This is a genomic window from Streptomyces sp. NPDC048389 (assembly GCF_040706335.1).
Lineage (GTDB): Bacteria > Actinomycetota > Actinomycetes > Streptomycetales > Streptomycetaceae > Streptomyces.
The window spans coordinates 113,581-170,164 of record NZ_JBEZKP010000005.1 but is presented as its reverse complement, the minus strand read 5'-3'; the positions used below and the strand labels follow the sequence as shown (position 1 = coordinate 170,164).

Annotated in this window: 54 protein-coding genes, 3 tRNA genes and 1 pseudogene (2 of these 58 running past the window's edge); 17 read left to right on the top strand and 41 right to left on the bottom strand. The window is 68.7% G+C overall.

From position 1 onward, the window contains the following. From rpsH to AB0903_RS06135, 19 genes are all read right to left on the bottom strand, one after another. On the bottom strand, positions 1-86 hold the start of the coding sequence (gene rpsH / locus AB0903_RS06225; RefSeq protein ID WP_005313538.1) for a 30S ribosomal protein S8. Its footprint begins 313 nt before the window's first position; 86 of the gene's 399 nt are visible here — the first part of the coding sequence; it begins with the start codon at positions 84-86; the stop codon falls past the left edge of the window. 208 nt (positions 87-294) lie between these two features. Then, entirely contained in the window at positions 295-480 is a 186-nt protein-coding gene (locus AB0903_RS06220; protein WP_003956452.1) for a type Z 30S ribosomal protein S14, read from the bottom strand. 5 nt (positions 481-485) lie between these two features. Next, positions 486-1,043: a 50S ribosomal protein L5 gene (rplE, locus tag AB0903_RS06215; RefSeq protein WP_366699483.1), complete on the bottom strand. Its 558-nt coding sequence runs from the start codon at positions 1,041-1,043 to the stop codon at positions 486-488. Beyond that, positions 1,043-1,366, bottom strand: coding sequence for a 50S ribosomal protein L24 (rplX, locus tag AB0903_RS06210; RefSeq protein WP_366699481.1), 324 nt, complete (start codon positions 1,364-1,366; stop codon positions 1,043-1,045). The genes rplE and rplX overlap by 1 nt, the downstream gene beginning before the upstream one ends. A gap of 2 nt (positions 1,367-1,368) precedes the next feature. Next, a complete protein-coding gene (gene rplN / locus AB0903_RS06205; protein ID WP_023539336.1) occupies positions 1,369-1,737 on the bottom strand; it encodes a 50S ribosomal protein L14 in 369 nt (122 codons plus the stop codon). A gap of 108 nt (positions 1,738-1,845) precedes the next feature. Further along, the gene (gene rpsQ / locus AB0903_RS06200) at positions 1,846-2,130 is read right to left on the bottom strand and encodes a 30S ribosomal protein S17 (RefSeq protein ID WP_005313575.1); all 285 of its coding nucleotides are present in this window, start codon (positions 2,128-2,130) and stop codon (positions 1,846-1,848) included. Further along, entirely contained in the window at positions 2,130-2,354 is a 225-nt protein-coding gene (gene rpmC, locus AB0903_RS06195) for a 50S ribosomal protein L29 (RefSeq protein ID WP_142214203.1), read from the bottom strand. The genes rpsQ and rpmC overlap by 1 nt, the downstream gene beginning before the upstream one ends. Then, positions 2,354-2,773, bottom strand: a complete 420-nt coding sequence (gene rplP / locus AB0903_RS06190; protein WP_005313579.1) for a 50S ribosomal protein L16 — start codon at positions 2,771-2,773, stop codon at positions 2,354-2,356. The genes rpmC and rplP overlap by 1 nt, the downstream gene beginning before the upstream one ends. A 5-nt stretch (positions 2,774-2,778) precedes the next feature. Continuing rightward, positions 2,779-3,621 carry a 30S ribosomal protein S3 gene (rpsC, locus tag AB0903_RS06185; protein ID WP_366699478.1) on the bottom strand — a complete coding sequence of 281 codons (843 nt, stop codon included), beginning with the start codon at positions 3,619-3,621 and terminating at the stop codon, positions 2,779-2,781. After that, positions 3,621-3,968 carry a 50S ribosomal protein L22 gene (gene rplV / locus AB0903_RS06180; RefSeq protein ID WP_004571827.1) on the bottom strand — a complete coding sequence of 116 codons (348 nt, stop codon included), beginning with the start codon at positions 3,966-3,968 and terminating at the stop codon, positions 3,621-3,623. The genes rpsC and rplV overlap by 1 nt, the downstream gene beginning before the upstream one ends. 42 nt (positions 3,969-4,010) lie before the next feature. Beyond that, positions 4,011-4,292, bottom strand: coding sequence for a 30S ribosomal protein S19 (gene rpsS / locus AB0903_RS06175; protein WP_264246576.1), 282 nt, complete (start codon positions 4,290-4,292; stop codon positions 4,011-4,013). Between the two features lie 12 nt (positions 4,293-4,304). After that, on the bottom strand, positions 4,305-5,141 hold the full coding sequence (gene rplB, locus AB0903_RS06170; protein ID WP_366699476.1) for a 50S ribosomal protein L2: 837 nt from the start codon (positions 5,139-5,141) through the stop codon (positions 4,305-4,307). A gap of 39 nt (positions 5,142-5,180) precedes the next feature. Next, on the bottom strand, positions 5,181-5,504 hold the full coding sequence (rplW, locus tag AB0903_RS06165; RefSeq protein WP_366699474.1) for a 50S ribosomal protein L23: 324 nt from the start codon (positions 5,502-5,504) through the stop codon (positions 5,181-5,183). After that, positions 5,504-6,157, bottom strand: coding sequence for a 50S ribosomal protein L4 (gene rplD / locus AB0903_RS06160; RefSeq protein WP_366699472.1), 654 nt, complete (start codon positions 6,155-6,157; stop codon positions 5,504-5,506). Before rplD ends, rplW begins: the two co-directional genes overlap by 1 nt. 5 nt (positions 6,158-6,162) lie before the next feature. After that, complete coding sequence (rplC, locus tag AB0903_RS06155; RefSeq protein WP_356898595.1) at positions 6,163-6,807, bottom strand: 50S ribosomal protein L3; 645 nt, start codon at positions 6,805-6,807, stop codon at positions 6,163-6,165. A gap of 14 nt (positions 6,808-6,821) precedes the next feature. After that, positions 6,822-7,130: a 30S ribosomal protein S10 gene (gene rpsJ, locus AB0903_RS06150; protein ID WP_003948644.1), complete on the bottom strand. Its 309-nt coding sequence runs from the start codon at positions 7,128-7,130 to the stop codon at positions 6,822-6,824. Between the two features lie 441 nt (positions 7,131-7,571). Continuing rightward, positions 7,572-8,756, bottom strand: a complete 1,185-nt coding sequence (locus AB0903_RS06145; RefSeq protein ID WP_366699470.1) for a hypothetical protein — start codon at positions 8,754-8,756, stop codon at positions 7,572-7,574. Positions 8,757-8,996: 240 nt separating this feature from the next. Then, a complete protein-coding gene (locus tag AB0903_RS06140; protein WP_366699468.1) occupies positions 8,997-9,206 on the bottom strand; it encodes a DUF397 domain-containing protein in 210 nt (69 codons plus the stop codon). Further along, the gene (locus tag AB0903_RS06135; protein ID WP_366699466.1) at positions 9,203-10,072 is read right to left on the bottom strand and encodes a helix-turn-helix transcriptional regulator; all 870 of its coding nucleotides are present in this window, start codon (positions 10,070-10,072) and stop codon (positions 9,203-9,205) included. The genes AB0903_RS06140 and AB0903_RS06135 overlap by 4 nt, the downstream gene beginning before the upstream one ends. A gap of 157 nt (positions 10,073-10,229) precedes the next feature. On the opposite strand from AB0903_RS06135, the gene AB0903_RS06130 reads away from it, so the two are divergent. The 7 genes from AB0903_RS06130 (at position 10,230) to AB0903_RS06100 (ending at position 20,022) form a co-directional block, all read left to right on the top strand. After that, positions 10,230-10,688, top strand: coding sequence for an ATP-binding protein (locus tag AB0903_RS06130; protein WP_366699464.1), 459 nt, complete (start codon positions 10,230-10,232; stop codon positions 10,686-10,688). Between the two features lie 102 nt (positions 10,689-10,790). Then, positions 10,791-11,762, top strand: a complete 972-nt coding sequence (locus AB0903_RS06125; protein ID WP_366699462.1) for a hypothetical protein — start codon at positions 10,791-10,793, stop codon at positions 11,760-11,762. A gap of 142 nt (positions 11,763-11,904) precedes the next feature. Then, positions 11,905-13,539 (top strand): RNA ligase family protein, encoded by a 1,635-nt coding sequence (locus AB0903_RS06120; RefSeq protein WP_366699460.1) that lies wholly within the window; start codon positions 11,905-11,907, stop codon positions 13,537-13,539. Between the two features lie 2 nt (positions 13,540-13,541). Further along, positions 13,542-16,292: a poly(A) polymerase gene (locus tag AB0903_RS06115; RefSeq protein WP_366699458.1), complete on the top strand. Its 2,751-nt coding sequence runs from the start codon at positions 13,542-13,544 to the stop codon at positions 16,290-16,292. Between the two features lie 148 nt (positions 16,293-16,440). Beyond that, positions 16,441-17,157, top strand: coding sequence for a trypsin-like serine protease (locus AB0903_RS06110; RefSeq protein WP_366699456.1), 717 nt, complete (start codon positions 16,441-16,443; stop codon positions 17,155-17,157). 294 nt (positions 17,158-17,451) lie between these two features. Beyond that, entirely contained in the window at positions 17,452-17,574 is a 123-nt protein-coding gene (locus tag AB0903_RS06105) for a hypothetical protein (RefSeq protein WP_366699454.1), read from the top strand. 270 nt (positions 17,575-17,844) lie between these two features. Continuing rightward, positions 17,845-20,022 (top strand): PIG-L family deacetylase, encoded by a 2,178-nt coding sequence (locus AB0903_RS06100; protein ID WP_366699452.1) that lies wholly within the window; start codon positions 17,845-17,847, stop codon positions 20,020-20,022. A gap of 165 nt (positions 20,023-20,187) precedes the next feature. Here the strand turns inward: AB0903_RS06100 and AB0903_RS06095 are convergent, their stop codons facing one another. The 5 genes from AB0903_RS06095 to rpsL all read right to left on the bottom strand — a co-directional run bounded on the left by AB0903_RS06095 (position 20,188) and on the right by rpsL (position 27,384). After that, on the bottom strand, positions 20,188-22,812 hold the full coding sequence (locus AB0903_RS06095; protein WP_366699450.1) for a peptidoglycan recognition protein: 2,625 nt from the start codon (positions 22,810-22,812) through the stop codon (positions 20,188-20,190). Between the two features lie 214 nt (positions 22,813-23,026). After that, positions 23,027-24,220: an elongation factor Tu gene (gene tuf, locus AB0903_RS06090; protein ID WP_366699448.1), complete on the bottom strand. Its 1,194-nt coding sequence runs from the start codon at positions 24,218-24,220 to the stop codon at positions 23,027-23,029. 154 nt (positions 24,221-24,374) lie between these two features. Further along, positions 24,375-26,501: an elongation factor G gene (gene fusA / locus AB0903_RS06085; RefSeq protein WP_366699446.1), complete on the bottom strand. Its 2,127-nt coding sequence runs from the start codon at positions 26,499-26,501 to the stop codon at positions 24,375-24,377. A gap of 38 nt (positions 26,502-26,539) precedes the next feature. Then, complete coding sequence (rpsG, locus tag AB0903_RS06080) at positions 26,540-27,010, bottom strand: 30S ribosomal protein S7 (RefSeq protein ID WP_147987673.1); 471 nt, start codon at positions 27,008-27,010, stop codon at positions 26,540-26,542. A 2-nt stretch (positions 27,011-27,012) separates the two neighbouring features. Further along, positions 27,013-27,384, bottom strand: coding sequence for a 30S ribosomal protein S12 (gene rpsL / locus AB0903_RS06075; protein WP_003948652.1), 372 nt, complete (start codon positions 27,382-27,384; stop codon positions 27,013-27,015). Positions 27,385-27,972: 588 nt separating this feature from the next. Here rpsL and AB0903_RS06070 point away from each other — a divergent pair. Next, a complete protein-coding gene (locus tag AB0903_RS06070) occupies positions 27,973-28,263 on the top strand; it encodes a hypothetical protein (protein ID WP_366699444.1) in 291 nt (96 codons plus the stop codon). Next, on the top strand, positions 28,260-29,336 hold the full coding sequence (locus AB0903_RS06065) for a hypothetical protein (protein WP_366699442.1): 1,077 nt from the start codon (positions 28,260-28,262) through the stop codon (positions 29,334-29,336). Before AB0903_RS06070 ends, AB0903_RS06065 begins: the two co-directional genes overlap by 4 nt. 124 nt (positions 29,337-29,460) lie before the next feature. On the opposite strand, the gene AB0903_RS06060 is transcribed toward AB0903_RS06065, so the two are convergent. The 9 genes from AB0903_RS06060 to AB0903_RS06020 form a co-directional block, all read right to left on the bottom strand. Continuing rightward, positions 29,461-33,375, bottom strand: coding sequence for a DNA-directed RNA polymerase subunit beta' (locus tag AB0903_RS06060; protein ID WP_366699440.1), 3,915 nt, complete (start codon positions 33,373-33,375; stop codon positions 29,461-29,463). A gap of 134 nt (positions 33,376-33,509) precedes the next feature. After that, complete coding sequence (rpoB, locus tag AB0903_RS06055) at positions 33,510-36,992, bottom strand: DNA-directed RNA polymerase subunit beta (RefSeq protein ID WP_366699438.1); 3,483 nt, start codon at positions 36,990-36,992, stop codon at positions 33,510-33,512. A 573-nt stretch (positions 36,993-37,565) separates the two neighbouring features. Beyond that, positions 37,566-37,949, bottom strand: a complete 384-nt coding sequence (gene rplL / locus AB0903_RS06050) for a 50S ribosomal protein L7/L12 (protein WP_005313624.1) — start codon at positions 37,947-37,949, stop codon at positions 37,566-37,568. Between the two features lie 109 nt (positions 37,950-38,058). Then, positions 38,059-38,589, bottom strand: a complete 531-nt coding sequence (gene rplJ, locus AB0903_RS06045) for a 50S ribosomal protein L10 (RefSeq protein ID WP_366699436.1) — start codon at positions 38,587-38,589, stop codon at positions 38,059-38,061. An 820-nt stretch (positions 38,590-39,409) separates the two neighbouring features. Then, entirely contained in the window at positions 39,410-40,138 is a 729-nt protein-coding gene (rplA, locus tag AB0903_RS06040) for a 50S ribosomal protein L1 (RefSeq protein ID WP_366699434.1), read from the bottom strand. 103 nt (positions 40,139-40,241) lie between these two features. Next, positions 40,242-40,676: a 50S ribosomal protein L11 gene (gene rplK, locus AB0903_RS06035; protein WP_005313632.1), complete on the bottom strand. Its 435-nt coding sequence runs from the start codon at positions 40,674-40,676 to the stop codon at positions 40,242-40,244. Positions 40,677-40,843: 167 nt separating this feature from the next. Further along, on the bottom strand, positions 40,844-41,719 hold the full coding sequence (gene nusG / locus AB0903_RS06030; RefSeq protein WP_366699432.1) for a transcription termination/antitermination protein NusG: 876 nt from the start codon (positions 41,717-41,719) through the stop codon (positions 40,844-40,846). Between the two features lie 73 nt (positions 41,720-41,792). Further along, positions 41,793-42,080 (bottom strand): preprotein translocase subunit SecE, encoded by a 288-nt coding sequence (secE, locus tag AB0903_RS06025; protein ID WP_366699430.1) that lies wholly within the window; start codon positions 42,078-42,080, stop codon positions 41,793-41,795. A gap of 108 nt (positions 42,081-42,188) precedes the next feature. Beyond that, a tRNA-Trp gene (locus tag AB0903_RS06020) sits at positions 42,189-42,261 on the bottom strand. Positions 42,262-42,487: 226 nt separating this feature from the next. Here AB0903_RS06020 and AB0903_RS06015 point away from each other — a divergent pair. Next, positions 42,488-43,714, top strand: a complete 1,227-nt coding sequence (locus AB0903_RS06015) for a pyridoxal phosphate-dependent aminotransferase (RefSeq protein WP_366699428.1) — start codon at positions 42,488-42,490, stop codon at positions 43,712-43,714. Positions 43,715-43,906: 192 nt separating this feature from the next. Then, a complete protein-coding gene (locus AB0903_RS06010) occupies positions 43,907-44,968 on the top strand; it encodes an adenosine deaminase (protein WP_366699426.1) in 1,062 nt (353 codons plus the stop codon). 424 nt (positions 44,969-45,392) lie between these two features. On the opposite strand, the gene AB0903_RS06005 is transcribed toward AB0903_RS06010, so the two are convergent. The 6 genes from AB0903_RS06005 to AB0903_RS05980 form a co-directional block, all read right to left on the bottom strand. Then, the gene (locus AB0903_RS06005; protein ID WP_366699424.1) at positions 45,393-46,448 is read right to left on the bottom strand and encodes a UDP-N-acetylmuramate dehydrogenase; all 1,056 of its coding nucleotides are present in this window, start codon (positions 46,446-46,448) and stop codon (positions 45,393-45,395) included. Positions 46,449-46,674: 226 nt separating this feature from the next. Next, positions 46,675-47,103: a MaoC family dehydratase gene (locus AB0903_RS06000; RefSeq protein ID WP_366699422.1), complete on the bottom strand. Its 429-nt coding sequence runs from the start codon at positions 47,101-47,103 to the stop codon at positions 46,675-46,677. Then, entirely contained in the window at positions 47,103-47,555 is a 453-nt protein-coding gene (locus AB0903_RS05995) for a MaoC family dehydratase N-terminal domain-containing protein (RefSeq protein ID WP_366699420.1), read from the bottom strand. The genes AB0903_RS06000 and AB0903_RS05995 overlap by 1 nt, the downstream gene beginning before the upstream one ends. Positions 47,556-47,677: 122 nt before the next feature. Further along, the gene (rpmG, locus tag AB0903_RS05990; RefSeq protein ID WP_003956487.1) at positions 47,678-47,842 is read right to left on the bottom strand and encodes a 50S ribosomal protein L33; all 165 of its coding nucleotides are present in this window, start codon (positions 47,840-47,842) and stop codon (positions 47,678-47,680) included. Between the two features lie 118 nt (positions 47,843-47,960). Further along, positions 47,961-48,033, bottom strand: a tRNA-Met gene (locus AB0903_RS05985). A gap of 46 nt (positions 48,034-48,079) precedes the next feature. Next, a tRNA-Thr gene (locus tag AB0903_RS05980) sits at positions 48,080-48,152 on the bottom strand. A gap of 381 nt (positions 48,153-48,533) precedes the next feature. On the opposite strand from AB0903_RS05980, the gene AB0903_RS05975 reads away from it, so the two are divergent. From AB0903_RS05975 to AB0903_RS05965, 3 genes are all read left to right on the top strand, one after another. Next, positions 48,534-49,766, top strand: coding sequence for an amidohydrolase family protein (locus AB0903_RS05975; protein ID WP_366699419.1), 1,233 nt, complete (start codon positions 48,534-48,536; stop codon positions 49,764-49,766). A gap of 77 nt (positions 49,767-49,843) precedes the next feature. After that, a complete protein-coding gene (locus AB0903_RS05970) occupies positions 49,844-50,500 on the top strand; it encodes an SDR family oxidoreductase (RefSeq protein ID WP_366699417.1) in 657 nt (218 codons plus the stop codon). A gap of 491 nt (positions 50,501-50,991) precedes the next feature. Beyond that, positions 50,992-51,114, top strand: a complete 123-nt coding sequence (locus tag AB0903_RS05965; RefSeq protein WP_366699415.1) for a hypothetical protein — start codon at positions 50,992-50,994, stop codon at positions 51,112-51,114. Positions 51,115-51,633: 519 nt separating this feature from the next. Here the strand turns inward: AB0903_RS05965 and AB0903_RS05960 are convergent. Next, positions 51,634-51,840, bottom strand: a pseudogene (locus AB0903_RS05960) (hypothetical protein); the annotation flags it as partial. Positions 51,841-52,395: 555 nt separating this feature from the next. On the opposite strand from AB0903_RS05960, the gene AB0903_RS05955 reads away from it, so the two are divergent. Next, entirely contained in the window at positions 52,396-53,496 is a 1,101-nt protein-coding gene (locus AB0903_RS05955) for a three-Cys-motif partner protein TcmP (protein WP_366699413.1), read from the top strand. A gap of 2 nt (positions 53,497-53,498) precedes the next feature. Here the strand turns inward: AB0903_RS05955 and AB0903_RS05950 are convergent, their stop codons facing one another. Continuing rightward, positions 53,499-54,254, bottom strand: a complete 756-nt coding sequence (locus AB0903_RS05950; protein ID WP_366699412.1) for a phage Gp37/Gp68 family protein — start codon at positions 54,252-54,254, stop codon at positions 53,499-53,501. A 633-nt stretch (positions 54,255-54,887) separates the two neighbouring features. On the opposite strand from AB0903_RS05950, the gene AB0903_RS05945 reads away from it, so the two are divergent. Together AB0903_RS05945 and AB0903_RS05940 are read left to right on the top strand one after the other, a co-directional pair. Then, a complete protein-coding gene (locus AB0903_RS05945; protein ID WP_366699410.1) occupies positions 54,888-56,045 on the top strand; it encodes a helix-turn-helix transcriptional regulator in 1,158 nt (385 codons plus the stop codon). Between the two features lie 29 nt (positions 56,046-56,074). Continuing rightward, a protein-coding gene (locus tag AB0903_RS05940) for a flavoprotein (RefSeq protein WP_366699408.1) crosses the window boundary here: on the top strand, positions 56,075-56,584 show its 5' portion. It continues 21 nt past the right edge of the window; only the first 510 of its 531 coding nucleotides appear in the window; its start codon is at positions 56,075-56,077; its stop codon lies beyond the right edge, outside the window.

Here is a 56,584-nt window from a genome sequence, read left to right as displayed (position 1 = left end):
TGCGGCATCACCACGGAGTCGTGGTACGCCGAGTTCGCGTTACGCAGACGCGTCAGCATGTCTGCGATCGGATCAGTCATGGTCATGAATTGGCCTTCGGCCTCTCTCGCCGGGGTTTCCTGTATGCGCCATCCCTCTCCCCGCACAGAGGCGGGACGGGTGCGGCACGGGGACCTACGGCGTAGTAAGTCGTACGGGCGGCAGACGCCCAACCCTCCCAGCCTAAGCCATGGAGAGAAGGGCCCCTGCCAACCCTCTGCTTACCGAGAGACTCCGGTTTTCCCGATTAAGGGATTACCAGGAGCTCTTGGTCACGCCCGGCAGCTCGCCACGGTGAGCCATCTCACGAAGGCACACGCGGCAGAGGCCGAACTTGCGGTAGACGGAGTGCGGACGGCCGCAGCGCTGGCAGCGGGTGTACGCACGCACACCGAACTTGGGCTTACGAGCAGCCTTGGCAATGAGAGCCTTCTTCGCCATCTCGCTTACGCCTCCTTGAACGGGAAGCCGAGGTGACGAAGGAGCGCGCGGCCCTCAGCGTCGTTGGTCGCCGTGGTGACCACGGTGATGTCCATACCCCGGACGCGGTCGATCTTGTCCTGGTCGATCTCGTGGAACATGACCTGCTCCGTGAGACCGAAGGTGTAGTTGCCACGGCCGTCGAACTGCTTGGGGGACAGGCCGCGGAAGTCGCGGATGCGCGGCAGCGCGAGCGACAGGGTGCGGTCCAGGAACTCCCACATGCGGTCGCCACGGAGCGTGACGTGGGCACCGATCGGCTGGCCCTCACGCAGCTTGAACTGCGCGATGGACTTGCGGGCCTTGGTCACGGCCGGCTTCTGACCGGTGATCGTGGTGAGGTCGCGAATCGCGCCGTCGATCAGCTTGGAGTCGCGGGCGGCGTCGCCCACACCCATGTTGACCACGATCTTGACGAGGCCCGGGACCTGCATGACGTTCTCGTAGGAGAACTCCTCACGCAGCTTGCCCACGATCTCCTCGCGGTACTTCGTCTTCAGACGCGGAGTGGTGGTGGTAGCCATCAGATGTCCTCACCCGTCCGCTTGGCAACGCGGATCTTGTTGCCTTCGTCGTCGAAGCGGTAACCGACGCGGGTCACGACCTTCTTGCCGTCCTTCTCCACGACGAGCTGAACATTGCTCACGTGGATGGGGGCCTCAGTGGTGACGATGCCACCGGTCTGCGAACCACGAGCGGTCTGGCCGGCCTTGGTGTGCTTCTTGACCCGGTTGACACCCTCGACCAGGACGCGGTCCTCGCGGGGGAAGGACTGAATGACCTTGCCCTGCTTGCCCTTGTCCTTGCCGGTGATGACCTGTACCAGGTCGCCCTTCTTGATCTTCATGCTTACAGCACCTCCGGCGCGAGCGAGATGATCTTCATGAACTTCTTCTCGCGCAGCTCACGACCCACCGGGCCGAAGATACGGGTGCCGCGAGGGTCGCCGTCGTTCTTCAGAATGACGGCGGCGTTCTCGTCGAAGCGGATGTACGAGCCGTCCTGACGACGACGCTCCTTGACGGTGCGAACGATGACCGCCTTGATGACGTCACCCTTCTTCACGTTGCCACCGGGGATCGCGTCCTTGACGGTGGCGACAATGACGTCACCGATGCCCGCGTAGCGGCGACCGGAGCCACCGAGAACACGGATGCAAAGGATCTCCTTGGCACCAGTGTTGTCGGCGACGCGCAGTCGCGACTCCTGCTGGATCACGTCTATCTCCTGATTGTCTGCCGGTTCCCGGCGGGGGCTGCCCTCTTAGAAGGGCAGGCCCCCACCGAGCCTGGCGGAACGAACTCGAAGGGTTACCCCTTCAAGCAATTACTTGGCCTTCTCGAGGATCTCGACGATGCGCCAGCGCTTGGTCGCCGACAGCGGACGCGTCTCCATGATGAGGACGCGGTCGCCGACGCCGGCAGCGTTCTGCTCGTCGTGCGCCTTGAGCTTGTTGGTACGGCGGATGACCTTGCCGTACAGCGCGTGCTTCACACGGTCCTCGACGGCGACGACGACGGTCTTGTCCATCTTGTCGCTGACGACCAGACCCTCACGGGTCTTGCGGAAACCGCGGGCGGTCTTGTCTTCAGTCACGTTGCTCTCGCTCATCAGGCGCTCTCCACCGTCTCGATGCCCAGCTCGCGCTCACGCATCAGGGTGTAGATCCGGGCGATGTCCTTGCGGACGGCCTTCAGCCGGCCGTGGTTCTCGAGCTGACCGGTCGCCGCCTGGAAGCGGAGGTTGAACAGCTCTTCCTTGGCCTCGCGGAGCTTGGCAACAAGCTCCTCGTTGCCCAGCTCACGCAGCTCGGATGCCTTGGTACCGGTCGACATCACGCTTCACCTGCCTCGCGCTTGACGATCCGGCACTTCATCGGCAGCTTGTGGGCCGCGCGAGTCAGAGCCTCACGTGCAATCTTCTCGTTCGGGTAGGACAGCTCGAACATGACCCGGCCCGGGTGCACGTTCGCGACCCACCACTCGGGGGAACCCTTACCGGAACCCATGCGGGTCTCGGCGGGCTTCTTGGTCAGCGGGCGGTCCGGGTAGATGTTGATCCAGACCTTGCCGCCACGCTTGATGTGGCGGGTCATCGCGATACGAGCCGCCTCGATCTGGCGGTTGGTCACGTACGCCGGAGTCATGGCCTGGATGCCGTACTCGCCGAACGCAACCGTCGTACCACCCTTGGCCATACCGCGGCGCTTCGGGTGGTGCTGCTTGCGGTGCTTGACCCTACGGGGGATCAGCATTTCGGTCAGGCCTCCGTTCCGGTGCTCTCAGCAGCCGGAGCGGCAGCGGCGGAAGCGTCGGCCTTGGGGGCCTCGGCTGCCGGCGCAGACTGCTGCGGCTTGCGACCGCGACCGCCACGCTCGCCGCCACCGCGGCCACCACGGCCGGCCGGGCGGTCAGCGCCACCACGGGCCGGGCGGTTGCCGGCACGGGCAGCGGCGTTCTCGGCGCGGACCTCGGCGATGTTCTTGACGTCGCCCTTGTAGATCCAGACCTTCACACCGATACGGCCGAAGGTCGTCTTGGCTTCGAAGAAGCCGTAGTCGACGTTCGCGCGGAGCGTGTGCAGGGGCACACGGCCCTCGCGGTAGAACTCCGAGCGGGACATCTCGGCACCGCCGAGGCGACCGCCACACTGGATCTTGATGCCCTTGGCGCCGGCCTTCATCGAGCTCTGCATGCTCTTACGCATGGCACGACGGAAGGAGACGCGGGAGGACAGCTGCTCGGCGACGGCCTGGGCCACCAGCTGAGCGTCCACCTCGGGGTTCTTGACCTCGAGGATGTTCAGCTGGACCTGCTTGCCGGTCAGCTTCTCCAGCTCGCCACGGATGCGGTCGGCCTCGGCGCCACGGCGACCGATGACGATGCCCGGGCGGGCGGTGTGGATGTCGACGCGGACGCGGTCGCGGGTGCGCTCGATCTCAACCTTCGAGATACCGGCACGCTCCATGCCCTTCGTCATCATGCGACGAATGGCAACGTCTTCCTTGACGTAGTCCTTGTACAGCTTGTCGGCGTACCAGCGGGACTTGAAGTCCGTGGTGATACCGAGCCGGAACCCGTGCGGGTTTACCTTCTGGCCCATTACCGGGTTCCTTCCTTGCTGCTGACGACCACGGTGATGTGGCTGGTCCGCTTACGGATCCGGTAGGCACGGCCCTGAGCACGCGGACGGAACCGCTTCAGGGTCGGACCCTCGTCCACGTACGCCTCGCTGATGACCAGCGAAGAGGCGTCGGTGTGGTCGTAGTTGTGCGCGGCGTTGGCAATGGCGCTGTCCAGCACCTTGCCGACCGGCACGCTCGCGGCCTGCGGGGCGAAACGCAGGACCGCCTGAGCCTCCGTGGCATCCATGCCACGGATGAGGTCCACCACTCGGCGGGCCTTCATGGGCGTGACGCGGATGTACCGCGCCTGGGCCCTGGCTTCCATGGTTGTCCCTTCGGTGTAAGTCATGAGTCGTTCCACCCCGCGTTAGCGGCGCTTCGACTTCCGGTCGTCCTTGACGTGGCCGCGGAAGGTGCGAGTCGGCGAGAACTCGCCGAGCTTGTGGCCGACCATGGACTCGGTGACGAACACCGGGACATGGGTCTTGCCGTTGTGCACCGCGATCGTGTGGCCCAGCATGGCCGGGACGATCATCGAGCGACGGGACCAGGTCTTGATGACGTTCTTGGTGCCTGCTTCGTTCTGCGTGTCCACCTTCTTGATCAGGTGGTCGTCGACGAAGGGCCCCTTCTTGAGACTGCGCGGCATCTAAACCCGCTCCTAGCGCTTCTTGTTCGTCTTGCGGCGGCGGACGATGTACTTGCTGCTCGCCTTCTTGGGAGAGCGAGTACGACCCTCCTTCTGACCCCACGGGGAGACCGGGTGGCGACCACCGGAGGTCTTGCCCTCACCACCACCGTGCGGGTGGTCAACCGGGTTCATCGCGACACCGCGGACGGTCGGGCGGACGCCCTTCCAGCGCAGACGGCCGGCCTTGCCCCAGTTGATGTTCGACTGCTCGGCGTTGCCGACCTCGCCGACCGTGGCGCGGCAGCGGATGTCGACCAGGCGAATCTCGCCGGACGGCATACGCAGGTGGGCCATCCGGCCCTCCTTCGCCAGCAGCTGCACGGAGGCACCCGCGGAACGGGCGAACTTCGCGCCGCCGCCGGGCCGCAGCTCGATGGCGTGGATGGTCGTACCGACCGGGATGTTGCGCAGCGCCAGGTTGTTGCCGGGCTTGATGTCGGCGCCGGGGCCGTTCTCGACCCGGTCGCCCTGGCTCAGGCCACGCGGGGCGATGATGTAGCGCTTCTCGCCGTCCGCGTAGTGCAGGAGCGCGATGCGCGCGGTGCGGTTGGGGTCGTACTCGATGTGAGCGACCTTCGCCGGCACGCCGTCCTTGTCGTGACGACGGAAGTCGATCACGCGGTAGGCGCGCTTGTGGCCACCGCCCTGGTGTCGGACGGTCACACGACCGGTGTTGTTACGGCCGCCCTTGCTGTGCAGAGGGCGGACCAGCGACTTCTCCGGCGTGGACCGCGTGATCTCGACGAAGTCGGCGACGCTGGAGCCACGACGGCCCGGAGTCGTCGGCTTGTACTTGCGGATACCCATTTCTCAGTCCTCGTCCGATATCGGACGACTCGACCTCCGTCAGGAGGCCGGGCCGCCGAAGATGTCGATACGGTCGCCCTCGGCAAGGGTCACGATGGCGCGCTTGGTGTTGGCGCGCTTGCCGAAACCGGTGCGGGTGCGCTTGCGCTTGCCCTGACGGTTGATCGTGTTGACCCCGGTGACCTTGACCGAGAAGACCGCCTCGACGGCCTGCTTGATCTGGGTCTTGTTGGAGCCGGGCGCGACGATGAACGTGTACTTGTTCTCGTCGAGCAGGGCGTAGCTCTTCTCGGAGACCACGGGCTTGACGAGAACGTCGCGCGGGTCCGTGAAGGTCTTGCTGGTGATCGTGGCCTCGGACATCAGACCTCGCTCCCTTCAGTGTCGTTGGCGGCCTTGGGGCCGGACACGAAGGTCTCGAAGGCGGCCTGGGTGAAGACCACGTCGTCGGAGACGAGCACGTCGTACGTGTTCAGCTGGCCCGGCTCCAGGATGTGCACCTGGGGCAGGTTGCGGGCGGACAGCCACGCGGCTTCGTCGGCGCGGTCGACGACCAGGAGCAGGTTCTTGCGCTCACTGATCTTGCCGAACAGCGTCTTCGCCGCCTTGGTGGAGACCTCGCCCTCGACCACGCCGGAGACGACGTGGATGCGGGAGTGGCGGGCCCGGTCGGTGAGGGCACCGCGCAGGGCGGCGGCCTTCATCTTCTTCGGGGTCCGCTGCGAGTAGTCACGCGGCACGGGGCCGTGGACGACGCCACCGCCGGCGAACTGAGGCGCACGGGTCGAACCCTGACGGGCGCGGCCGGTGCCCTTCTGGCGGTAAGGCTTCTTGCCACCACCGCGGACCTCGCCACGCGTCTTGACCTTGTGCGTGCCCTGACGGGCAGCGGCCAGCTGCGCGACGACGACCTGGTGGATCAGCGGGATGCTGACCTTGGCGTCGAAGATCTCGGCCGGGAGCTCAACGGTCCCGGACTTGTCGCCTGCGGGCGACAGAATGTCAATGGTGCTCATAGTCCTCAGGCCCCCTTGGCCGCAGTGCGGACCAGGACCAGGCCGCCGTTCGGACCGGGTACTGCGCCCTTGATGAGGAGCAGGCCCTTCTCCGCGTCAACGGCGTGAACGGTCAGGTTCTGGGTGGTGACCCGCTCGTTGCCCATACGGCCCGCCATGCGGAGGCCCTTGAACACACGGCCCGGGGTGGCACAGCCACCGATGGAGCCGGGAGAGCGGTGCTTGCGCTGGGTGCCGTGACCGGCGCCGAGGCCCTTGAAGTTGTGACGCTTCATGACACCGGCGAAGCCCTTGCCCTTGCTCTTGCCCGTGACGTCGACCTTGACGCCGGACTCGAACACCTCGGCAGTGATCTCCTGGCCCAGCGTGTACTCGCTGGCGTCAGGGGTGCGGAGCTCCACCAGGTGGCGGCGGGGGGTCACGTCGGCCTTGGCGAAGTGGCCCTTGAGGGGCTTGTTCACCTTGCGAGGGTCGATCTCGCCGAAGGCGATCTGGACCGACTCGTAGCCGTCGATGTCGTTCGTGCGGACCTGGGTGACGACGCAGGGCCCGGCCTTGACTACGGTCACCGGGACGACGCGGTTGTTGTCGTCCCAGACCTGGGTCATGCCGAGCTTCTCGCCCAGGACGCCCTTGATCTGCTTAGCCATCTCTTCCGCGCCTCTCAGAGCTTGATCTCGATGTCGACGCCGGCCGGAAGGTCCAGGCGCATCAGCGAGTCAACGGTCTTGGGCGTCGGGTCGAGGATGTCGATCAGGCGCTTGTGCGTGCGCATCTCGAAGTGCTCGCGCGAGTCCTTGTACTTGTGCGGCGACTTGATGACGCAGTACACGTTCTTCTCAGTGGGCAGCGGCACCGGGCCCGCGACCGACGCACCAGTGCGGGTCACCGTCTCGACGATCTTCTTCGCCGAGGAGTCGATGACCTCGTGGTCGTAGGCCTTGAGCCGGATGCGGATCTTCTGTCCCGCCATGGCTACTCAGTAGTCCTTTGTCTAGTGAAACGCTCTGGAACCCGGAGGGTCCTGCTCTCTTCTCCGACCCACGCGGTCGGGCGTGTCGCACTCCCTCTACGCAGATCTCCCGAAGGATTTCCCAACCAAGGGGGTGCGGCCTACGGCCGCGTATCGAGGGAAGAGCTCCCGCCGAGTGCCTGGCCGGCACCCCGCTGACACTTCCCGGAAGATTCCCGTACGTCCGCCCCTGCCTCGTCTTATTCGAGAAGCGTGGGGCGACGAGTACTGTGGGACTCGCTTCCGGTCCTCCCGGCGGGAGGCGCGCAGCATCGGTACTCAACCGAGCAACCCGGACAGTCTGCCATACGGTTCCTCGCCCTGGCCAATCGAGCCGAGAAGAGTACCCCGCAAGGGTTGATCGTCAAACAGCGGCACGCGCGCTCCCCCTCCGGACGATCATCAGGTACGGGTCACCGTGCCGCACTCGTGGTCGTCGCCGACTGCCTCCCTGCTCCGGTCGTACGGGTCCACCGCGGGCCCCGAGGGGGTCGGCTCCCCGACGAGATCTGCCGGGAACTGCGGCCGGAAGAATCCCTTCCGCTCTTCGCACGCGTCGTTCCCCACGTCCGCCGCCCACTGGGTGACGACGAGCTTTCCGCGCGTCGTGATCACCCTGGCCGGGTCGTAGAGGGCGAAGGTCATGGCGCGCCGCACGATGGTCCGCGCCACCTCGGTCGCACCGGGCTCCGCCTTCACCATCGGGTAGACGAAGGAGTAGTCGGTACTGACCAGCACCCCCTTGTCGCCGTCGGCCTTGAACGTCATCCGGCCCCGGGTCTTCACCACGGTCCCGACCAGGCGGACGTGGCCGGGGTCGAAGCGGCTGAAGACCAGGGTGGGATCGTCCTGCCCGTCCGGCTCGGCCAGGGCCTTCTCCAGATGACCCCGCCCGTCCTTCTGGAGCGGGTCGAGCATCCTGAGAGCGGCCTTCGGTGGCTCGCCCCTGAGCGTGGCCGGGTCGATGTTGGCGGCGACGAGGAACTTCTTGACGCTCTCCAGCGCGTACGCGACCTGCTTCTTGCTCATGCCGCCCACGGCCTTGGCCTCCGGCAGCACGATCCCGGCCGCGCCGTCGGCCCAGCGCAGGGCGGGCGACCCGCGGAACGGCTCCTTGATCGTCGGGCTGTCCGGAAACACGTCCTCGGGCGGCGCGGTCGTCGGCCGGGCCGTTTCCGGAGCGAGCGGCACGGCGGCGACATCGCTCGCGCCGCCGTCCGGCAGATGATCGGTGACCAGCTCGGGCTTGACCGCCACCACGGCGAGCCCGGCCAGCGCGAGCACGGCGACCGCGGACGTCACACGCTTGCGCCGCGCCTTCGCCCCGTTCATCTCCTGCCAGGCCGGCCCGGTCCGCCAGCCCGGCGGCTGGGCAGGCGCCTTCGACTTCCGCCCCCAGCGCCGCCCGCTCTGGCTGGCGGCCTCCGCGTCCTGCGCGCGCAGCCGCTCGGTCACCATCCGGGCCCGGGCGGACGGCTCCTTCGGAGCGTCGGCCGCGGCCTCCGCGTCACGGAGGAACCGCGACCATTCCTCGTCGGAGACACCGGGTCCGTCGCCGGACCGGTTCTCCGGCTGGTTCTTGCTCACTGTGCCCGCCTCGCAGATGTGGTGCTGTCGTGCACATTCCACGAAGGTGATCACCCCGGGGGCAAGGGCCGGGTCCGTACCGTGATGATCGTGTGACGCCCCTGATGCCACAGGTGAGGCCCGGTGGCGGGCGCGACCTCGCCTCGCGGGCTCCGGCGGCGCGCCACGGGCGAGGGCACGCCGCACGAGGTGTCCGTCACGGCCCTTGGCACGAAGGCCCCCGCCGCAGGGCCCGGCCTGTCAGCGCTCCGACGCGTACGCCACGAACGCCGCCCAGGCGGCGGACGTGACGGCGAGGCCGGGCCCGGGGACGCACTTGGAGTCACGGACACGGACTGCGTCGGGGGCGGTCGCGACCTCGACGCAGTCGGCTTCGCTGCCGTTGCCGCTGTAGCTGCTCTTACGCCACTCCTGCGCGAAGCCGCCGTCCGCAGGCGTCATGCGGGTCATGTTTCTCCCAGCAATTGCTCGATGAAGGCCAGTGACTCCCGTGGGGCGAGAGCCTGGGACCGGATGATGCCATACCTCAGTTCGAGAACCTGAAGCTGTTTCGGGTCGGAAACCGGCCGGCCGTTGAAGGCTCCTTCCGAGCGGCCCACCGCCGTCCCGTCGCCGAACTTCAGGACTTCGATTCCGCCGTCCACTCCGGCGTGCTCCTCGCACTCGTTCAGCATCACCTGAAGGGTGACGCTGCGCAACTGGCCTACTTCCAGGAGTCGTTCGAGCTGCCGCCGCAGAACCGCCCTTCCGCCGAGTGGGCGCCGCAGCCGCGCCTCTTCCAGAACGAAGCTGAGCACCGGGGCAGGGGACCGGTCAAAGATCGACCGCCGGGCCATACGTCCGGCCACCGCACGCTCGATCTCGTCCTCCTGGTACGGAGGCTGGCGCATCCCGAAGAGCGCACGGGCGTACTCCTCGGTCTGCAGCAGACCGTGCAGATCGTGACTCCCGTAAGCCAACAACTCGACGGTCTTGGCCTCCATACGCGCCAGGTCCCGGACCTTCTTCGGGTAGCGGACCTCCGCGACGTCCTTCTTCATCGCGGCGATCAGACCACCCGCCCCCAACACCTCGTCCGCCTTGTCCAGGTACTCCGGGCGCGGGATCCGCTTACCGGCCTCGACCTTGTAGACCAGGTCCTCGCCGTACCCGATCGCCGTGCCGAACTCGCCCGCCCGCATGCCCGCCGCCTCGCGGCGCAGCCGCAGCTGGCGGCCCACCGCCGCGACGACCGCCGCACCCGACTCGTCCTCCGGGTCGACCTCCCAACCCGGCTCGTCCGCCTCCGCGTTGGCCCCGCCCGTTTCCACCGACACCCGCACCCACCTCCGACGTGCTGCCGTACCTGGACGCCCCCATACCCGTACCGCCGCTCCGGACAGGCCCGACAGCACCGGACAAGCCCTGGACAGTGACCGTACGTACCCGGTTCGTCACTGTTCAGCGTAGGCACGGTCCGCCACGCTGAGTGACGTGAACGAGAAGACCACCCAACTCATCTCCCCCACGCATCACTTCACGGTGATCCTGTCCCCCACGCCTCGCGGGGCGCGTCTCGCCCGACTGCTCACCGTGGCGCAACTGCGCAGCTGGGGCATGCCGTCCCGCGTGACCGACGCCGCCCGGCACATCGTCGCCGAGCTTGCCGCGAACGCCTCGACCCACGGCCGGCTGCGCGGCCGGGACTTCCTCCTCGCACTGTTCACCACCGCGGGCGACCAGGCGCTGCGCATCGAGGTGACCGACACCCGGGGCGACCGCCTCCCGAACGTCGCGCCCCGCCCACCGGCCGACGACGAGGAGTCCGGACGCGGCCTGCTGCTGGTCGAGGCCCTGTCCGACCGGTGGGGCGTGGTCACCGGGCCCGTCCCCCGCAAGACCGTGTGGGCCGAGCTGGAGCTCGCACGGGAACCAGCTCGCTCCTTCGGGTGAACGACCCCGACTCCGCACGTCTCGTGCTGCTTCGGCTGCCTACGCTCACCGGAGGGCATTTGCCAGTGGCATGTGCCATCGACGCCACATGTGAGGACCCGCATGGTCAGTTCGCCCCATGAGGCGATGCACCGCATCTTCCAGGAATACCCGGGGCTCTTCTCCGGCGTCTCCGAGGTGCTGGGCATCGACTTCGCCCCACCCACCTCCGTCACGGTCCTGCCCACGGACCTCACCGAAACCCAGCCCGTCGAACGCCGGGTCGACACTCTCTTACGGCTGGACACCGAGGACGACGCCCCCTTCCTCCTTGCGGTCGAAGCACAGGGCAAGAAGGACCCGTCCAAGCCGGCCAGCTGGGCGTACTACTTGTCCTACCTGTACACGAAGTACCGGCTGCCGCCCGTACTGCTGGTCGTGTGCCAGGACCGCCCGACCGCCGAGTGGGCATCCCGGCCCGTCGACATCGGCCCCCCGCAGTGGGCCGCACTCACCCTGCGCCCGCTCGTAGCCGGGCCGCACAACATGCCGGTGATCACCAACGCGGCCGAGGCCCGCAAGGACCTGGCTCTGGCCACTCTGTCCGCGATCACACATGCCGTCGATCCGGACATCGGTGCCATACTCAAAGCAGTGTCAGCCGCGCTGCGGGACGCACCGGAAACCATCGCCGACCCCATCGTCGAACTCATCGCACAAGGCTTGGGCAAACTACCGGCCGCGCAACTGTGGAGGAATCTGGTGGCTGTGGACCTTTCGTTCTACAAATCTCCGCTGTCCGAGGAAATCCGCGACGAAGGACGAGCCGAAGGCCGGGCCGAAGGACGAGCCGAAGGCGAAGCGCGGAGCCTCCTTCTTGTGCTGGAGCGACGTGGCATCCCCGTCCCGAACGACATCCGCGAACGCATCACCGGCTGTGCCGACCCCAACCTGCTGCTCGAGTGGCTCGGGCGCGCTGTCACCGCCGCCACGGCCGAGGAGATCTTCACCGGTGAAGAACAGGACGACGGTCAGCGGCGTCGTGACGCGGACGACGAGCTGACGGCACTCGGTCAGGACAAGAGCCTGTCCTGAGCACCCGTTCCCGATCCGCCCGGCGGACGCCTTCCCGTTGATCCACTCCCGCGGTCATCGCCATCAGGGGATATTCGGTCGATCGCCCCGCCCCGCGCTCCTACAGTGACGGGCACGTCATCGACACGGGGGCTCGGTCACCATGCGTACGCACTACCCACGCACCCGGCATCTGCCGTGGTCGCCCGGGGCGACGGCGGACGATGTCCGGGTCACCGACCTGTCCGGGCTGCGCGGCCGTGAGGTCGTCGTCACGGAGAAGCTGGACGGCGAGAACACCACCCTGTACCGCGACGGGCTGCACGCCCGCTCGCTCGACTCCGCGCACCATCCGTCCCGGACATGGGTCAAGGCGCTGCAGGGGCGGATCGGGCACCACATCCCCGAGGGCGGGCGGGTGTGCGGGGAGAACATGTTCGCCCGGCACTCGATCGCCTACGACGATCTGGACAGCTACTTCTACGGCTTCTCCGTGTGGGACGAACTCGGCTGGTGCCTGGACTGGGACCGGACCGTCCGCTTCCTGCGCGATCTCGGGATTCCGGTGCCGCGCGTGCTGTGGCGCGGGGTCTTCGACGAGCGGGCCGTGCGGGCGCTGAAGCTGGATCTCGGGCGGCAGGAGGGATACGTCGTCCGGACCGCCGACGGCTTCATGGCCCAGGAGTTCGCGCAGCGGGTCGCCAAGTGGGTGCGGGCCGGACATGTGCGGACCGATACGCACTGGATGCACGCTGCCGTCGTGCCCAACACCCTTGGGCCCGGAGCCGCGCTGTGGGACGTACGGTCCGGGGCGCCGGTCGACGTGACGACGCCGGATGAGGGGGACGCCGCCGCCGTCGCGCGACTGGACCTGGGCGGACGGACCGGGGACGCCCGGCTCGCCGGCGTACTGGCCGCGCTGCTGCACCGGGAGCGGCGGGGCGCGCTGGCACCGAAACTGACACCGGCGCTCGGGCTGCCACTCGCTCGGCGCGTCGCGGACCTCGTCGGCCTTCAGTCGGCGCTGCACCGGCCGTACCCGGACGAGGACCGCCGCGCGGGCCTGGTGCGGATGTCGTACGCCGCCGACCTAGGTGTTCTGCATGCCGTCGCGGCGTCGACGGCCGAGACGGCGGAGGCCCGGGAGCAGGTGGCCTGGTCCGCGCTGCACGCCGAGGAGATCGATCCCTTGTCCGGCCTGGCGGAGGCGTTCGCCGGTCTGGAACCGGCCGCCGCCGCCCGCTGCCGGGCCGAGGCACGCCAGGCGTACGCGGACGGGCGGATCGGCAGCGCCGAGGAGGCCGTCGCGGCGACCTGGCGGTGGCGGGACGGCGACTTCCCGCGGCTGATCCACCTGGTCGGCCCGTCCGGCAGCGGCAAGAGCACCTTCGCGCGGAGCCTCGACGAGATCGACGCGTACGTGTCCCTCGACGACCTCCGCGCCGCGCGCGGCTCCCGCGCCGACCAGAAGGCCAACGACGAGGTGCTGCGCGCGGGGCTCGACCGGCTCGACACCGCCCTGGCCACCGGCGGGACCGTGGTGTGGGACGCCACGTCGCTGAGTCCGCGGCAGCGTTCCCTGGTCCACGCGGTCGCCCGCCGCCGGGACGCGCTGACCACCCACGCCGTGGTGCTGGTCGCCGAGGACGAGCTGGTCCGCCGCAACGAGAAGAGGGAGCACCCCGTGCCGCCGCAGGTGCTGACCGCCCAGCTGCACCGGTTCGTGCCGCCGTACCCGGGCCAGGCGCACCGCACCTGGTACATCGGGGCGAGCGGGACCGTGGAGGAGGAGGCGTAGCCGTGCGTACCAGCGAGGAGATCTACCACCGGGTCCGCTGGGACGCGCGTTTCGACCCGGCGCGCTTCGTGATCGGCGTGCGGCGGCGGGAGGCCGCGCCCCAGCGGATGCCGCTGTCGGCGTTCGTGCCGGGCGGGGACATCCCGTGGCACCGGGTGCTGTTCTTCGAGGCGGACGGCGAGGTCGTGTGGGACCGGGCGACAGGCGTGGACCGTATCGACGACACCGACGCCGGAAGAGTGCGGGAGGCCCGGCGGCTGCGCGCTCCGTTCTTCGAGGCCCGGACACCGTACGCGTGGGACGGGGACGCCTGGACACCTGCGCACACCCCGAGGGGCGTCACGGGCGGTCTGCGCGTATTGACCTGGAACACCCTGTGGGACCGCTACGACTCCGACCGCATCGACACCGCCCTGCGCCGCCCGCTGCTGATCGACGCGCTGCGCGACGCCGACGCGGACGTCGTCGCGCTCCAGGAGGTCGAGCCCGCGCTGCTCGTCATGCTGCTGCGGACGCCGTGGGTGCGGGACGCGTACACCCTGGCGACCGATCCGGCCGGGCGGGACGTCGACGAGTGCGGGCTGCTGCTGCTCAGCCGGCTGCCGGTGAGGGAGGTGGGCCACCACGTCCTCGGCCCGCACAAGGCCGTCGCCGCGGTCGTCGTCGACACGGCCACCGGGCCGGTCACGGTCGCCGCAACCCACCTCAGCAGCGACCACTCGGACGACGGCGCGGCCCGGCGGCAGGCCGAACTGGCCCGGATCGCGGAGGGGTTGGCGAGCCTGGACGGGGACGTGGTGCTCGTCGGGGACTTCAACGACGGCACGGACTCCCCGCAGACGACGCTCGGGATGCGCGACACGTGGAGCGAGGCGCACGGCCCGGCCGACACGACGCCCACCTTCGACCCCGCCGCGAATCCTCTGGCCGCCGTCGCGTCGCTCACCGGGCGTGCGGGACGGCTGGACCGGGTACTGGTGCGGGCCGACGGGCTGTCCGTGGGCTCGGCGGCCCTGATCGGTGACGTCCCCACCACGCAGGGGCTGTACGTCTCCGACCACTACGGCGTGGCGGTCGCGCTCGGCCCGGTGCACGAAGGGCGGCGGGTTCTCGACATACGGCAGACGGCCCGTACCGCCGTGGCGTGGGTGCCGCCCGCCGAACTGTGGCCGCCGGTCCAGGACATCCGCCGGGACCACGACCCGCAGATCCACCGCTGGCCGCCGCACGTCAACGTGCTCTTCGGTTTCGTACCGGAGTCCGACTTCGAGGCGGCGGCGCCGCTGCTGACGGAGGCCCTGTCGACGGTCGCGCCCTTCGACGCCCGGCTGGCGGGCGTGAACAGTTTCGGCCACCGCGAGGACGCGACGGTGTGGCTCGACCCGGCGGCGGACGACGAGCAGCCGTGGCAGGAGCTGCGGCACGCCCTGGAGCAGCGGTTCCCCCGGTGCCGAGGTCACCGCGAGGGCTTCACCCCCCATCTGAGCCTGGGCCGCACGAAGGACCCGCAGCCGCTGACCGCCGAGTGCGCGACCCGGCTGCAGCCGCTGTCCGCCCGCGTCGGCGAGCTGGTCCTCCTGTCCCGCCGCGGCGACGAGCCGATGCGGGTACGGGCCACGGTGTCGCTGGGGACGGGTGAGGTGCGCTGGGGCCCGGACGAGGCCCCGGCCGCGGTGCGCGAGGAAGGGGACGCGTCGGGTATGGCGGAGCGCATCTCCGAGGCGCTGGCCGAAGGGGCCGTCCATGTCGCCGGCTCACGGCGCATGGGCTGCGCGCTGCCGGGCGCGGACCTGGACCTGGTCGCGGCGCTGCCCGGCGCGCCGCCCGGACTCGCGGACGTACGCGCCCGGTTGACGGCCGCGCTTCCCGGAGCGACGGACGTACGGGAGGTGGTCGGCGCCCGCGTCCCGGGCCTGCGGCTGAGCGTCGACGGCCTGGCGGTGGACCTGGCCGTCGTCGCCACCGGCGCCGTCCCACCGACCGGAGCGGTCGCCCGCCGTGCCGAGCTGGGCGAGGACGCGGCGGTCGCACTGAGCGCGGTGAGCGACGCCGACGCGCTGCTCACCTCGGTCGGCGACCGCCACGCGGCGTTCACGCAGCTGGCACGGCAGGTCAAGGCGTGGGCGCGGGCCCGCGGCCTGGACTCGGCCCCGTTCGGCGGGCTGCCGGGCCTCGCCTGGTCCGTGCTCGCGGCCCGAACCGTGCGTGACGCGGACGACCTGCACCCTCCCGCCCTGCTCCGCCGCTTCTTCGCGACCTGGGCGGCCTGGGACTGGCGCGAGCCGGTCGGCGGCGACGCGCTCCGTCCTGACCTGCCGGTCACGATCTGGACCCCGACCGAGCCCGTCCGCCCCTGCTCCGACCAGGTCACGGCGGGCATGCGCGACCTGATCACCCAGGAGCTGTTCCGCGCCTGGGAGCTCCTTGGCGATGACCGGCCTTTCGCCGAGCTGCTGACCCCTCCCCCATTGCACCGCCGCCACGCGGCCTGGGCGGTCGTGACTGTGGCCGACCCTTCGGAGGAGGGCCGGGTCCGTGGCCGTATGCGCGCCCTCCTGGCGGCCCTCCCCGAGACGGGCGTCCACGCCTGGCCCCGTCCCTTCACCACGTCCCTTGCCCGCTACGCGATCGGCCTCGGCCCCACCCCGCCGGACAAGGCCCGGCTCGCGCAGCTCGCGGCCCCGTGGCTGCGCGGACTCACGCACACGACGGTGACCCACGTGCCCGGCGGCGAGGTCCCGACCCTGCGCTGACGCACGGCGGACAGTCCCTGGTCACCCCGCCATAGCACCGTGTTATGGCAGAACGCTATTACCCAACTCCGCTGTCTCCTGGCGATCCTGATGGCTCCTGGACACCCCCCACACGCGTCCCCGCGCGTGTCTTCGGAAATGAGGAGCCTTGCGAATAGCCAAGTTATTCATGGCACTTGCGGCTGCCCTGCTGGCCGCCCTGACCCTCGCGCCCACCGCCACGGCCGCCACATCCCCAGCGCCCGTGCCCAGCGGTCCGCAGCCGATCATCGGCGGCGGCTACGCGCAGAACGCCCCCTGGGCGGCACGCCTCTTCTCGAACGGCAGAGAGACCTGCTCGGCGTCGATCATCGCGCCGACCTGGATCCTGACCGCCAAGCATTGCGTCACGGGCGGCGGGCTCGCCTTCCGTATCGGCAGCCTCGACCAGCACAGCGGCGGCACCGTCGCGTACGGGACCCAGACGGTCACCCACGGCTCCGACCTGGCACTGGTACGCCTCGACCGCTCGGTCTCCGCCACCTACGCGCGGCTCGGGCAGCCGGGCACGGTGTACGTGGGCCAGAACGTCCAGGTCTACGGCTGGGGCGCGACCTCCCGGTGCGGCTCGGAGGCCAACTGCCAGTCGCGCTACCTGAAGGTCGCGAACGTGACCGTCACCGGCGGCTGCGGTGACGCCTACGGAGGCTCGGCGATCTGCGCCCGCCGCGGCGACGGCATCACCGCCGGCGGCGACTCCGGCGGCCCGATGATGGCGAACGGCGTCCAGGTCGGCGTCGCCTCCACCAGCGACCGCCAGACCACCACGGCGTACACGAACGTGACGGCCTACCGCTCCTGGATCCAGTCCGTCGCGGGCGTCTGACCCGCTCCTCCCCGGAGGACTCCCACCGGCCCCCTGCCCTCACTCCGGGCAGGGGGCCGGCCTTGCTCGTACCGGGGAGGGAAGAAGGCAGCGGGTCCCGCTGTCCGCCTCGCCTCGGCGGCAGGCCGGATGACGGCGGTCCGGCACGAGCACACCACCTGCGCGAGGCCGTCCTCACCCTGCACCTGACGCGTAAACAGCAGCAGGTCAGGGCGGGTTTGGGCACGGCTGGTTGCCCGATGGCTGCCGGGTGGCCGGTCGCTGATCGGCGCACCCGGGAACGGGGCCGGCACGGTGACGGTCGTCAAGGTGCGGCCGGGGACGCTGGAGTCCGCGACCGTGCTGTCCGAGGAGTCGACGGGATGGGCAGCCGGCGCCAGCGGCGACGCCTTCGGCGTCACACTGCCGCGACCGTGAGCGAGCCCGTGAGCAAGCCCACTCGAACAGGAGGCGAACGCACAGGCAACCCACGGCACCCGTCCGCCGTCTAGTTGATCGCGGTGCTACGGCCTCGACCAGCCGGCCCGCGACCTGGGAGATCGACCCGGGAGATCACGGTACGCAGACGGGGGCGACGCCCGGCCGCTGCGGGGGAAAGCGGACGGAGCGGGACAAGTGAACGACAGAGCTGTGTCAGGGCTGAGCCCTGCCCCGAACCGGCCCCGGCGGCGCAGTGTCGTCGCGGCCATGGCCGCCCTGGCAACGGCCGCCTCCACCGCGCTCACCTCGTGCTCCGTGCCGTCCCCGCGGCGTACCGGGCCCGTCGCCGATCCCGCACCCGGCATGCCCATCGCGACCTCGGGGCGGGCGCAGCTGATGCAGATACTCGCGCACCCGGACGACGACCTGTACTTCATGAACCCGGACGCCCGGCTCATGCTGGACTCCGGTGTCCCGCTGGTCTGTGTCTACGTCACGGCGGGCGAGCACAACGGCATCAACCACATACCCGGGCGGGACACCGCTCCCGCCGACAAGGGCGCCTACTCCTCCGCCCGGCACCAGGGCCTGCGCCAGGCATACGCCGAGCTGCTCGGCCTGGGCAGGTTCACGAACTGGCAGAAGGGCGTCGCCACCCTCCGCGGCGACCGGCGGGCGGAGATCAACACGCTCGCCGCCGGCAACCGCCGCGTCGAGCTCATCTTTCTCAATCTCTCCATGCACGCCCCGCGCCGCTGGACGGCTCTGCCCAGCCTCTGGCACGACCGCGCGCTGAGCATACGGACCGCGATCGCCGACGGCTCCCCCGTGCGCCGCGCCGACAGCTACGACTACGACGAGCTCATAGACGTCCTCGTGGGGCTGATGGAGCGGTACCGGCCGACCGTGGTCCACACCCTCGACCCGGATCCGGACATCCAGTTCAGCGACGAGGCGACCCGCAAGCGGGACAGCGAGCAGCCCGGCTACTCGGACCACGCCGACCACACCGCCGTGGCGTCCTTCAGCTGGGCGGCCATGGTGCGCTGGGTCGCGCAGAGCACGAGGGACGGCGGCGGGATACCGGCCTTCGTCGCCACTTCCTTCCGCGGCTACTACAACCGCCACTGGCCGAAGAACCTGCCTCGGCCGGTGCTCGAGCGGAAGGCGTCGCACCTGGTGCCGTACGGCGGCGACCCCGACTGGGAGTGCGGCAACAGCGGGGGGTGCGGCGACTACAACGTCGGCGGCCGACGGCCCCTGACCAACACGAAGGGCTGGGTGCGGTCGACCCGTCGCCGCTATCCCGGGGCACGCGCGGCCGTCGCCACCGATCCGGACGGCCGGCTCGTCGCCTACGGGGTGCTCGGGCTGCGTGCCGTGCGCTGGCGGGAGACCCGGCCGGGCAGCGGGAACTGGAACGAGCCGGACGACCTCGGCGGCGGCCCGCTCGCTCCCGTGCTGGGAACTGCGGCCCTGCCGGACGGCCGCCGGCTCGTCTTCGCGCTGCGGTTCTCGGAGATCAGCGGACACCGAGGAGGCAACGCCCGGGAGATCGTGCTGCTCGAACAGCGCACCCCGGGCGGGGACTTCCACGCCTGGCGGGGACTGGGGAACCCGGAGCGCTCCGACAGCCGCGGGCGGCGCATCGGTGTGCCGGTGGCCGTCACCGCGCCCGACGGGCGGGTCCATCTGTTCGTACGCGACGCCGACAAGGGCGTGAGCACCCGCGTCCGTGACACCGACGGCAGCTGGGGCGACTGGCGGGTGCTGGACGGCAACGCCGAGGTCCAGGACGGCCTGACCACCGCAGTGGACGGCACGGGCCGGGTCCACCTCTTCGGTACGGGCCGCGACACGGTCCACCACTGGACCCAGGACGCGCCCGGCGGGCCGCTGCGCCACCGGCCCGCCGGCCGGCTCCCGGCCGCCGTGGACCGGCCCGCCGCGCTGGTGGGGCCGGAAGGCTCCGTACAGCTGCTGTACCGGACGGAGGCGCCGTGGCGGCGTGAGTCGCCGACGGACTCGCGCGGCAGCGCGTCCCCGAGGGCCGTCCTGTTCACGGCGGACGGTGAGCGGCTGACCGCCGGCATCCGCTTCGACGGGTACGGGCCGCTCACCGCGGTCCCGGCGCTAACACCGCAGCAGAAGCCGAAGAGCGGCGGAGCCGGCACGCCGGACGGTGACGACGGGCACCAGGCAGCCGCCGGCACGCCGGGCGGGGGCGACGGGCCGTACGGCCAGGTGATCGTCGGGCGGGACCTGCACGGCCGGGTCCAGGTGCACCACGGGGGCCGGCTGCTGACCCGTACCACCGGCCCGGTGCCGCTCGACATGCCGGCGCCGGCCGACACCTCCGCCGGGCCCGTGCTGGTGGGCATCGGGCCGGACGCCCGCCCGTGGGTCTGGCGGCCCCGCGCGGAGGCGGCCGCCACGGCGGGCTGAGACCCCACCGACCGCCACGGCGGCCTTCGGCCTCACCCTCCCGGGACGGCCTCACCCTCCCGGGACGCCAGGCCCCCACCCGGCGCGGCGCGGAAACGACGAGCGGGATGCTCCGGGGCTGACCCCGGAGCATCCCGCTGTGCCGTTCACGGCTCCCGCGTCACATCACTCGCTGAAGTAGCCCGTGATGTCGGCGATCAGGTGGACCGTGCCGTCCCAGTTGTAGAAGTTGACCTTGCCGTTGACCACCGGCACGATCACCAGGTTGGCGACGGTCTCCCCCTGCACGTAGTTCAGGCTGGACGCGCTGGTGCGCGTCGTGCCGTCCGGGTAGACCGCCGCATAGCTGTGCGGCGCCGTCGGCTTCGTCGCCGTCACGTTCAGCACCACCGCGCTCACACCGGCCGGCACGTCCTCGACGCCCGCGATCTGGAGGGTGACGACACCGCCGTCACCGACCGGCGCCTTCGGCACACCCAGACCGGTCCGGGTGTCCATCAGACGCTTCGGCGTGACGTTGTAGTGCGACGCGCCTTCCCCGCCTGCCATGAAGTACCCGGTGACGTCCGCGATCAGGTGGACCGTGCCGTCCCAGTTGTAGAAGTTCACCTTGCCGTTGACCACCGGCACGATCACCAGGTTCGGTGTCGTCTGGCCCTGGACGAAGTTGAGGCTCGACGCGCTGGTGCGCGTCGTACCGTCCGGGTAGACCGACACATAGCTGTGCGGCGCCGTCGGCTTCGTCGCCGTCACGTTCAGCACCACCGCGCTCACACCGGCCGGCACGTCCTCGACGCCCGCGACCTGGAGGGTGACGACACCGCCGTCACCGACCGGCGCCTTCGGCACACCCAGACCGGTCCGGGTGTCCATCAGACGCTTCGGCGTCACCGGGAAGTGCGTCGCCCCTTCAGCGGCGGCGTCACCGCTCATGTAGTAGCCGGTGACGTCGGCGATCAGGTGGACCGTGCCGTCCCAGTTGTAGAAGTTCACCTTGCCGTTGACCACCGGCACGATCACCAGGTTCGGCTTGGTCTGGCCCTGGACGAAGTTGAGGCTCGACGCGCTGGTGCGCGTCGTACCGTCCGGGTAGACCGACACATAGCTGTGCGGCGCCGTCGGCTTCGTCGCCGTCACGTTCAGCACGACCGCGCCGACGCCGGTGGCCGGGATGCCTTCGACGCCGGTGACCTGGAGGGTGACGACACCGCCGTCACCGACCGGCGCCTTCGGCACACCCAGACCGGTCCGGGTGTCCATCAGACGCTTCGGCGTCACCGGGAAGTAGCTCTTCGCCTCGGGCACCGTCACCGTCGCGGCCGTGACGGAGACCGCCTTGCCGGACTGGTGCACACCGTTGACCGAAACCTCGTGCGTACCGGGCGTCAGTGTCGTCGTGGCGCTGCGCACGTTCCCCTCGACGGTCGCCGCGGGGGCGCCGTCGACCAGCAGCTCGAACCGGGAGATGAGCGAGCTGGGCGTGGTGGTGGACCACTTCACGGTGACCGGCCCGGGGCTCTCGTAGCCGCTGCCGCCGGGAACCGCTCCGCCACCGACGTCGGTGACCTTCAGGTTCTGCACGGGGCCGGCGGCCAGCGTGCGGATGGCGGGCAGCTGCGGGTAGAGCTTCGTACCCGGGCACTGGGTGTTGTAGCCGTCCCGGTGACCGGAGATCCGGTCGAACGTGTACGACTGCCCGGCCGTGAACTGGTCCCCGTTGTAGTTCTTCTGGGTGGCTCCGGCGACCAGCGTGGTCGTGCCGGCGGGGTCGCCCCCGTACTGGCCCAGCTTGTAGGCGGACATCCGCGCCACGGCGGTCTGCGCGACGCTGGACGCGGCGACGTCCGTGTAGTCGCCGATGACCGCGATACCCGTCGACTCGGAGTTGAAGCCGTAGGTGTGCGCGCCCTGGACGGGCTGGTCGATGCCGCCCTGGCGGCCCTCGAAGATCGTGCCGCACTTGTCGACGAGGAAGTTGTAGCCCAGGTCGCGCCAGCCGTTGGTCTTCACGTGGTAGACGTGCAGCGACCGTACGACGGCCGCCGACTCGGTGCAGACGTACTCACCGCTCGCGGTGTGGTGCACGAAGACGGCCTTGACGGTGCTGCCCGGCAGGTAGATCGGGTCCTCGTCGTTCAGGCTCTCGTCCGCGCCCCATTCGGCGCGGGTGACCACCGGCGGCTGCGGGACCGTGGACGGCGGGCCCGGGTCGACCGCGGGGGCCGCGAAGGCGGCCGGCTCGGCGTTCAGGTCGTCGCCGGCCTGCTCCGCGCCGCCCTCGGCGACCGGGTCGACCATGTCGAGCCGGAGGCCCGCCGGCAGCTTCCCGGCGGCCGCTCCGGCGCTCACCCGCACCTCGGCACCGTCGGAGCGTCCCACCCAGACGGGCTCCGTCGAGCCGCGTTCGGCGGGGCGCTCGCCGTCGAGGCCGGGCTGGTACGGCTCCAGTTCGATCCAGTCGGACCACTTGCCGGTCTCCGCGTCACGGGTGCGGGCCTCGATCGTGCCCCCGACCTCGGCGTCCGGGTCGGGCCACGAGACACCCAGCATGCCGAACGGCTCGGTGCTGCGCCGCGAGAGCTCCGCCTCACCCTTGCCCTTGGACTTCAGGGAGAGCTTGTGGACCTCGCTCTTGACCGGGCCCTTCTCGTCGGCCCCGGCGCTGTATGCGGACGGAGTCTCGTCCGCCTTCTTCTGTGCCTGCGTTTCGGCTTCGGAACCGCCCGCGATGCCCTGGACGCCCAGGACCGCGACGACACCCAGGGCAGCGGCGACGGCAGTGCCGCGCACTCGTCCCAATCTCAAAGTTGTCCCCACCCCTTAGTGGACATGCCACAACTGACCCGCGTGATGCTACGGGCAACCGCTGTCACTTTGGTTACCGGGGTGCGGTAAATCCTTCCGACGGCGCAACGGCGAGGGCCCCCACCCTGCCGCGAACGGCGGGGCGGGGGCCCTCATTTGACGCTCCGTCAGGAGCGGCACAGGTCGGTCAGAGCAACAATTACTTGTTGATCTTGGTGACCTGGCCGGCGCCCACGGTCCGGCCACCCTCACGGATGGCGAACTTCAGGCCCTCCTCCATGGCGACCGGCTGGATCAGCTGGACGGACATGGTGGTGTTGTCGCCCGGCATGACCATCTCGGTGCCCTCGGGGAGGGTCACGACGCCGGTCACGTCCGTGGTACGGAAGTAGAACTGCGGGCGGTAGTTGTTGAAGAAGGGGGTGTGACGGCCACCCTCGTCCTTCGACAGGATGTACGCCTGGGCCTCGAACTCGGTGTGCGGCGTGACCGAACCGGGCTTGATGATGACCTGGCCGCGCTCGACGTCCTCGCGCTTGATGCCACGGAGGAGCAGACCGACGTTCTCACCGGCCTGGCCCTCGTCGAGCAGCTTGCGGAACATCTCGATGCCGGTGACCGTGGTGGTGGTCTTCTCCTGCTTGATACCGACGATGTCGACGGTCTCGTTGACCTTGAGGACACCACGCTCGATACGACCGGTGACGACGGTGCCACGACCGGTGATCGTGAAGACGTCCTCGATCGGCATCAGGAACGGCTTGTCGACGTCACGCTCGGGCTGCGGGATGGACTCGTCGACGGCCTTCATCAGGTCGAGGACGGACTGGCCCCACTCGGCGTCGCCCTCGAGCGCCTTGAGCGCCGAGACCTTGACGACCGGCAGGTCGTCGCCCGGGAACTCGTACTCGGAGAGCAGCTCGCGCACCTCGAGCTCGACGAGCTCCAGGATCTCCTCGTCGTCCACCATGTCGGCCTTGTTCAGGGCGACGACGATGTACGGAACACCGACCTGGCGGGCCAGGAGCACGTGCTCCTTGGTCTGCGGCATCGGGCCGTCGGTGGCGGCGACCACGAGGATGGCGCCGTCCATCTGGGCCGCACCGGTGATCATGTTCTTGATGTAGTCCGCGTGACCGGGGCAGTCAACGTGGGCGTAGTGACGCGACTCAGTCTGGTACTCGACATGCGCGATGGAGATGGTGATACCGCGCTGGCGCTCCTCAGGAGCCTTGTCGATCTGGTCGAAGGCCGAGGCCTCATTCAGGTCCGGGTACGCGTCATGCAGCACCTTGGTAATGGCGGCCGTGAGGGTCGTCTTACCGTGGTCGATGTGACCGATGGTGCCGATGTTGACGTGCGGCTTAGTCCGCTCGAACTTCGCCTTCGCCACTGGGGTCCTCCTGTGGAGTGGTTCTGTACGCCTTACTCATCGGCGCCAGGTGATCTTTGCTGGGATGCCGGGGCCCGGGGCACTCCCTCCGTGAAGTCGGAGGAAACGCCCCAGCAGGCTCCGGTGACAAGCCTAAAGCGTGAACTCGGGTGAGTTACTCGCCCTTGGCCTTCGCGATGATCTCCTCGGCGACGTTCCGGGGAACCTCGGCGTAGGAGTCGAACTGCATCGAGTAGCTTGCGCGACCCGAGGTCTTGCTGCGGAGGTCTCCGACATAGCCGAACATCTCCGAGAGGGGCACGAGGCCCTTCACGACGCGAGCGCCGCTGCGCTCCTCCATGGCCTGAATCTGACCACGGCGGGAGTTGATGTCGCCGATGACCTCACCCATGTAGTCCTCGGGCGTGGTGACCTCGACGGACATCATCGGCTCGAGCAGCACGGGCGAAGCCTTGCGCGCGGCCTCCTTGAACGCCTGCGAACCGGCGATCTTGAACGCGAGCTCGGAGGAGTCGACCTCGTGGTAGCCACCGTCGAGAAGAATGACGCGGACGCCGGTCATCTCGTAGCCGGCCAGGATGCCGAACTGCATGGCCTCCTGAGCGCCCGCGTCCACCGAAGGGATGTACTCCTTGGGGATGCGGCCACCGGTGACCTTGTTCACGAACTCGTACGAGGCGTCGCCGCCCTCGATCGGCTCGATCGCGATCTGCACCTTGGCGAACTGACCGGTACCACCGGTCTGCTTCTTGTGCGTGTAGTCGTGGCGCTCGACGGTCTTTCGGATCGTCTCACGGTACGCGACCTGCGGCTTACCGACGTTCGCCTCGACCTTGAACTCGCGGCGCATACGGTCGACGAGGACGTCGAGGTGAAGCTCGCCCATACCACCGATGATGGTCTGGCCGGTCTCCTCGTCCGAGTGAACCTGGAAGGAGGGGTCCTCCTCCGCGAGCCGCTGGATGGCGACACCCAGCTTCTCCTGGTCACCCTTGGACTTGGGCTCGATCGCGACCTGAATGACCGGCGCCGGGAAGTCCATGGACTCCAGGATCACCGGGTTCTTCTCGTCGCACAGCGTCTCACCGGTGGTGGTCTGCTTCAGGCCCATGACGGCGACGATGTCGCCGGCGCCCACCGCGTCGATCTCCTCACGCTTGTTCGCGTGCATGCGGTAGATCTTGCCGATGCGCTCCTTCTTGCCCTTGACGGAGTTCAGCACCGAGGTGCCGGCCTCCAGGCGACCCGAGTAGACCCGGATGAAGGTGAGCTTGCCGAGGTGCGGGTCGCTCGCGATCTTGAACGCGAGGGCCGACAGCGGCTCGCTCTCCGACGGCTTGCGCGAGACGACCGTCTCCGGGTCCTTGACGTCGTGGCCCTCGATGGCCTCGACGTCCAGGGGGGAGGGGAGGTAGCGCACGACGGCGTCGAGCAGGGGCTGCACGCCCTTGTTCTTGAAGGCGGTGCCACAGAACACCGGGGTGACCGTGGTGTCGCCGCCCTTGCCGGAGGCGATGGTGATACGACGGATCGCGGCGTACAGCTGCTCCTCGGTGGGCTCCTGGCCCTCGAGGTACAGCTCCATGATCTCCTCGTCGTTCTCCGCGACCGTCTCGACCAGCTTGCCGCGCCACTCCTCAGCGGCCTCGGTGTGCGTGGCCGGGATGTCGACGACGTCGTACATCTCGCCCTTGGTGGCCTCGGCGGACCAGACAAGAGCCTTCATACGAACGAGGTCGACGACGCCCTTGAAGTCGGCCTCGGCACCGATCGGCAGCTGCATCACGATCGGGGTCGCGCCGAGGCGGTTCACGATCATGTCGACACAGCGGTGGAACTCGGCGCCGGTGCGGTCGAGCTTGTTGACGAAGCAGATGCGCGGGACGCCGTAGCGGTCCGCCTGACGCCAGACGGTCTCGGACTGCGGCTCGACACCGGCGACACCGTCGAACACGGTGACCGCACCGTCGAGGACGCGGAGCGAACGCTCCACCTCGACCGTGAAGTCGACGTGACCCGGCGTGTCGATGATGTTGATCGTGTGATCGACGTCCTCGAGCGGCCAGTGACAGGTCGTCGCGGCCGACGTGATCGTGATGCCGCGCTCCTGCTCCTGCTCCATCCAGTCCATCGTGGCAGCGCCGTCGTGGACCTCACCGATCTTGTAGCTCACACCGGTGTAGAACAGGATGCGCTCGGTGGTCGTCGTCTTGCCCGCGTCGATGTGGGCCATGATCCCGATGTTGCGGACCTTGGCCAGGTCAAGCGAAGTGGTGGCCATAAGGCTCAATCTTCTCTCGGTCTCGATGTGGGTAGCGACTACCAGCGGTAGTGCGCGAAGGCCTTGTTGGACTCGGCCATCTTGTGCGTGTCCTCACGCTTCTTGACCGAAGCGCCGAGGCCGTTGGAGGCGTCGAGCAGTTCGTTCATGAGGCGCTCGGTCATGGTCTTCTCACGGCGGGCGCGGGAGTAACCCACGACCCAGCGCAGCGCGAGGGTGGCGGCGCGACCGGGCTTGACCTCGATCGGCACCTGGTAGGTGGCGCCACCGACACGGCGGGACTTGACCTCGAGAGACGGCTTCACGTTCTCGAGGGCACGCTTGAGGGTGATGACCGGGTCGGCGCCGGTCTTCTCACGAAGACCCTCCATCGCGCCGTAGACGATCCGCTCGGCGGTGGAACGCTTGCCGTTGAGCAGGATCTTGTTGATGAGCGAGGTCACCAGAGGAGAACCGTAAACCGGGTCGATGATGACCGGGCGCTTCGGGGCGGGGCCCTTACGAGGCATTCTTACTTCTCCTTCTTGGCGCCGTAGCGGCTGCGGGCCTGCTTGCGGTTCTTGACACCCTGGGTGTCGAGCGAACCGCGGATGATCTTGTAACGAACACCCGGCAGGTCCTTCACACGGCCACCACGCACGAGCACGATGGAGTGCTCCTGCAGGTTGTGTCCCTCACCCGGGATGTAGGCCGTGACCTCGATGCCGGAGGTCAGACGCACACGCGCGACCTTGCGGAGGGCCGAGTTCGGCTTCTTCGGGGTGGTCGTGAACACACGCGTGCAGACGCCGCGGCGCTGAGGAGAACCCTCGAGCGCGGGCGTCTTGTTCTTCTCGACCTTGTCCTGCCGGCCCTTGCGGACCAGCTGCTGGATCGTAGGCACTACTTCTCCGGTTTCTGTGTGCCGTCAGTGAAGCTAACCTGGAACATCTCCGACCCACGCGGTCGGGTGTGTCGAATACTGCAGACCTCCACCGACCAGGCGGAAGGAACACAGATTGCGGTGACCGATATCTGACTCGTGATGCGGTTGAAGACACGCACACGAGCCCAGGCACACCCCAGGCACAAGGTCTGAGCGTACCTATCGCACGGACTCCGGTCAAAACAAATGCCCACGCGCGGGACGATCCTCGCGACCTGCGCCCCGGCCGCCCGCCCCCGGGCTCCCGCACCGCGGCGGACCGGGCCGCGGAACACGGGCCGGGACGGGGCCGGGCGCGGCCGTGACGCGCCGCATCGCGATCATGGCCCGAGGGCGCCGGCGGGAGTCCGCGTACGCGTCCCGGACGATCCGCAGCGGCGCCGGCGTGGCGTGCGGCACCGCGGTCAACGGCTCGCGGGCGCCCTCCCGTTGCCGGAAGTCGGCAACGGGAGGGCGTACAAGACAGCCCCCGGCATCCCCTGCCCCCGGCCCTCCCCCGCCCGGACAATGCGGTCAGCCGAACCGTCCGGTACGAGGAGGTCCGCCGTGACCGACCACCGAGCCCGAACCGCCCACGACCTCGACGACACCACCGTCGACGTGCGCCTGACCGTCATGGAATACGCAGAAGTGGCGTGCGGCTACGCGGCCGCCGTGAGCGCGCCCGGCGTACCGCGGACCGTCGACGACGACTACGCCGTCGTCGTGGACGTGCTCGCCCTCGCCCACAGTCTCCCGCCTGCCGACGTACCACCCGTGCTCGCGGTGGGAGCACGAGCCCTGCGCAGGGTCCACCTGGCGCTCCTTGGCCGGCCCGGGCCCCGGGAGACACCATGACCCACCGCCCGTCACCTCCCGCCGCGCTCGCCGCGACGGGCTCCCGTCGTCCACCGTCCGATGCCGGCACCGCGGCCCGCGTCCGTACGGTTCTGACCCACCTGGGCTGCTTCGTGGCGGCCCTGGGACTGCTGAGCGCGGCCGCGGGCGGCACCGCCGCCGCGCCGGTGCTCCTGGGGGCCCTGCTGCTCGGCACCGGCGTCGCGCTCCCCCTGCGTCTGCGCCGACTGCGCAAGCGGGCGGAAGCCTCCTCGGGGCGGCGTGCGAGGACGGCAGCCCACCGGGGCACGCTGCCGCCCCGGCCCGGGCACCAGGCCGCCGAGCACGCCGTCACCCGGTACGGGGAGCTGCTCGCGCGCCGCCCGCTGGCCGGCGGCACCCACGCCGCCGACTGGCGGATCGCCCTCGACGCGTACGAGGAGGCGAAGCTCGCGGAACCGGGGCTGGTGCCGCAGATCCTCGCCCGCGGGCACGGGGCCCTCGAGCGGCTGCCCGCCGGTGACGGCGACGACGAGCGGACCGGGAACGACCCGGCCGTCTGGAGCCGGGGCAGCGGCTCCGCGACGCTGCGGATGCCCCGGCCCGAGGGCTGGACGGGGCAGTGCCTCCTCGCCTTCGAGGGCAGCTCACCCGTCGGTTTCCTGGTGTGCGCCAAGGTCGGCGGCCGCCGTGGCCGGCGGGCCGTGAAGCTGGCCTCCCGCGAGCACGGCCCGGCGCTGGTCCGCGTGCCCGCACCGGCCCCCGTCGAGGACGCGGTCACCATCGAGATCATCACCGAGGGGCCGTGGCGGGCCGCCCTGCTCCCCGCCCGCCGGGCGCGCGCCCTCGACGGCACGGTGCACGGGGACGCCTCCGAGGTGCTGCTGAACCGCGCCGGGCACCGCGTGGCCGCGTTCGAGCACCGGGGCGACGGGGACTTCGCCATCCGTGAGCCCCATGCCCACGACCCCCGCGCCGGCCGGCTGATCGCCGAGGGCCGGGGCCGGTCGTCGCTCCGGCTCGGCCTGCGGGGCGTCGGCGCCGTCTTCGTCGACAGCGACGACGCCTGGGCCCTGACCGTGCCCGGGACCTGACAGCGCGGGACCTGCCCGGCGCGGGACCTGCCCGGCGCGGGACCTGCCCGGCGCGGGACCTGCCCGGCGCGGGACGCGAAAGGGCGGCCACCCCGATGGGGTGACCGCCCTTCCTCACGCGCTCTTACTGGTTGTACGGACCGTAGTCGTAGTCCTCCAGCGGAACGGCCTGGCCGGAGCCCGTGCCGAACGGCGAGTAGTCGATGTCGTCGTAGCCGACGGCCGAGTACATCGCGGCCTTGGCCTCCTCGGTCGGCTCGACCCGGATGTTGCGGTAGCGGGACAGGCCCGTACCGGCCGGGATGAGCTTACCGATGATGACGTTCTCCTTGAGGCCGATCAGGGAGTCGGACTTGGCGTTGATCGCCGCGTCCGTCAGAACCCTGGTCGTCTCCTGGAAGGACGCCGCCGACAGCCACGACTCGGTCGCCAGCGATGCCTTGGTGATACCCATCAGCTGCGGACGGCCGGAGGCGGGGTGACCGCCCTCGGTGACCACACGACGGTTCTCCGTCTCGAACTTCGACCGCTCGACCAGCTCGCCGGGCAGCAGCTCGGCGTCGCCGGACTCGATGATCGTCACCCGGCGGAGCATCTGCCGGATGATGATCTCGATGTGCTTGTCGTGGATCGACACACCCTGCGAGTTGTAGACCTTCTGGACCTCGCCGACCAAGTGGACCTGGACCGCGCGCTGACCGAGGATCCGGAGCACGTCGTGCGGGTTGGTGGCACCCACGGTGAGCTTCTGGCCCACCTCGACGTGGTCGCCCTCGCCGACCAGGAGACGGGCACGCTTCGAGATCGGGAACGCCGTCTCGTCGCTGCCGTCGTCCGGGGTGACGACGAGCTTCTTGGTCTTCTCGGTCTCCTCGATACGGACGCGGCCGGCCGCCTCCGAGATCGGAGCGACACCCTTGGGCGTACGCGCCTCGAAGAGCTCGACGACACGGGGCAGACCCTGGGTGATGTCGTCACCGGCCACACCACCGGTGTGGAAGGTACGCATCGTCAGCTGCGTACCGGGCTCACCGATGGACTGGGCGGCGATGATGCCGACCGCCTCACCGATGTCGACCAGCTTGCCGGTCGCCAGCGAACGGCCGTAGCAGTACGCACAGGTGCCGACCGCGGACTCACAGGTCAGGACCGAGCGGGTCTTGACCTCCTCCACACCGGCCCCGACGAGCGCGTCGATGAGCACGTCACCGAGGTCGACGTTGGCGGGCGCGATGACCTTGCCGTCGACGACGACGTCCTCCGCGAGCATCCGGGCGTAGACGGACGTCTCGACGTCCTCCGTCTTGCGCAGGATGCCGTCGGCGCCACGCTCCGCGATCTTGAGCTTGAGGCCGCGGTCGGTGCCGCAGTCCTCCTCGCGGATGATGACGTCCTGCGAGACGTCCACCAGACGACGGGTGAGGTAACCCGAGTCGGCGGTACGCAGGGCGGTGTCCGCCAGACCCTTACGGGCACCGTGCGTGGAGATGAAGTACTCCAGCACGGACAGACCCTCGCGGAAGGACGCCTTGATCGGACGCGGGATGGTCTCGTTCTTGGCGTTGGACACCAGACCACGCATACCGGCGATCTGACGCATCTGCATCATGTTTCCACGAGCACCCGAGTTGACCATCATGAAGATGGGGTTGGTCTTCGGGAAGTTCTCGTTCATGGCCTCGGCAACCTCGTTGGTCGCCTTGGTCCAGATCGCGATGAGCTCCTGCGTGCGCTCGTCCTTGGTGATCAGACCGCGCTCGTACTGCTTCTGGACCTTCTCGTCCTGCTCCTCGTAACCCTTGACGATCGCCTTCTTCGCCTCGGGAACGACGACGTCGGAGATGGCCACGGTGACACCGGAACGGGTCGCCCAGTAGAAGCCGGCCGCCTTCAGGTTGTCGAGCGTCGCCGCCACGATGACCTTGGGGTAGCGCTCGGCGAGGTCGTTGACGATCTCGGAGAGCTGCTTCTTGCCCACCGAGTAGTCGACGAACGGGTAGTCCTCGGGCAGCAGCTCGTTGAAGAGCGCGCGGCCCAGCGTGGTGCGCAGACGGAACGAGTCCCCCTGCTGCCACACGCCTTCGGCGGCGAAGTCGTCGCCCGACTCCGGCGCCGGCGGCGTCCAGCCGCGCGGCGGGATGGTGCCGACCGGGAAGCGGATGTCGATCTTCGCCTGGAGCGAGAGCTCCCGGGCGTCGAACGCCATGATCGCCTCGGCGGTGGAGCCGAAGGACCGGCCCTCACCGATGACCTTGCGCTCCTCCTCGTCCGTGGTCAGGAAGAAGAGGCCCAGCACCATGTCCTGGGTCGGCATGGTGACCGGACGGCCGTCGGCCGGCTTGAGGATGTTGTTCGAGGACAGCATCAGGATGCGGGCCTCGGCCTGCGCCTCCGCGGAGAGCGGCAGGTGCACGGCCATCTGGTCACCGTCGAAGTCCGCGTTGAACGCGGTGCAGACGAGCGGGTGGATCTGGATGGCCTTGCCCTCGACCAGCTGCGGCTCGAATGCCTGGATACCGAGGCGGTGCAGCGTGGGCGCACGGTTCAGCAGCACCGGGTGCTCGGCGATGACCTCTTCGAGGACGTCGTACACCACGGTGCGTCCGCGCTCGACCATGCGCTTGGCCGACTTGATGTTCTGCGCGTGGTTCAGGTCGACCAGGCGCTTCATCACGAACGGCTTGAAGAGCTCCAGCGCCATGGCCTTGGGCAGACCGCACTGGTGCAGCTTCAGCTGCGGACCGACGACGATGACGGAACGCGCCGAGTAGTCGACACGCTTGCCGAGCAGGTTCTGACGGAAGCGGCCCTGCTTGCCCTTCAGCATGTCGCTGAGGGACTTCAGCGGACGGTTGCCGGGGCCCGTGACCGGGCGGCCGCGGCGGCCGTTGTCGAAGAGGGCGTCGACCGCCTCCTGGAGCATCCGCTTCTCGTTGTTCACGATGATCTCGGGGGCACCGAGGTCGAGCAGACGCTTCAGACGGTTGTTGCGGTTGATCACGCGGCGGTACAGGTCGTTCAGGTCGGAGGTCGCGAAGCGGCCACCGTCCAGCTGCACCATCGGACGCAGGTCCGGCGGGATGACCGGCACGCAGTCGAGCACCATGCCCTTGGGGCTGTTGCTGGTCTGCAGGAACGCGGAGACGACCTTGAGGCGCTTGAGCGCACGGGTCTTCTTCTGGCCCTTGCCGGTACGGATGATCTCGCGGAGGCGCTCGGCCTCCTCGTCGAGGTCGAAGGACTCCAGGCGCTTCTGCAGCGCCGCGGCACCCATCGAGCCGTCGAAGTACGTGCCGAAACGGTCGCGCAGCTCGCGGTAGAGCAGCTCGTCGCCCTCGAGGTCCTGGACCTTGAGGTTCTTGAAGCGGTTCCACACCTCGTCGAGACGGTCGATCTCGCGCTGGGCGCGGTCGCGCAGCTGCTTCATCTCACGCTCGGCACCCTCGCGCACCTTGCGGCGCACGTCGGCCTTGGCGCCCTCGGCCTCGAGCTCGGCGAGGTCCGTCTCGAGCTTCTTGGCGCGGGCCTCGAGGTCGGCGTCGCGGCGGTTCTCGACCTGCTGGCGCTCGACGGAGACGTGGGCCTCCAGCGAGGGCAGGTCGCGCGTGCGGCGCTCCTCGTCCACGAACGTGATCATGTACGCGGCGAAGTAGATGACCTTCTCGAGGTCCTTCGGCGCCAGGTCCAGCAGGTAGCCCAGGCGCGACGGGACGCCCTTGAAGTACCAGATGTGGGTGACGGGAGCGGCAAGCTCGATGTGGCCCATCCGCTCGCGGCGCACCTTGGCGCGGGTGACCTCGACGCCACAGCGCTCACAGATGATGCCCTTGAAGCGGACGCGCTTGTACTTGCCGCAGTAGCACTCCCAGTCCCGGGTCGGACCGAAGATCTTCTCGCAGAAGAGTCCGTCCTTCTCGGGCTTCAGGGTGCGGTAATTGATGGTCTCGGGCTTCTTGACCTCGCCGTGGGACCAGGTCCGGATGTCGTCCGCGGTGGCCAGGCCGATCCGCAGCTCGTCGAAGAAGTTGACGTCGAGCACTGTGCGTCAATCCCTCTTTCGGGGTCGTGTCTCAATCAAGTGGTCTGATGGGGGTCCCGCCCACGCCCGCCAGGGCGTAGGGGGAGGGTCCGGGGCAGGGCCGGGACCTCACTGGGAGGTCCCGGCCAGACCCGTCAGACCTCTTCGACGCTGCTCGGCTCGCGCCGGGACAGGTCGATACCGAGCTCCTCCGCAGCGCGGAAGACGTCCTCGTCGGTGTCACGCATCTCGATGGACATACCGTCCGAGGAGAGCACCTCCACGTTGAGGCAGAGCGACTGCATTTCCTTGATGAGCACCTTGAAGGACTCGGGAATGCCGGGCTCGGGGATGTTCTCGCCCTTGACGATGGCCTCGTAGACCTTCACGCGGCCGGTCACGTCGTCGGACTTGATGGTCAGCAGCTCCTGGAGGGCGTAGGCCGCTCCGTATGCCTCGAGCGCCCACACCTCCATCTCTCCGAACCGCTGGCCACCGAACTGGGCCTTACCACCGAGTGGCTGCTGGGTGATCATCGAGTACGGACCGGTCGAACGGGCGTGCAGCTTGTCGTCGACCAGGTGGTGGAGCTTGAGGATGTACATGTACCCGACCGAGATCGGGTCCGGGAACGGCTCGCCGGAGCGGCCGTCGAACAGGTTGGCCTTGCCGGACGGCTGGACCATCCGGCTGCCGTCGCGGTTCGGGATCGTGGCCTCGAAGAGACCGGCGATCTCGTCCTCGCGGGCACCGTCGAAGACCGGGGTGGCGACGTTCGTGCCCGGCTGGACCTCGTCGGCGCCGATGGCCTGCAGACGCTGCATCCAGTCCTCGCTGCCCTCGACCTTCCAGCCCTGGCTGGCGAGCCAGCCGAGGTGGATCTCGAGGACCTGTCCCGGGTTCATCCGGGACGGGACACCCAGCGGGTTGAGGATGATGTCGACCGGGGTGCCGTCCTCCAGGAACGGCATGTCCTCGATCGGCAGGATCTTCGAGATGACGCCCTTGTTGCCGTGACGGCCGGCGAGCTTGTCACCGTCGGTGATCTTGCGCTTCTGGGCCACGTAGACGCGGACCAGCTGGTTGACGCCCGGGGGAAGCTCGTCGCCCTCCTCGCGGTCGAAGACGCGCACACCGATGACCTTGCCGGTCTCGCCGTGCGGCACCTTCAGCGAGGTGTCACGGACCTCGCGCGCCTTCTCACCGAAGATCGCGCGGAGCAGGCGCTCCTCCGGGGTCAGCTCGGTCTCACCCTTGGGCGTGACCTTGCCGACCAGGATGTCGCCGGCGACGACCTCGGCACCGATACGGATGATGCCGCGCTCGTCGAGGTCCGCGAGGACCTCCTCGGAGACGTTCGGGATGTCCCGGGTGATCTCCTCGGGCCCGAGCTTGGTGTCACGGGCGTCGACCTCGTGCTCCTCGATGTGGATCGAGGAGAGGACGTCGTCCTGCACGAGGCGCTGCGACAGGATGATCGCGTCCTCGTAGTTGTGGCCCTCCCACGGCATGAACGCCACGAGCAGGTTCTTGCCGAGCGCCATCTCACCGTTCTCGGTGGCGGGGCCGTCGGCGAGGACCTGGCCCTCGATGACGCGGTCGCCCTCGGAGACGATGACCTTCTGGTTCACCGAGGTGCCCTGGTTGGAGCGGGAGAACTTCGCGATGCGGTACGTGGTGTACGTGCCGTCGTCGTTGGCGACGGTGACGTAGTCGGCCGAGACCTCCTGGATGACACCGTCCTTCTCCGCCTTGATGACGTCACCCGCGTCGGTGGCGCAGCGGTACTCCATGCCGGTGCCGACGAGCGGCGCCTCCGCCTTGATGAGCGGAACGGCCTGGCGCATCATGTTCGCGCCCATGAGGGCACGGTTGGCGTCGTCGTGCTCGAGGAACGGGATCATGGCGGTCGCCACCGACACCATCTGGCGCGGCGAGACGTCCATGTAGTCGACCTCGGTCGGCGGGACGTAGTCGACCTCGCCGCCACGGCGGCGGACCAGAACGCGGGCCTCGGTGAACCGGAGCTCGTCGTTCAGCGTCGCGTTCGCCTGGGCGATGACGAAGCGGTCCTCCTCGTCGGCGGTCAGGTAGTCGACCTCGTCGGTGACCTGGCCGTCGGTGACCTTGCGGTACGGGGTCTCGACGAAACCGAACGCGTTGACCCGGCCGTAGGACGCGAGCGAGCCGATCAGACCGATGTTCGGGCCTTCAGGGGTCTCGATCGGGCACATGCGGCCGTAGTGCGACGGGTGCACGTCACGGACCTCGAAGCCGGCCCGCTCACGGGAGAGACCACCCGGGCCAAGAGCCGACAGGCGGCGCTTGTGGGTGAGACCCGAGAGCGGGTTGTTCTGGTCCATGAACTGCGACAGCTGGCTGGTGCCGAAGAACTCCTTGATGGAGGCGACGACCGGCCGGATGTTGATCAGGGTCTGCGGCGTGATCGCCTCGACGTCCTGGGTCGTCATCCGCTCCCGCACGACGCGCTCCATGCGAGCCAGACCCGTGCGGACCTGGTTCTGGATGAGCTCGCCGACGTTACGCAGACGACGGTTGCCGAAGTGGTCGATGTCGTCGGTCTCGACGACGATCTGGGTACCGGACTCGCCCACCGTCTCGGTCTCGCCGGCGTGCAGCTTGACCAGGTACTTGATGGTGGCGATGACGTCGTCCGACGTGAGCACGCCGGCGTCCAGCGGCTCGTCCGCGCCGAGCTTCTTGTTCACCTTGTAGCGGCCGACCTTGGCGAGGTCGTAGCGCTTCGGGTTGAAGTAGAGGTTCTCGAGCAGCGTCTGAGCGGCCTCGCGCGTCGGGGGCTCGCCCGGACGCAGCTTGCGGTAGATGTCGAGCAGCGCGTCGTCCTGGCCCTGGGTGTGGTCCTTCTCCAGGGTGGCGCGCATCGACTCGTACTCGCCGAACTCCTCGAGGATCTGCTCGGTGGTCCAGCCGAGAGCCTTCAGGAGGACGGTGACGGACTGCTTGCGCTTGCGGTCGATGCGGACACCGACCATGTCGCGCTTGTCGATCTCCATCTCGAGCCAGGCACCCCGGGACGGGATGATCTTGGCCGTGAAGATGTCCTTGTCGGACGTCTTGTCGATGTTGGAGTCGAAGTAGACACCCGGCGAGCGGACCAGCTGCGACACGACGACACGCTCGGTGCCGTTGATGACGAAGGTGCCCTTGTTGGTCATGAGCGGGAAGTCGCCCATGAAGACCGTCTGGGACTTGATCTCGCCGGTCTCGTTGTTGGTGAACTCGGCCGTGACGAAGAGCGGGGCCGCGTACGTGAAGTCGCGCTCCTTGCACTCGTCGATCGAGTTCTTGGGAGGCTCGAAGCGGTGGTCGCGGAAGGTCAGCGACATCGACCCGGAGAAGTCCTCGATCGGGGAGATCTCCTCGAAGATCTCCTCCAGACCGGACTTGGTGGGGACGTCCTGCCCGCTTTCGAGAGCCGCCTCGACACGAGCCTTCCATGCGGCATTACCGAGCAGCCAGTCAAAGCTCTCGGTCTGCAGCGCAAGGAGGTTCGGAACCTCGAGGGGCTCCTTGATCTTTGCAAAGGAGATGCGCAGCGGTGCAGTGCTGGCGCCGTTGTTCGTATTCGCGTTCGAGGCGTTGCGCGAGGCGGCCAAGAGGGGGTCCTTCCGAGGGCTCGGACTCACTACGCGCGTACCGGTCCCGTGCTGTGCATGGAGGGAGAAACCCCAGCTAGGAGCTGTTCTTCATCCGATGCTCAATCACGGGCATGCCCCTGGTGACGGGCAGAGGGCAGCTAACAGGCAGCGCAAAGGGTCAGTGTAGCCACTTGGCACACTGATGTCCAGTGCGGGTCTTCGAGACCCTCGTATCCCTCGTTTTTCTCATCTCCGCGAACCCATGCGCCGTGAGGCGCACCTCGATACTGCCCGTTCGGTCGCCGATCCATGCCTCGGAACATGGACCGCCTCGACGACGCGTCCTGAGAATTGCGCGCTGCGTGCGGTTCGTCAAGGCCCCCTGTCCCTGAGCTGGGCTCCGGGACCCCTGCCTGCCGCCGTGAGGGGCGCACGGCGATGATCACCATACTCCCCGGAGGCGGAAGAGCAAGGCAGCCTCGGCGGGTATGCCGAAGGGCGACCACCCAGTTGGATGATCGCCCTTCGGTGTGCGTGCGTTACACGCGAGGAGTCAGAAGACTCGCACCACGCGCCGGTAGGCGCAGGTGCTTACTTGACCTCGACGGAGGCGCCGGCGGCCTTGAGGGACTCGGCAGCCTTCTCCGCGGCGTCCTTGGCGACCTTCTCGAGGACCGGCTTCGGGGTGCCGTCGACGAGGTCCTTGGCCTCCTTCAGACCCAGCGAGGTCAGCTCACGCACGACCTTGATGACCTGGATCTTCTTCTCACCGGCGCCGGTGAGGATGACGTCGAACTCGTCCTGCTCGGCCTCGGCCTCGGCCGGGGCGGCAGCGGCGCCACCGGCGGCAACGGCGACCGGGGCGGCGGCGGTGACGTCGAACTTCTCCTCGAACGCCTTCACGAACTCGGAGAGCTCGATGAGGGTCATCTCTTCGAACTGCGCGAGCAGGTCGTCCTGGGACAGCTTCGCCATGATGGCGTCCTTCCACTCATTCGGCAGGTGCCGTGTGTACATGTGAGGCGGGCGTACGTTCGGCCCGCTGCGACCGCCGCCTCAGGCGGCGGTCATTGCGCGAGCCGAGTTACTCGGCACCGCCCTGCTCGGCCTTCTTGGCACGAAGCGCCTCCGCGGTGCGGACGAACTTCGAGGGAAGCGCCTGGAAGAGCGCGGCAGCCTGAGACTGCTTGCCCTTCATGGCGCCCGCCAGCTTGGCGAGCAGAACCTCGCGGGACTCGAGGTCCGCAAGCTTCTTGATCTCATCGGCGGACAGCGCCTTGCCATCAAGGACACCGCCCTTGATGATCAGGTTCGGGTTCTCCTTGGCGAAGTCACGAAGACCCTTCGCCGACTCCACCGGGTCACCGGTGATGAAGGCAACCGCCGTCGGACCAGTGAAGTGGTCGTCGAGCGAGTTGATCCCGGCCTCGTTGGCCGCGATCTTGGTCAGCGTGTTCTTCACCACGGCGTACTGGGCGTTCTCACCGAGCGAACGGCGCAGCTCCTTGAGCTGAGCCACGGTGAGACCCCGGTACTCGGTCAGCACGGCGGCGTTCGAGCTACGGAACGACTCCGCCAGCTCGGCCACCGCGGCAGCCTTGTCGGGCCTTGCCATGAGCGTCGGCCTCCTTCCGGGTGATGAGGACCGCTCAGAAGGTGCCGAACAAAACGAAACGCCCCGGCGCAGGCGCACGGGGCTGAGCTCGACCGGAATCACTTCCGGGAGCTTGTCCTCAAGGCACCTGCGCGGGTCGTCCGCTGCTGAGCGGATCCTTCGGCCACCGGACCCTCGGAAGAGAGCACGGCAACGACCAGCGGTCTTTGGCTTCCTCGGAAGACTACGGGAGCGGGTCCCGCTCAGGCAAATCGGGTCATCCGCGGCCTTCGCCAGGCGGCACGGGCACCGCCCGGAGCCCCCGCAGCCGCAGCCTCCGGGCCTCCGCCGCGCCGCCCCCGCAGCCGCGCCGTCCGGGCCTCCCGCCGCACCGCCGCGCCGCCGCGCCGTCCGCACCGCCGCACCCTCCGCGCCTCCGGCCGCACCCTCCGCACCGCTGGCCGCACCCTCCGCGCCTCCCGCCGCGCCGTCCGCACCGCCGGCGCCGAACTCCTTGCCGAAGCCCTCCAGCATCCGTGCGAAGGCGAACGTCTCGCTCGCCGACGGCGTCTCGACCGGGGCCTCAAGACCGTAGTCCGAGTAGTTCGCCACCATCTCGATGGTGCCCAATCGGGCTGTCCATGCCTCTGTCCATCCACACCGGACGGTGTCCTCGCCGACCGCAACGTCCTTGTCGCCCCGGACCTCGATGCCGCAGCCCTCGATGCCGGACTTCTCGGTGTGGGCCGGCAGGGAAGAGAACAAGACCGGCCCCCGCCACTCCGAGGAGCGGCGGGGGCCGGTCAGGCACGCGAACCCGTCAGGGCCCTGGACGTCGGTCTCAGACCGCGGCCGGGTCCTCCTCGACGAGGAGGTTGCGGGTGCGGTTGGAGTCCAGCGGGATGCCGGGGCCCATCGTCGTGGTCAGGGTCGCCTTCTTGATGTAGCGGCCCTTCGCGGCGGACGGCTTCAGACGCAGGATCTCCTCCAGCGCCGCCGCGTAGTTCTCGACCAGCTTCGTCTCGTCGAAGGAGACCTTGCCGATGATGAAGTGCAGGTTCGAGTGCTTGTCGACGCGGAACTCGATCTTGCCGCCCTTGATCTCGGTGACGGCCTTGGCGACGTCCATCGTGACGGTGCCGGTCTTCGGGTTCGGCATCAGACCACGCGGACCGAGCACGCGGCCGAGCCGGCCGACCTTGCCCATGAGGTCCGGGGTGGCGACGACCGCGTCGAACTCGTTCAGGCGGTTGCCCTTGGAGATCTCGTCGATCAGTTCGTCGGAGCCGACGATGTCGGCGCCCGCGGCTTCCGCGGCCGCAGCACGGTCACCGGTCGCGAAGACCAGGACCCGGGCGGTCTTGCCGGTGCCGTGCGGAAGGTTGACGGTGCCACGGACCATCTGGTCGGCCTTACGCGGGTCAACGCCCAGACGGAAGGCGACCTCGACGGTGCCGTCGAACTTGGTGGCTGCGGTGTCCTTGGCGAGACGGACGGCCTCGAGCGGGGCGTAGCTGCGCTCCCGGTCGATCTTGGCGTCCGCAGCGCGGAGAGTCTTGCTGCGCTTCACTTCTGCTCCTGGTGTGTTGAGCGTGGAGTCGTGGTGCGGACCAGCGCTTGGTCCTACCACTGGGGCTGCGGCGTCCGCGGTGCGGGACGTCGCGAAGGGGCTGTCAGCCCTCGACCGTGATGCCCATGGAACGGGCGGTGCCGGCAATGATCTTCGACGCGGCGTCGAGGTCATTGGCGTTCAGGTCGGGGAGCTTCGTGGTGGCGATCTCGCGGACCTGGGCGGCCGTCAGCTTGGCGACCTTGGTCTTGTGCGGCTCGCCGGAGCCCTTGTCCACACCCGCGGCCTTGAGGATCAGCTTGGCGGCCGGCGGAGTCTTGGTGATGAAGGTGAAGGAACGGTCCTCGTAGACCGTGATCTCCACCGGCACGACCATGCCACGCTGCGACTCGGTCGCGGCGTTGTAAGCCTTGCAGAACTCCATGATGTTGACGCCGTGCTGACCCAGTGCGGGGCCGACCGGCGGAGCCGGGTTGGCCGCACCGGCCTGGATCTGGAGCTTGATAAGCCCCGTGACCTTCTTCTTCTTGGGAGGCATTGCTCTCTCCGGGTCCTAGTGAGAGTGTTCCGCCTGCCATCCGATCATCCGGATGGAGGCATACCGCGCAACGATAACGGGTATCCATGCGCGGCCAAAAACCGAGCAGGTCAGACAACCTGCGAGAGGCGGTCTGACCTGTTCGGAAGCCGTGTGTCCAGAAGGAGCTAGTTCTTCTGAATCTGGTCGAAGCTCAGCTCGACCGGGGTCTCGCGGCCGAAGATCTCGACGAGGCCCTTGACCTTCTTCGAGTCGGCGTTGATCTCGTTGATCGTGGCCTGCAGCGTCGCGAACGGACCGTCGGTGACGGTGACCGAGTCGCCGACCTCGAAGTCCAGCACCTGGACCTCGACCTTGCGGGCCGGAGCCGGCTTGCCCTCGGCCTCTGCGGCCTCGCGGGCGGCCTTCTCCTCGGCCTCGGGGGCGAGCATCTTGACGATCTCGTCCAGGGTCAGCGGGTACGGGTCGTAGGCGTTGCCCACGAAGCCGGTGACACCAGGGGTGTTGCGGACGACTCCCCAGGACTCGTTCGTCAGGTCCATGCGGACGAGCACGTAACCGGGCAGCTTGTTCTGCCGGACGTTCTTGCGCTCGCCGTTCTTGATCTGGACGATCTCTTCCTCGGGGACCTCGGCCTGGTAGATGAAGTCCTCGACGTTGAGCGAGACGGCGCGCTGCTCCAGGTTGGCCTTCACGCGCTTCTCGTAGCCGGCGTAGGTGTGGATCACGTACCACTCGCCCGGGAGGCCGCGGAGCTCTTCGCGGAGAGCCTCGATGGGATCGGCGGGGGCCGCCGGCTCCTCTTCGGCCTCTTCGGCATCCTGCGTGACCGCGTCCGAGGACTCCGCAGCCTCGTCACCGGCCTCGTCGACGCTCTCGGCGTGCAGAGCCTCGTCTTCGGCCGGCTCGCCGGCCACGGAGTCGGCAGCCTCGGCCTGGTCCGGCTCCACGGCGTCCGCCGCCTCGACGATGTCGAGCTCGTCCTCGGCGGACTCGAAGCTCTCGCCGGAACGGTCGGCGTCGTTCAGGTTCGGGTCAGACACGGTGGCTGCTTCTTCCTGGATACAGATGGGTGGAACATGCGAAAGGGGCGCCGGGTCCGGCGCCCTCCGCGGATCAGCCGAAGACGTACTTGACGACTTCCTGGAAGCCGAAGTCGAGCGCGAGCACGATACCGATCATGATCACGACGAAGATGATCACTACTGTGGTGTACGTCGTCAGCTGATTGCGAGTCGGCCAGACGACCTTGCGCAGCTCGGCGACGATCTGACGGTAGAAGAGCGCAAGGCGACCGAGCGGGCCCTTCTTGCCGCGCTTGCCGCCCTTGCGGGCCTTCTTCTTCGACTCGGGGTTCTCGTCCTCGGCATCAGGCATGTCGATGGAGCCTACGGCGTCCGTCACGATCTCTCACCTGATTCCCGGGTCGTGGCCGTGCCGCGTCCGGATGAGCCGCACGGCTGTGCATAGAAAATACCTTCATGCGCACACAGCGAGGCGCAGTGTGTGTAGCAGGGCCGGAGGGACTTGAACCCCCAACCGCTGGTTTTGGAGACCAGTGCTCTACCAATTGAGCTACGACCCTTTGTGGTTCCCCAACCTACCGCATCCGCCCGGGTGCGCTAAGTGCCCGGCTCGGACGTGGCTGATGAGGGCCAACAGCCAGTGAGTGTACGTGTTCCCAGGCCCGGCGTCGAACACAAAGCCCCGGGTCTGTTTCCGGGCAGCCGGGCGGACCACCGTTGACCGGTTCTGTCCGCTCCTCGAAACCTGCGTGCCACCGCTGATTGCCGTCTGGGAGCATGGGCCGTATGAGCCCTGCAACCCCTCCCACCGAGCGCCGGGTCTCCGCGCGCATCGGCGCGATCTCCGAGTCCGCGACCCTCGCCGTCGACGCCAAGGCCAAGGCCCTCAAGGCCGCCGGGCGTCCGGTGATCGGCTTCGGCGCCGGCGAGCCCGACTTCCCCACCCCCGACTACATCGTCGAGGCTGCCGTCGAAGCCTGCCGAAACCCGAAGTACCACCGCTACACACCGGCCGGCGGTCTGCCCGAGCTGAAGAAGGCCATCGCGGAGAAGACGCTCCGCGACTCCGGCTACGAGGTGGACCCGGCCCAGATCCTGGTGACCAACGGCGGCAAGCAGGCGATCTACGAGGCGTTCGCCGCGATCCTCGACCCGGGTGACGAGGTCATCGTCCCGGCGCCGTACTGGACCACGTACCCCGAGTCGATCCGGCTCGCCGGCGGCGTCCCGGTCGAGGTCGTGGCCGACGAGACCACGGGCTACCGCGTCTCCGTGGAGCAGCTGGATGCCGCGCGCACGGAGCGGACCAAGGTCGTCCTCTTCGTCTCGCCGTCCAACCCGACCGGCGCCGTCTACAGCGAGGCCGACGCGCGCGCGATCGGCGAGTGGGCCGCCGAGCACGGCCTGTGGGTGCTGACCGACGAGATCTACGAGCACCTGGTCTACGGCGACGCGAAGTTCACCTCGCTGCCCGCCCTCGTTCCGGCCCTGCGCGAGAAGTGCGTCGTCGTCAACGGTGTCGCCAAGACCTACGCGATGACCGGCTGGCGGGTCGGGTGGATCATCGGCCCGAAGGACGTCGTCAAGGCCGCGACCAACCTCCAGTCGCACGCCACGTCCAACGTCTCCAACGTGGCGCAGGTCGCGGCGCTGGCCGCGGTCTCCGGCAGCCTGGACGCCGTCGCCGAGATGCGCACCGCCTTCGACCGCCGCCGCCAGACGATCGTGCGGATGCTCAACGAGATCGACGGCGTCGTGTGCCCGGAGCCCGAGGGCGCGTTCTACGCGTACCCGTCGGTGAAGGGGCTGCTGGGCAAGGAGATCCGCGGACAGCGTCCGCAGTCCTCCGTGGAGCTCGCCGCCCTGGTCCTCGACGAGGTGGAGGTCGCTGTCGTCCCGGGCGAGGCGTTCGGCACCCCGGGCTATCTGCGCCTCTCGTACGCGCTGGGCGACGAGGACCTGGTCGAGGGCGTGTCCCGGATCCAGAAGCTGCTGGCAGAGGCGAAGGCATAGAGCGGTCCGCGCCGGTTCGGAGCGGCGTCTCCCTTGACGGGGAGGCGCCGCTCCGGCGTTCTCGGGCCGCCGCGTCTGCCGTCCCCGCCGCCCGTTTCCGCGTTCGCCCCGGCCGCCCGTTTTCGCGTTCGGGCAAGAACCCGATCGGGAAAGGGGCTGCCCGGGGCGGGGTCCGTGCGGCAGGATCCATGAATGCTGCACTCTTCAGGTGGACACCCCCCGAACCCCCCGTACGTACGAGACGTCAGCCTGCTGCCGAAGGCCCATCTGCACCTGCATTTCACCGGGTCGATGCGCCCCGACACCCTGCTGGAGCTCGCCGACAAGCACGGCGTGCACCTCCCGGAGGCGCTGACCGGCGCCGAGCCCCCGAAGCTGCGCGCCACGGACGAGCGCGGCTGGTTCCGCTTCCAGCGCCTGTACGACATGGCCCGCTCCTGCCTGCGCGATCCGGAGGACATCCAGCGGCTGGTCCGCGAGGCGGCCGAGGAGGACATCAGGGACGGCTCGGGCTGGCTGGAGATCCAGGTCGACCCGACCTCGTACGCGCCCCGGCTCGGAGGGCTGATCCCGGCGCTGGAGGTCATCCTCGACGCCGTGGACACCGCCTCGCGGGAGACCGGGCTGGGGATGCGCGTCCTGGTCGCGGCGAACCGGATGAAGCACCCGCTGGACGCCCGGACCCTCGCCCGCCTCGCGGTGCGCTACGCGGACCGGGGCATCGTCGGTTTCGGGCTGTCCAACGACGAACGGCGGGGCATGGCCCGGGACTTCGACCGCGCGTTCGCCATCGCGCGTGAGGGCGGGCTGCTGGCGGCGCCGCACGGCGGCGAGCTGACCGGCCCCGCGTCCGTACGGGACTGCCTGGACGATCTGCGCGCCTCCCGCATCGGGCACGGCGTCCGGGCGGCGGAGGACCCGCGGCTGCTGCGCAAGCTCGCCGAGAAGGGCATCACCTGCGAGGTGTGTCCCGCGTCGAACGTGGCGCTCGGGGTGTACGAGAAGCCGGAGGACGTGCCGCTGCGGACTCTGTACGAGGCCGGTGTCCCGATGGCCCTCGGCGCCGACGACCCGCTGCTGTTCGGTTCCCGCCTGGCGGCGCAGTACGAGCTGGCGCGCGAACACCACGGCTTCACGGACGCGGAGCTGGCGGACCTCGCCCGTCAGTCGGTGCGGGGTTCGGCGGCGCCGCAGGAGACCAAGGAGAAGCTGCTCTCGGGGGTGGACGACTGGCTGGCGGGCCCGGCGGCCTGAGGCCCGGCGGTCCGAGACTCGGCAATCTGATGCCCGGCGCGGGCGTCGGCGACGGTGAATGCCCGGCGGCAGGGTGCGCGCGTACGGCGGCGACCACGTCGCGGGGCCGCGGCGGCCTGAGGCCCAGGGGCATCTCGTACGCGAAGGCGCGATGTGCCCAAGCGCCCGTCGGCAGGAACGCGGCGGCGTGCGTGTCGGCAGCAGGGCTGATACGGCCGGCCTGTGGCCCGGCGCGACGTCCATGACCCGTGACCCATGGCCCGTGACTCATGGCCCGTGACTCATGGCCCGTGACTCATGGCCCATGCCGCACGCCCCATGGCCCCTGACCGGGACGACGCTCCAGCAGGGCGTCGGCGTCGCCCGTTGGGGCGGACGCCTGCCGGGCGATGCCGCCGGTGGAGACCGGCGCCGTCGAAGCGGTCTACAGGCTGACGCCGACCGTCACCGGCTCGTTGACCAGCGTCACGCCGAAGGCGTCACGCACTCCGGCCACGACCTCTCGGGCCAGGGCCAGCAGATCCTCGGTGGTTGCCTGGCCCCGGTTGGTGAGAGCGAGCGTGTGCTTGGTCGAGATCCGGGCCGGCCCGGAGCCGTACCCCTTGCCGAAACCGGCCTTGTCGATCAGCCAGGCGGCCGAGGTCTTCGTGCGGCCGTCGCCCGCGGGGTAGGCGGGCGGGGCGACCGCGTCGCCGAGCCGGTCGCGTACGCGGACGAGGAAGGTCTCGTACTCGGCCGCGGTGAGGATCGGGTTGGTGAAGAAGGAGCCGGCCGACCAGGTGTCGTGGTCGTCGGCGTCCAGGACCATGCCCTTGCCCGCGCGCAGCCGGAGCACGGTCTCGCGTGCGGCCTCGACCGGGACGCGGTCGCCCACCTCGATCCCGAGCGCACGGGCGGTCTCGGCGTACTTCACGGGTGCGGACAGGCCGCCCGCGTCCTCCAGCTCGAAGCGGACGCGTAGCACGACGTAGCGGTCGGGGTCCTGCTTGAAGCGGCTGTGCCGGTAGGCGAAGCCGCAGTCGGTGTTCGGCAGGACGACCGTTTCTCCGATGCGGCGGTCGTACGCGACGACCTCGGTGATCGTCGTGGCGACCTCCTGGCCGTACGCACCGACGTTCTGGATCGGGGTCGCTCCCGCGGAACCGGGGATCCCGGCGAGGCACTCGACCCCGCAGAGGCCGGCCTCGACGGTACGGGCCACCGCGTCGGTCCAGGTCTCCCCCGCTGCCAGCTCCAGGCCGGTCCCACGCAGGTGGACACCGCGGGTCGCGATGCGCAGCGCGGTGCCGTCGAAGCCCTTGTCGCCGATGACCAGGTTGCTGCCGCCGCCGATGATCAGCAGCGGCGTGCCGGCCGTGTCCGCCTCGCGCACGGCGGCGATCACCTCGTCGTCGGTGGCGGCAACCACGAGACGGGTCGCGGGGCCGCCGAGCCGGAAGGTGGTCAGGGGGGCGAGGGGGGCGTCGTGAAGTTCCTGCACGGGGACAAGAGTACGGTCCGTGACCCTCCCCCTCGGGCGGGGCCGCGGACGGTGGGGGCGAGGGTCGGATCACGGCCGGGGCGCCGTAGCGGGCGAGTCGCGGATCTGCCGGGGCGCGTGGCCGGACGGGCAGCAGGTAAGGGGCGCCCGTCCATGGAGGGGCGCCCCTTACCTGCTGCCGTTCACCTCACGCCGCTCACGCCGTCCGTCAGGCCCGTCAGGCCCGTCAGGCGAGCCGGACCACCGCGCGGGACATGCCCAGCACCTTCTGGCCGCCGCTGGTCGCCACGAGGTCCACGCGGACCCGGTTGTCGTCCAGCTTCGCCGCGACCTTGGCGCTCACCTCGATCAGCGCGCCCTTGTCGTCGTTGGGGACGATGACAGGCTTGGTGAACCGCACCCCGTACTCGACGACCGCGCCCGGGTCGCCGACCCAGTCGGTCACGACACGGGCCGCCTCCGCCATGGTGAACATGCCGTGGGCGATGACGTCCGGCAGACCGACCTCGGTGGCGAACTTCTCGTTCCAGTGGATCGGATTGAAGTCACCGGACGCGCCCGCGTACTGCACCAATGTGGCCCGGGTCACGGGGAAGCTCTGCGCCGGCAGTTCGGTGCCGACCTCGACGTCCGCGTAAGCGATCTTCGATGCCATCACGCCTCCTCGGCGGCGCGGGCCACCAGCTTCGTCCACGCGGTCACGACGAGTCCACCGGTCTCGTCGTGCACGTCACCGCGGATGTCCAGGATGTCGTTGCCCGCGAGGGACTTGATTGCCTCGATGGTCGAGGTGACCGTCAGCCGGTCCCCCGCGCGTACGGGGCGCCGGTACGCGAACTTCTGGTCGCCGTGCACCACGCGGCTGTAGTCCAGTCCCAACTGCGGGTCCTGGACGACCTGCTCGGCGGCCTTGAAGGTGATCGTGAAAGCGAAGGTCAAAGGAGCGATCACATCGAGGTGACCGAGCGCCCTGGCCGCCTCCGCGTCGGTGTGGGCGGGATTCACGTCCCCCACCGCCGCGGCGAACTCGCGGATCTTTTCCCGGCCCACTTCGTACGGCGCGGTGGGCGGATAAGTCCGCCCCACGAACGACTGGTCGAGCGCCATGGACTGGCTCCCTCCTGAATGTTGATCACCATGTGAATGCCGGCAGGGCGCCGTGATCGACGGCCCACGACAAACGACACGAGGCCGCCCCCAAAGGGGACGGCCTCGTATACGAGCCTGTTTCAGCGAGTTTCGCGGTGCGCCGTGTGCGAGTTGCAGCGCGGGCAGTGCTTCTTCATCTCAAGACGGTCCGGGTTGTTACGCCGGTTCTTCTTGGTGATGTAGTTCCGCTCCTTGCACTCCACGCAGGCCAGCGTGATCTTCGGGCGGACGTCGGTGGCAGCCACGTGAGTGCTCCTTGGACGGACGATGGACGGATGGGGCACCACCCATGCCGCAAAGGCCATGGGGGCGCATAAAAGAGTAGCCGACCGGAGGACCGACCCCACAATCGGCTACTGAGTGTAGCGGTGACCGGACTTGAACCGGTGACACAGCGATTATGAGCCGCTTGCTCTACCGACTGAGCTACACCGCTGCGATGTCGGTTCACCCCGCCCGAAGGCGAGGATCACCTACATCAGAGCCCCAATACGGAATCGAACCGTAGACCTTCTCCTTACCATGGAGACGCTCTGCCGACTGAGCTATTGGGGCGAGCGATGAAGACATTACACGCTCCGCGGCCGTTCGCCCAAATCCGTTTCGGTGCGCCCGGCGGGCCCCTTCCGGCCCTGCGCTCAACCATGGCACTCCCGACGTGTCGATCCACCGTCACCCCGCCGACCGCGCACGTCGCACGCCACCCGCCCGCCTCGTACCGGCGGCCTCGCCGGGCCCGTTCCCCGCGCGCGACCGCACCGGTACGACTATTGCGCTCCTCCTCGAAGCGCACCGCGAGCGCCCCTACGCTCGACTCACGCTGTGTGACCCCCTCCGGCTCCCACGCCACGGGCTCCACACCGCCCGGGAAGTGGAGACGCCACCCGGGCAGTGCGTGAACGCCGCCAGAGTCCGACCGCCCCACGCAGGAGCGCGATGCCCGACAGCCAGCCGCAGCCCCCTGGCGGGGCCACCGCGGACTCCACCGCGCTGCTGCTCTGCGGTGCGAGGCTCACGGACGGCCGGACGGTCGACGTACGGCTCAGCGGCGGCCGCATCGAGGCGGTCGGCACCGCGGGCTCCCTCCCGCCGCCCTCCTCCCGGGTGGACCTGACGGGCTTCCTGCTACTGCCCGCCCCCGCGGAGCCGCACCTCCACGGCGACACGGCGCTCAGCGCCGACTCCCCGGGACCCGTCCCGTACGACAGGCACGACATCCAGCGGCGTGCCACCGAGGCCGCGCTCCTGCAACTGGGCCACGGGGCGACGGCGCTGCGCTCGCACGTACGGATCGGCGACGTGCAGGGTCTCGGTCCGCTCGAAGCGGTGCTGCAGGCCCGCCGCTCGCTGCTCGGACTCGCCGAGCTGACGGCCGTCGCCGTACCCAGGCTGCTGACGGGCGTCGCCGGCGCCGACGGCCTGGCCGTCCTCCGGGACGCGCTGAAGATGGGCGCCGGCGTGGTGGGCGGCTGCCCCGACGCGGACCCCGACCCCACCGGGTACGTGGAGGCCCTCCTCGAGATCGCCGCCGAGTACGGGTGCCCCGTCGACCTGCACACCCACGGGGACGACCCGGCACGGCTGGCGCGGCTCGCCGCCATGGCGGGCGGGCTGCGGCCCGGCGTGACCGTCGGGCCCTGCGCCGGCCTGGCCAGGCTGCCCGCGGACATCGCGTCCCGGACCGCCGACCGGCTCGCGGCGGCGGGCGTCGCCGTCGTCTCCCTGCCCCAGGGCGGCTGCGCCGGCGTGGAGCAGCGCGGCAACGCGCCGGTACGGCTGCTGCGGGCGGCGGGCGTGCGGGTCGCGGCGGGCAGCGGGGCGCTGCGGGACCTGAGCAACCCGGTGGGACGCGGGGACCCGCTGGAGGCCGCCTATCTCCTGTCCTCCCAGGCCGGTATGCGGCCCTCGGAGGCGTACGACTGCGTGGCCGGCACGGCCCGCGCGGTGATGGGGCTGCCGGAGGTGCGGGTCGAGGCCGGCTTTCCCGCCGAGCTGCTCGCGGTCCGGGGGGAAGGGATCGCGGGCGTGTTGTCACTCGCGTACAGCCGGATCGTCATCCACCGGGGGCGAGTGGTGGCACGGACGAGCGCGGTACGCGAGTACTGCGACTCGGCGGCGACGGTGGCGCTCGAACTGCCGCACCAGGGACGGCCCGACGCGAGCCCGTGACGCCGTGTCCATCCCCGGCCGGGCCCGGTGGGCCGATACCTGAGCGGGAAGCGGGCTTCGGACGTACGGTCGTAGACATGCGCATTGTCATCGCTGGTGGACATGGTCAGATCGCCCTCCGTCTCGAGCGGCTGCTCGCCGCCGCCGGCCACGAGGTCGCCGGCATCATCCGCAACCGCGACCAGGGCGACGACCTGCGGGCGGCCGGAGCCGAACCGGTACTCCTCGATCTGGAAACGGCCTCCGTGGAGGAGGTCGCGGCCGTGCTGCACGGGGCGGGTGCCGCGGTGTTCGCCGCGGGAGCGGGCCCGGGCAGCGGCACCGAACGCAAGGACACGGTGGACCGCGGAGCGGCGGTGCTCTTCGCCGACGCGGCCGAACGAGCGGGCGTACGGCGCTACATCGTCGTCTCGTCGATGGGCGCGGACGCCGGGCACGAGGGCGACGACGTCTTCGACGTGTACCTGCGGGCCAAAGGCGCGGCCGACGACTACGTGCGCGGCAGGAGCGGCCTCGACTGGACCGTTCTGCGGCCGGGTCAGCTCACGAACGACGCGGGCACGGGGCTGGTGCGCCTGGAGGCGTCGACGGGACGCGGTCCGGTGCCGCGGGACGATGTGGCGGCGGTGCTCGCGGAGATGGTGGACACACCGGCCACGGCGGGGCTGACGCTGGAGCTGATCAGCGGTTCGACACCGGTCAGCGTGGCGGTGAAGGGCGTCGCGGGGAACTGAAACAGGCGTTCACGGCCCGCCGTTCGGCGTCCGGCCTCGACGGCGCCGACGAACTCCTGTCGTCCGCGAGGTTCCTGAGAGCCCTGAGGTTCTCGAGGTCATTCATGAGCAATCACACACAGCAGGTCCGGCCGGTGGTAGTGGAGCACCAGGAGCGGCTCTACGGCTACGTCCGCGGTTCGGTACGGATGGACGGGTTCGCCCTGATGACCGGCTGCCCGAACCGGTCAACTGGCCGGCGGACAAGGGCGCCGAGCTCGTGGGAGCCCCGTTCTTCTCTTCCGCCACACCACCGTCGACACGGACGGCCAGTCAGTGGTGGAGGCCGGCGTACCCGTCCTGGCCGCGCCGGAGCCGGAAGGCGACATCGACGTGGCCGTCCTGCCGCCGGGCCGCTGCGCGACCGCCGTCCACACCGGTCACCGGCCCGGCTCGGCGGCGTCGTCACCGCGACGCGTGAATGGGCGGCGCGGGAGGGGCCGGAACGGGGCATGACCGTCGTCGACGGCGTCGAGCACTGGGGGTGCCGAACCGAGTCCTGTCGGACCGGCCCCCGGGTGGAGCCGGACATGTCGAAATGGGAGATCGAACTCGCCTTCCGCCTGCCCGGCTGACGGTCGCGCACCGGCTGCGGGCTGCACCGGGCCGGCGCGCCGGGCTGGCCCGACCGGGCGCATCCATGCTGTGCCGGACCCGGCGTACGACGATGGCCCCTGGCCTGCGTTTCCGCAGATCAGGGGCCATCTCTTCGCGTGGCGGCGCCAGGATTCGAACCTGGGTAGGCTAAGCCGACGGATTTACAGACGTCTGTTGTTCGTGTGCTTGTACCCCTTCTGGCCTGCGGCGGAGCTGGCAGTGCAAGCGGTGCGCGGACCTGCCGTCCACGTCTCGTCCACGGCAGGCTCCGAGAAGCACTAGAGGAGTCGCCTCCGGCGACACGACCCAAGGGGTCGGCTGCGCCGACAGGCTGCAACATCCGGGCTGGTGTTGCAGCCGTCTTTGACCGGACACCCCGGACACCTGCTCTCAGAGCTGTCCGGCCCGTATGCGCTGGTCAGATCCTTATCCGGACAGCCGGACAGTCCGGACACACCTTGCCAAGGGCTGTCCGAGGGTGGCTCCTGCACCGCGCTGTACTCATGCGGCCGCCAGCCCCGCCAGTCGACCAGCAGTGAATCGCTGAGGATCAACTCGTCAGCGTCGGCGAGGCCCGCTCGCCGCAGAAACTCGATCAGGTCCCGGTCCGAGTGCGCGAGCCCCAAGATCTCGCCGTCCACGCGCACGCGTCGCCCGCCCGTCGGCAAAGGCGGGTAAACGATCACAGGAAGCGGCTCAGGCATGTACCCACCCTGCGACGGACTCCGCTTCGGAGCACACCCGATTCGCAACGCGGCAAGGCACTCTGGCGCGAGAATGACTCGTCACCACTCGCTCTAGAGAGCTCGCTCGCTCGCCGCGCGGCCCCGCATCCAGCGCCAGGCTCAAACGCTCCTGTCTCGGCACCGCTCCGCCGGCCATGCGGCTAGAGCGAGCATTGACCTGATCTGGGTCGAGCGAAGAGCGACATCCCCGCTCCATGGCCAACGACCTCTGCTCGGCTGAGGGCGACAGCATGAGCGCGCCTATCGAGCGCAGGAAAGATGGGCGCTGGTCAGTGGCGCAGTTCGGCGGCCTCGCAGCGTGCGGCTATCCCTTGAGAACTGGCTCCCCAAGCTGATCCCGCCTGCCGCGCGCCCCATCCGTGCCCGACCGACGGAGACAAGCACTGAACCTCAATTTCGAACATCCAGTCGAGCCGCTGTGCTGATCCGACTTTTTTTTGACATATGACGTGCGTTTGGGCATCAGCCCCAACCATAATGCTGCCGAGCATGTCGACACGTCGAGGGGGACACGTGGCAGCGCCCAGGACTACCGTTTGGCAACTCGACCCACACACGAAGGCAAAGCATGACCTTCTGAAGTTCTACCTGGGCGGCTGGTTCCCCGTCCTGTCATCATACAACGGCAGGATTGTATTCCTGGACGGCTTCGCGGGGCCGGGACGCTATCAGTCTGGCGAGCCGGGATCCCCTCTAATCGCACTCGAAACACTATTGGCTCATAGCTATTTCAGTAAAATGAAGTGCGAGTTCCTTTTCTTCTTCTGCGAGGCCAAGAAAGATCGCTTTGAAAGCCTTACCCAGCAGATCGCCGGGTACAAGGAGGCGCATCAACCTTGGCCCGAAAACGTAAAGATCCAGTTGATCAACTCGGAATTTTCCGAGACCGCAACCAACCTTATCGAACACCTTCGTTCGCAAAAACGCCGCCTGGCACCCACCTTTGCCTTTGTCGATCCATTCGGATTCTCGGGGCTACCAATGAGTGTGCTCGCAGAGCTGCTATCGTTCTCAAGCTGCGAACTGTTCGTCAACTATATGGTCGACCACGTGAACCGGTTCGCGACAGCTGGAAACGTAGACCACCACCTGGTGGACCTATTCGGAACTACCGACTACAAACAAGTCGGAAATGTTACCCCCGGGCAGAGCCGTCAGCAGTTCTTGCATGATCTGTATGAGCGACAACTTACGGATGTCTGCAAGTTCCCGTATGTTCAATCATTCGCAATGATCAACAAAACGGGCCACATCGGCTACTACCTGTTCCACGGGACACGCGACGTCAAGGGCGTCGAGTTGATGAAAGACGCTATGTGGAAAGTTGACGCCGGTGGCGGCTTTCAGTTCTCTGACAGGCTGGCCGGCCAGGACGTTCTCTTCACCGAATCAGCCGTCGACACCGACCCACTACGCCGGGCTCTCCTGGCAAGGTATACGGGAAAACGTGTATCGATCACGGCTCTGGAACAGTTCACGCTGATTCACACGCCATACAGGAAGACCCATCTTCGGAAGCCAGTGCTCACCCCTCTCGAGAGGGAAGGAATCATCCAGGTGGAGCGGCCCGGCCGAAGTGGTTTCCCAAGTGGAACGTGGATAACGTTCCCCTGATCTCACACACCGGCGCGAAACTTAGCCGTTGGGTACTCGTCCCAGGTGCGATCTTGAAGAACCCTGCCCCCCGCCTTAGGGGTTGACCCGCCCCACTGCTTGAAAAAGAACGGCACTTGATCCTGAGTGCACTGGTCCCGAAGCGCAGTCACCCAGCACTCTTCCATCGGACGATGGCCCTTGCCTGACTCGCCACCCGCGATAACCCATCCAATGCCTTTTAGATCAACCGCCCCTAGAGGGCCAATCAACGGCTCACAGGAAAGAAAACGGACGTGCGCTGGAGTCTGCCGTAGATCCTCAATGCGGAATTTAAATTCAGAACTTTCGACAGTGACTCCCATCCAAACATTCTCCGGCCAATCAATTCGATCGCCAATGTTCCGCATTCGCCGAGAGCGCTTGGTCAGGACCTGATAGGTATGTTGCGGAGTCTCTCGCATTACCTCAAAGACGTCCTTGATGTAAGCGACCGGAACTCTCGCATGGAACAGGTCGGACATTGAATTCACGAACACAGTTCTAGGCGACTTCCAGCTGTACGGAAGCCTCAGAGCATCCGGGTGTATAGCGAGGCCGAAGCCAGGGCCAGATGTACGCGGATCTCCGTCGTTCTGGTACTTCTGTGAGCCCATAGCCTTAAGCCTCTTCGCCAGAACGAGGGCATAGCAGTTATCGCAACCCTTCGAAATGCGATCACAGCCTGTAGTGGGGTTCCATGTGGCCTCAGTCCACTCGATGGTGCTTCGATCTGCCATTTGGGCTCCATCCCCTAGCGCGTGGGCTCCGCCCATACTCCCCCATCTTCAACGCTCCAGGACCTCTGTGGAAACGACTTCTCGCCCACAGCGGCACCACAAGCGAGTGCCGGGCAGGCTGTGGCCGTGACGATCAATCACCTGCACAAGCCAGAGGGCGAGAGCGCCTGCGACGTTGACCAGTGACGTTGCCTCAGGCCGGACGGCACCCCCGTGTGGCTCGGCACGCCCTGCTGGCCTGTGCACGCCGAGACGGGCGTGCCGCTGGACTGTGGCGTCCCCGTGCCCAAACGGCCCTCCCGAGCGGATGCGCCGGACCGCTTCACCCTGCGTTGCGGCTGTTCAGGGGGCTTACCTTCCCCAGATCACTCGTGATTCGCACGCTCAGAGCTCACGTCCGATTCCCGCCCTTGATGACGCCCAGACAATCCGTCCGGGTCCTTCTCTGCTCAGCGCCACACGGTGAGTGTGGTACGGGCTGAGACAACTCACCGCTTCATCGGTCCATCGGTACCGTGAGAGACGCCCCTACTCGACAGCGGGAGGCAACACCCTATGCGTGGTCTCGGAGATCACCTCAGCATCGGAGAACGAATCGCGTTTTACAGGAAGCGCCGCGGATACACGCAGGAGGTGTTGGCCGGGCTGGTCGGCCGTAGTACTGACTGGCTGGCCAAGGCAGAGACCGGCCGGCGCAAGCCGCCCCGCATCGACATGCTCGCCGAGCTGGCGCGCATCCTGCGCGTCCCGCTCGCAGACCTGGTCGGTCAGACCACGCTCGTGGAAGACGAGAAGCAGCAAGACGACGTGCCGGCCGTGCGCGACGCGCTGATGAGCCCGCGGCGACTCTCGCGCCTCCTCTTCGGTCCGGAGGCAGAGGCTCAACTCCCCACCCCCGCGCCGATCGCTATCCGAGTCGAGAAGGCGTGGAACGACTACCAGAGCGGCCGACTTGGAAGCGTCATTGCGGCGCTGCCCGGTCTGCTCCAGACCGCGCAAGAGTTGGAGGACCGGGCCGCTCGTCGCGGAGAGGATCGTCACGACTGCTGGGCTGTGTCAGCCCGGACGCACCACCTCGCCGCTACGACGCTGGCCAAGATCGGGGAGTCCGACATCTCATGGCTCGCGGCAGAGCGCGCCATGCAAGCAGCGGACTCGTCTGACGACCCGCTCGTACTGGCGTCTGCCGCCCGCTCGGGCACGCACGCGCTACTCGCCAACGGCCGGTACGAGGCAGCGATGCAGCTGGGCGACGCCACGGCCAACTGGCTCGCCCCGCGGGTCGCGGACAGCGACCCGTCCGCGTTGAGCCTGCTCGGCATGATTCACCTTCGCGCCGCCGTGGCGGCCGCCCGCCACCAGGACCGCCCCACAGCGACCCGGCTGCTCGACCGAGCCGAGGAGCTGGCGGACGAACTCGGCTCGGATGAGAACTACTGGCAGACCGGCTTCGGCCCCACCAACGTGCTCCTGCACCGGCTGTCCATCGAGCTGGACCTCGACAACGTCGCGTACGTGGTCGAGAACGGCCGAATCAACGTGGACCACATGCCGCAAGAGCGCAGCGTCTCGCACCGGATCGACTTCGCCCGCGCGCTCTCGCTGGCCGGGCATGGCGACGAGGCGTTCGCTGAACTGCGCACGGCCGAACGTACGTCGCCCCAGCTCGTGCGGAACAATCCGAGGGTCCGCGAGACGCTGCGGGACCTGACCAGGCAGTCCCCCGTGACTGCTGGCGCCCGCTCGTCCGAGGTGTTCGTGATGGCCCAACGATGCAGGGCGGTGCAGTGAGTACGGGCAAGCGGGGAGTTCTCGGAGTCGTGGCTTCGGCGGCCGGCGGTGTGGAGACACTGCGCACCGGACTGGTTGAACCTGCGATCGAGCGCGGTTGGCAGGTGGCAGTCACCCTGACACCCACCGCCGCTAACTGGCTTCGAACGAGCGGGGAAATCGACCAGCTAGCAAAGTCGACCGGCCTGCCGGTGCGCCACGAATCTCGGCTGCCCGGCGACGACCGTCCGCACCCGCCGGTTGACTGCTATGTCGTCGCGCCCGCGAGCGCGAACACGGTCGCCAAGATCGCGACGGGCATCGCGGACAATCAAGCTCTGACACAGGTCGGCGAAGCCCTCGGGACGCTAGGTCTCCCCGTCGTCATCTTCCCGCGGGTGAATGCTGCTCACGCCCGGCACCCGGCTTGGAAGCGACACCTCTCGGCTCTGCGGGAAGCACAGGTGCACCTGGTTTGCGGACCCGATGTGTGGCCGCTGTACGAGCCAAGGGAAGGGCCGGCCGAGCGCCAGATTCCCTGGGCGGCTGTTCTGGACGCG

Excerpts from the sequence above, each read along its gene's own strand:
- AB0903_RS06100 (WP_366699452.1), top strand. The coding sequence starts at position 17,845 with ATGGCCGCCCTGGCAACGGCCGCCTCCACCGCGCTCACCTCGTGCTCC.
- fusA (WP_366699446.1), bottom strand. The coding sequence starts at position 26,501 with ATGGCCACCACTTCGCTTGACCTGGCCAAGGTCCGCAACATCGGGATC.
- rplV (WP_004571827.1), bottom strand. The coding sequence starts at position 3,968 with ATGGAAGCCAGGGCCCAGGCGCGGTACATCCGCGTCACGCCCATGAAG.
- rpsG (WP_147987673.1), bottom strand. The coding sequence starts at position 27,010 with ATGCCTCGTAAGGGCCCCGCCCCGAAGCGCCCGGTCATCATCGACCCG.
- rplX (WP_366699481.1), bottom strand. The coding sequence starts at position 1,366 with ATGAAGATCAAGAAGGGCGACCTGGTACAGGTCATCACCGGCAAGGAC.
- rplC (WP_356898595.1), bottom strand. The coding sequence starts at position 6,807 with ATGGCTAAGCAGATCAAGGGCGTCCTGGGCGAGAAGCTCGGCATGACC.
- rpsS (WP_264246576.1), bottom strand. The coding sequence starts at position 4,292 with ATGCCGCGCAGTCTCAAGAAGGGGCCCTTCGTCGACGACCACCTGATC.
- AB0903_RS06220 (WP_003956452.1), bottom strand. The coding sequence starts at position 480 with ATGGCGAAGAAGGCTCTCATTGCCAAGGCTGCTCGTAAGCCCAAGTTC.
- AB0903_RS06120 (WP_366699460.1), top strand. The coding sequence starts at position 11,905 with ATGCGTACGCACTACCCACGCACCCGGCATCTGCCGTGGTCGCCCGGG.
- AB0903_RS06000 (WP_366699422.1), bottom strand. The coding sequence starts at position 47,103 with ATGGCATCGAAGATCGCTTACGCGGACGTCGAGGTCGGCACCGAACTG.
- AB0903_RS05970 (WP_366699417.1), top strand. The coding sequence starts at position 49,844 with ATGCGCATTGTCATCGCTGGTGGACATGGTCAGATCGCCCTCCGTCTC.
- rpsJ (WP_003948644.1), bottom strand. The coding sequence starts at position 7,130 with ATGGCGGGACAGAAGATCCGCATCCGGCTCAAGGCCTACGACCACGAG.
- rpsC (WP_366699478.1), bottom strand. The coding sequence starts at position 3,621 with ATGGGCCAGAAGGTAAACCCGCACGGGTTCCGGCTCGGTATCACCACG.
- AB0903_RS06125 (WP_366699462.1), top strand. The coding sequence starts at position 10,791 with ATGGTCAGTTCGCCCCATGAGGCGATGCACCGCATCTTCCAGGAATAC.
- AB0903_RS05965 (WP_366699415.1), top strand. The coding sequence starts at position 50,992 with ATGACCGTCGTCGACGGCGTCGAGCACTGGGGGTGCCGAACCGAGTCC.
- AB0903_RS06015 (WP_366699428.1), top strand. The coding sequence starts at position 42,488 with ATGAGCCCTGCAACCCCTCCCACCGAGCGCCGGGTCTCCGCGCGCATC.
- rplL (WP_005313624.1), bottom strand. The coding sequence starts at position 37,949 with ATGGCGAAGCTGTCCCAGGACGACCTGCTCGCGCAGTTCGAAGAGATG.
- AB0903_RS06010 (WP_366699426.1), top strand. The coding sequence starts at position 43,907 with ATGCTGCACTCTTCAGGTGGACACCCCCCGAACCCCCCGTACGTACGA.
- rplK (WP_005313632.1), bottom strand. The coding sequence starts at position 40,676 with ATGCCTCCCAAGAAGAAGAAGGTCACGGGGCTTATCAAGCTCCAGATC.
- rplP (WP_005313579.1), bottom strand. The coding sequence starts at position 2,773 with ATGCTGATCCCCCGTAGGGTCAAGCACCGCAAGCAGCACCACCCGAAG.
- rplW (WP_366699474.1), bottom strand. The coding sequence starts at position 5,504 with ATGTCCGAGGCCACGATCACCAGCAAGACCTTCACGGACCCGCGCGAC.
- rplD (WP_366699472.1), bottom strand. The coding sequence starts at position 6,157 with ATGAGCACCATTGACATTCTGTCGCCCGCAGGCGACAAGTCCGGGACC.
- AB0903_RS05995 (WP_366699420.1), bottom strand. The coding sequence starts at position 47,555 with ATGGCGCTCGACCAGTCGTTCGTGGGGCGGACTTATCCGCCCACCGCG.
- rplJ (WP_366699436.1), bottom strand. The coding sequence starts at position 38,589 with ATGGCAAGGCCCGACAAGGCTGCCGCGGTGGCCGAGCTGGCGGAGTCG.
- AB0903_RS06140 (WP_366699468.1), bottom strand. The coding sequence starts at position 9,206 with ATGACCCGCATGACGCCTGCGGACGGCGGCTTCGCGCAGGAGTGGCGT.
- rplE (WP_366699483.1), bottom strand. The coding sequence starts at position 1,043 with ATGGCTACCACCACCACTCCGCGTCTGAAGACGAAGTACCGCGAGGAG.
- AB0903_RS05975 (WP_366699419.1), top strand. The coding sequence starts at position 48,534 with ATGCCCGACAGCCAGCCGCAGCCCCCTGGCGGGGCCACCGCGGACTCC.
- AB0903_RS06065 (WP_366699442.1), top strand. The coding sequence starts at position 28,260 with ATGACCCACCGCCCGTCACCTCCCGCCGCGCTCGCCGCGACGGGCTCC.
- rplB (WP_366699476.1), bottom strand. The coding sequence starts at position 5,141 with ATGGGTATCCGCAAGTACAAGCCGACGACTCCGGGCCGTCGTGGCTCC.
- rpsQ (WP_005313575.1), bottom strand. The coding sequence starts at position 2,130 with ATGAGCGAGAGCAACGTGACTGAAGACAAGACCGCCCGCGGTTTCCGC.
- rpmC (WP_142214203.1), bottom strand. The coding sequence starts at position 2,354 with ATGTCGACCGGTACCAAGGCATCCGAGCTGCGTGAGCTGGGCAACGAG.
- AB0903_RS05950 (WP_366699412.1), bottom strand. The coding sequence starts at position 54,254 with ATGGCAGATCGAAGCACCATCGAGTGGACTGAGGCCACATGGAACCCC.